Here is a 57,671-nt window from a genome sequence, read left to right on the forward strand (position 1 = left end):
CTTTTCAACTACGTGGTTTATGACTTGGGAGCCCAATATTCACTCAAGTATGTTTTATAATGCTTACCATTTTTTAGTTAAAAATGGCATTAAACCTGGTGTTCAGGCCATTTTAAAAGCCTATCAACTCTATTTAGAACAGTGTTCCTTTCCTCAAGATGAAGAGCCTATTTTAGGATTAACCCGAGCATGGATTTTAGTTAAATTTGTTGAAAGTAATGTTATGCAGCAGTCAAGTTGCAAGGAGTGCAAAGGGCGATTTATTACCCATGCTTATCAACCGCATAATAGCTTTGTGTGCAGTTTATGCCAGCCACCATCAAGAGCAGAAAAAAATAATAAAACACATAAAGAGAGTCATGCCAAATGTTTACAAGTTTTATCAATACCAAATGCATTTAATTTAGTCACAGCAAATCAGGTAACAATTTAAGTAAACATTAAGCTGTAAAACAGAGTTAGTTATATTTTATGGAGATAAAGGAAAGCCAATGCTAATAATTATAGGATATATTGTGGTTATCGCTTCAGCCTTAGTCGGCTATGTGCTAAGTGGCGGGTATTTGGCGGTACTTTTTCAGCCATTAGAGTTTCTCATTATTGGTGGGACAGCTATTGGTGCTTTCATTGTCAGTAATGAAAAGAAAGTTATCAAAGCGACACTTAAATCGCTAGGTAATTTATTTAAAACCTCAAAATATAATAAAACACTTTATTTAACATTAATTAATTTAATGTACACCATATTAACTAAAGTGCGTCAAAGTGGTGGCTTATCGATTGAAGAAGATATCGATAATCCCAAGGAGAGTGAGTTATTTAAAAAATACCCACTTATTTTAGCCAATCCGCAAGTTTGTGATTTTATCACTGATTATTTACGTTTGATGATCAGTGGCAATATGGAAGTATATGAAATCGAAGCACTAATGAATGAGGAAATAGAAACCTATACTCATGAACTTGAAAAACCAGCTGATGCTATTGCTAGCGTCGGTGATGGTTTACCCGCTTTTGGTATTGTGGCAGCAGTTATGGGGGTTATTAACACCTTAGCACAAGCTGACCGACCAGCTAGCGAATTGGGTGAGCTTATTGCCCATGCTATGGTTGGTACCTTTTTAGGTATTTTACTTGCTTATGGTTTTGTGTCGCCTTTAGCAGCATTATTAAGGCAAAAAAATGCCGATACAGTAAAAATTTTAGAATGTACTAAAGTGATTCTTATTGCCAGTATGCATGATTATGCTCCGCAAATTTGTATTGAGTTTGGTCGCAAAACAATTTTTTCCCACGAACGGCCATCTTTCTTTGAATTAGAAAAATATATTCAAGAAGTGAAAGATAAAAACGCTAACCCAACAGAAAATAATGAATAATGAAAAAGAAGTCAGTAAGAATAATTATTTCTAAAAAGAAATCCGGTCATGGCGGTGGCCATCATGGTGGATCATGGAAGATTGCTTATGCTGACTTTATGACGGCGATGATGGCGCTATTTCTCGTCATGTGGTTAATTGCTAAGTCCAGTCCACAAGAGTTACAAGGCATTGCTGAATACTTTAGAACACCATTGATATTAGGTCAAAATGGTGGCAAAAATATCAGTGATAGTGAAAGTCCGATACCGGGTGGTGGCGATGATGTATCTAAAAATGTAGGTGAAGATAAAAATACCATATTGAATGTCGAGTCTGATTTGAATCAAGATGAAAAAAAGCAATTAATTGATACAGCGAATAAAATATATGAAGTATTTGAACTTGATCCTCGATTGCAGAAATTAGCCGCTAATCTTATTGTTGAACTAACAGAAATGGGGCTAAGAATTCAGATTTTAGCCACCGATGATAAACCGATGTTTGATGTTGGTAGTGCGGTTATTCATCCTAATATGCAAGAAATTTTGTATGCTTTAGCGCCAATCATAAATTCGTTACCTAATAAAATGACGTTATCTGGTCATACTGATGAGCGTCAGTATATAACCGGCGATCGTGGTTATAGTAACTGGGAGTTATCCGCAGATAGAGCAAACTCATCAAGAAGAGAGTTGATAGCTGGTGGATTAGATTCCAATAAAATCATTCGTATTATTGGTTTAGCCGATACGGTGGGATTAAATAACCCAAATTACAGCAAAGATGCCAATCGTCGTATTAGTATTTTAATTTTGAACAAATCAGCACATCAGTATATTGAAGATGAAAATACCATGACTGGCATCGATTTTTTAAAACAGGCCAAACAAATTAAATCAGAATAATATCAACATAAATACTCAGATTAAGCTGGTTAAAAAATTAAAATCAAAAAAAATCCATTTTTATCTAAAAATAACTAAAGTTTTTAAATTGTAGGCCGATATAAATAATAACACTTTAGTTTAATAATTTTATTATTAACTGAGATTATATTTAGGAGCCTTTATGTCAAATTCATTGATGAATACCGGTATTAGTGGATTAAATACAGCACAAAATATGCTTAATGTGATTAGCAATAATATTAGTAATGCACATACAGTTGGTTATAATCGCCAGCAGCAAATTTTGCGTCAAGCAAACGGCACTAAGTATAATTTTGGCTTTGTAGGTAATGGTGTTGCGGTATCATCAGTTAACCGCGCATATAACAGTTTTGTGGTTGGTCAATTACGCCAATCACAATCGCAAAATGGTTCGATAAAAGCCTATTACAATGAATTATCAAAAGTCGATAATTTACTAGCTGAAAACGAAAACAGTATTTCCTCACAATTAAATAATCTGTTTGCTAGCTTAAATAAGCTCTCTTCCAATGCGGGTGATGCAGCAACGAAACAGACAGTGATTAGTGATCTTACCTCTTTAGTCAGCCAGTTCAATAAAACGGAATTGAATTTAAAAAATCAGATTGCCAATATCAATACTGAACTGACAAATAACATAGATAAAGTTAATACTTATACCCAACAAATTGCCGATCTCAATCAAAAAATTGCCAAATTACAGGCTGTCAGTGGTGGTCATGAACCTAATTCTTTACTAGATGAACGAGATCAATTGGTAACTGAATTAAGCGAACTGATTGGTATAACTGTTAGCGAGCAAAATGGCCAATATAATATTTCGCTTAGCAATGGTTTAAGCTTAGTACAAGGCGCATCGACAAATCAGTTAGCGGTGCAGCCTTCGGCCTCTGATCCTGCCTTAAATACGATTATTTACACCCATAATTCTGGTGCGACACAAGAACTGACAAGTCAAAATATCGCATCAGGCCGATTAAATGGATTATTAGCTTTTCGTGATGGACCACTCCTTGAAGCTCGCAATCAATTAGGGTTGCTGGCGTTAAATTTAGCTGAGCGCTTTAATGAAGTTCATACGTCTGGCGTTGATGTTAATGGCGATCCTGGCGAAAAACTATTTGATTATCACAAACCAACTAGTATTGCTAATAGCCAAAATCAAGGTAATGCTACCGTTAAAATGGATTATAACTCGGTAACAGAAGTCAAAGCTTCTGATTATAAAATAGAGTTCAATGGCAATGATTGGGTAGTAACCAGATTATCAGATAATCAACAAATTACCCCACAAGTTAGCGATGGTAAGTTAGTGTTTGACGGCTTATCGATTGAAATTACTGGCAATGCGGTTGCTGGTGATAGCTTTTTACTTAAACCTGTTGCCGATGTAGCCTCATCATTACAGTTACTGGTTAAAGATGTAAATAAACTCGCTACCGGTATTAACGATGATGAAAATGGTAGTGGTGATAATCGAAATGTGGCAAAACTACTTGATATACAAAATGAAAAACTAGTTAATGGGACTAAAACTTTAAATAGTGCATATACATCATTAGTTAGTTATATAGGTAGTGAGACGCAGACAGCTAAAATTTCAGCGCAATCGAGCCAAAATATCACTCAAGAAATTTATGAACAGAATCAATCTATCTCTGGTGTGAATATCGAAGAAGAATATATTTCTATGCAAGTTTATATGCAATATTACCAAGCAAATGCCAAAGTTATTGATGTGGCAACGACAATATTTGATACCATTTTAGGTTTGGCCAAATAATAAAAGGATTTAAACATGCGACTTAGTACTCATTCAATGTATCAAAAAAATCTAAATAGTATTTTAAATACCAATACCAAGTGGCAAAAGTCAGGATTACATTTGGCAACCGGCAAGAAAATATTATCACCTTCAGATGATCCGATGGGTGCTTCACAAACATTAATTTTAAAGCAAGCTCAATCAAGAAATAACCAATTTCAAGCAGCGCGAGATAGTGTTGATAAATCATTAAGTCGGCAAGATACGGTATTAAAAGAAGCGAATACTGTGATTCAATCAATCCAAGAAACTTTAGTTTATGCTGGTAATGAGACGTTAAATGATGAAAACAGACAAGATTTAGCTAATAAGCTACAAGGATTAAAAGATCAGTTAATTTCGTTAGCCAATGCTAAAGATACCAATGGTAATTATCTGTTTGCTGGTAATAAAAATGATACCCCTCCTTTTGTGGTTGATGAAAGCGGTAAAGTGAATTATGTCGGTGGTTCAACCACGATTAATGTTTTCATCGATGATACCCGTGAAGTATCGCTAAGTTTTACTGGCCAACAGATTTTTATGACAGGCGCCAATACAGAAGTAGAAAGTGATGTCTTTGCGAGTATCGATTATGCCATAGCGGCATTGCAAATTGGTTTAGATGATAATGATCCTGAAGCTATTGAACAGTTTCGATTAGGTTTATCTAAAGCCAGTCAAGGTGTTGATAACTCATTTGAAAACATCTCGACCGTTAGAGCTGCAGGCGGAAATGTATTGGCTGAAGTCGAAAGATTAACCGCACAGGGTAAAACCTTAGATATTGATTTTGAAACGCAAATTAGTCAAATTGAAGATGTTGATTGGTATGAAGCGATTTCAGATTATGTGATGCTACAAGCAAATTTACAAGCAGCACAATATACATTTATGAACATGCAAAACATGTCATTATTTCAAATGAAATAATCTATTATTAATTTTTACACATCCTAAACATGACTATTCATCTAACAAACAGGGGGTTACAACCTCCTGATTATCAAATTTCTTACTATTATCATTTTATTGTCATACTGTTTTTTATATTGCTATGCTGATGACCAGCTATTTGCCAAAGGGTGAGAAACGTGATTATAGGTGATCTCGATATGTGCAACTAACGCATTATTAGTTATTTATTGACTATAGCGCAGAGTTTGGTCTACTTTTTGGCTGTGATGATAATGTAATTTATTTAACAGCTATATTTATTTAAGCACTATTTAAAGGCAATTTGTCTAAATCCAGATATTGATTTTTGCGGTGTATTTTTGGCAATTTGCTCGATCCGACCAATAATTTGGATCAGTTTCTCGCTATAGTTAGGATCAGTTGCATAGTGTGCGTCTTGTAGTGCTTTGGCTGCTGTTCTAGCATCGGGAGCATTAACTACGGCACGATAACGTGGGCTTTTGGTTAATAAATTAAGGTAATCAGTTAATGCATGTTGTTTACTGTTGTATACCCTAAATTCATCTTTAATTTTAACCATATTGTTATTTAAGAATTCTTGAGTAGTTAACCGAGTTGAATCACCTTGCCATGATGAGGTTGCTTTTATACCGAAATAGTTATGACTCGGCTTATTATCAGCCGTTTTTATCTGTTTTTTACCCCAACCTGTTTCTAAAGCTGCTTGAGCAATAATGACTTCATAAGGGATGCCAGATATTTTCGATGCCTGCTTTGCTGGCTCAAACCATTCGACGACAAATTGGCTAATATGGTCTTTATCAACTTTGTTGAGCGAAGTTGGCAAGGTTGATTCATTAACATTGGCTTTGGTTAAATTGTTGGCTTTATGCTGTTGATAAAGCATTTGCCCTAATGCTGCTGGCGATAAATTGGATGAATTATCACTAAATAAAGATTGTGCCAATCGCATATTGGTTTGATTATTATTCGCTTGAGCTTGTGAATGAATATTAAGCGTAGAATGTGGCTGATTAGTTAATTGTTTAACAATAACATTAGATAGCCCTAAACCTTTACCTGCTGCTTGTTGAGCAATTTGTTGATCAAACATAGAGGTAAATAATTGCATTGCTGATTGATTAAATAAACCGCCATTGGGTACCGCTTTGCGCATAGATTGCATCATCATATTTACAAATAGTGTTTCAAACTGATCGGCAACTTGTTTGATGCTGTCAGTTGAACCACTAACAGCATTACGTTTCAATTGATTAATGCTAGAAAAATCATAAGCAAAACGATTTATAGACTGATTTATTAGGTTTTTCATTTCAATAGTTCTGCTTTAAATAGTTTCCAATGCGGCATGCAAACAACCAGCGGTTTTTAATGCTTCTAGTATTGACATTAACTCAGTAGGATTGGCACCTAATAAGTTAAGTGAATGAATAACTCGATTTAGATCGGCGCCAGACGCTAAATTCTGCAGTGCGCCACCATCTTGCTCGATAGTTACTTCATCATCTGGAACCACTGCTGTGTTGCCACCGGCGAGTGGTGTATTGGGTTGGCTAACTTTCAATTTGTTATTTACCACCACGGATAAATTGCCATGTGCAACGGCACAATTGTCTAATTGTACTTTTTGATTCATGACCACGACACCAGTACGTGTATTAATCACCACTTTAGCGGAAATAGGGCTAGCACTAATTTGGAGATTTTGAATTGTAGATAATAATTTAACTCTTGCTTGACTGTCTTGTGGCATAGTCAATTTTACGGTCATGCCATCTAAAGCAATGGCGATATTTTTTTGCACTTTGTTAATAGCATCAGCAATTTTTGTAGCCACAGTAAAATCAAAATAGTTAAGATGTAAATGAATAGTGCTGTTTTCATCTAAGCGTGTAACTAATTCTCTTTCGATGGTTGCACCGCTAGGAATGGTGGCACCAGCCATTTGGTTAACCGTTACACTACTGCTTCTACTGCTTGCCCCCATACCACCAACAAAAAGATTACCTTGTGCAATCGCATAAACTTGGTTATCGGCGCCTTTTAATGGTGTCATAATCAATGTACCACCACGCAGGCTTTTGGCGTTGCCTAATGACGAAACAACCACATCAATTTGTTGGCCAACACGCGCATAAGACGGTAATTTAGCCGTGACCATTACCGCTGCCACATTTTTTAACTGCATGTTGCTTCCTGATGGCACGGTAATACCTAATTGTGAGAGCATATTGGTGATACTTTGTATCGTAAATGGTGTCTGTGAAGTTTGGTCACCGGTACCGTCAAGCCCTACCACGATACCATAGCCGACTAAGGCATTTTCGCGAACGCCTTGTATTGTCACCAAATCTCTTATTCGCTCGGCATAACTAGAAGGGACAACCACTATTAGCAAAACAAAACAGATAAAAGTACGTAATTTATTTAGCATAATGATACTCATTAAAATGGCGAAAGATTAAAAAACAGGCGCTGTAACCAACCCATTGTTTGTGCTTCATCGATGTAGCCATTACCTACATATTCAATACGAGCATCAGCGACCTGAGTTGATATAACGGTATTACTACCACTTATTGTCCGAGGGTTAACAACACCTGAAAATCGAATAAATTCTGTGCCCTGATTTATTGCAATTTGTTTTTCACCAATCACTTTTAAATTACCATTAATCATGACATCTTGAACGGTGACGGTAATGGTACCGCTAAAGGTATTTTTAGCATTGGCACCACCAGAACCCTTAAAATCATTGCTACCTGAGATATCGGTATCCACTTTACCACGACCAACTAGCCCATCTAAAAAGTGCGGTACGGTTTTTACCCCTAAATTGACCCCACCATTACGGCCGGCATTAATGGATGAACTTTTACTTGCGCTAACGTTTTCTTGTAAAACAATAGTTAATACATCACCAATATTGCGTGGTCGACGATCTTCAAACATCGGTTGATAACCAAAACTACTTGGTTGTGAGGCTTGATAAATGGAACCACTGCTGTTCACAATTTCTGGCATTTTTGGAACAATACTGGTATCGCCTTCAACTAATGCTTTTTTAGGTAATTGACTACAACCAACTAACGACAAAGTTATTAAAATGTAAAGATATCTCATTACCGCTATCATTTTGTTAGATTTATAATTGATTTAAACGTTGCAACATTTGGTCAGATGCCGATATTGCTTTACTATTAATTTCGTAAGCACGTTGTACTTGAATCATATTAACCAGCTCTTCGGCCACATTTACATTTGACGTTTCAATATAACCTTGGTATAGCAATCCAGCACCATTGAGCCCCGGTGTATTTTCAGTTGGTGCACCAGAACTTTCGGTTTCTAGATATAGATTTTCACCAACGCTTTCTAATCCGGTGTCATTGATAAAAGTGTGTAATGTTAATTGACCAACTTGTACTTGAGTTGATTGATTAGCTAAGGTGACATTGACGATGCCATCACGTGCTACGGTCATTTTTATAGCATTGGATGGAATGTTAATTGTTGGTTGAATTTCATAACCGGCAGCTGTTACTAACTGACCATTTTGATTAACTTGAAAAGCGCCACTGCGGGTATAGGCTTGCGTTCCATCAGGCATAAGAACTTGGAAAAATCCTTGTCCATTAATGGCAATATCACTACTGTTATCGGTTAATTCTAAATTACCTTGGCTATGAATTCGTTCGGTTGCAACTGGTCTTACACCGGTACCAATTTGTAATCCTGAAGGTAATGTTGTTTGTTCTGAAGATTGCGCTCCTGGTTGGCGAACTGTTTGGTATAACAGATCTTCAAAAACGGCGCGTTGGCGTTTAAAACCCCCTGTACTAACGTTGGCTAAATTATTGGAAATAATATCCATATTCATTTGTTGCGCAGTTAAACCGGTTTTTGCAATCCATAATGATTTAATCATTGCTGTTTCCTATTTTAGTTAAGTTAACGATAATATTTGGTTGGCTTTTTGGGCATTTTCGTCGGCAGTAGTAATTTGTTTCATCTGCATTTCAAATTGACGAGAATGGCTAATTAGATTCACCATTGCCGTTACCGGATTAACATTACTGCCTTCGAGTACTCCGGACATCAATTTTGCATTAGGGTTATCTTGTAACACGGCACCACGATTATTTATGGTTGCCTCAGTGGCATGGAAAAATCCATCATCACCACGTACCAATTCATTGCGTTCAAGGTGAACTTTTTTTATTTTTCCTACTTGGGCAATGGTGGTGCGTTTATCGCCAGCACCTAAAGCTGATAAAGTCCCATCAGTACTGACACTAACTTGTGAACGCTGAGGTACTGTTAATACGCCATTATCACCAAGTAACGGAAAGCCTTGAATATTAAGTGTGCCGTTTTCATCGATTTGAATCGCACCATTACGGGTATATCCTTCACTGCCATCAGCTAACTGTACTGCTAGCCAATCGTCTTGGGATAAAGCAACATCTAAATTGCGTCCAGTGTAATTAAAGGCACCGATTGTTGAATCATAGGTTGGCGTAGTTGCCGTTACCATAGTTCTTGTCGGCATACTACTACCGACAATGGGAACGGCTTTCATTGCTGTTAATTGCGCCCGAAAGCCAACTGTCGATACATTAGCTAAATTATGACTAGTTATGGACTGTTGATTTAATGTTTGGCTTGCGCCAGACATAGCAGTATAAATAACGCGATCCATAAATACTCCTTAAATTATCTTAAATTAACCAATGTATTAAGAATTTGATCCTGAGTTTTGATGGTTTGTGAATTAGATTGATAATTACGTTGGGCAACAATCATATTGACTAACTCTTGGCTCATATCGACATTGGATGATTCAACTGCACCACTGGTTAGTAAACCAAAAGTACCGGTATTAGCTGAGCCTAATACTTCACCACCAGATTTAAGGGTTGCCCGCCAGTTATTGTTACCGGCTGATTCTAAGCCATTAACATTGGCAAAATCAGCCATGGCAATTTGACCTAACAACATCGTTTGTTGGTTAGAATAGACGCCATAAATTGAGCCATCATCACTGATACTATAGCCAACTAGATCACCAGCAGCATAACCATCAACGACAGGGGTTTTAATGCTACCGACTTCTTTACCCATATTTTGTTGAGTACTGTTTGCTAATGACAGCGTGAAGCTATTGGCGGCTGAACCATTAAGCCCATTAATATTAATCGTCATTTCTGGATCACTAATTAATTTGCCTGATGAATCAAACTCCATTTGCCCTAATGCTTGTAGGCTTGCGTTAGGATCACTACTATCAAGATAATGAACATCCCATTGATTATCAGCCGTTTTAACATAAAAAAGTTGAACATTACGTTGATTACCTAAAGAATCATAAGTGGTGATCGTGGTTGAATAATTAAAGGTATCAGCATCGGTGGCATTAATTGGTTGTTTTTCAGGTACTTTGCTATTTGAATTTAAATTTGTTTGCAAAGAGGCTTTATTGGTTGCTGATGCATTTAACATCTCTTGTGAAATCTTTAATGGGCCTGGTGCTGAACCTTGTTGGATCTGTGGTGGTGTGCCTGTGGCAAGATAACCGGTTAATTGAAAACCATCCGCTGAGATAATATTGCGATCAGCATCTAATTGAAACTGGCCATTACGGGTATAATAGATTTGACCACTACTATCAACTAAGCGGAAAAAGCCATTACCAGAGATAGCAACATCTAGACTATTATTGGTTGACGTTGTGGTGCCATCATTAAAATTTTGCATAACCGCAGCCACTTTGACGCCCATTCCTACTTTTGAACCAGCATAAATATCGGCAAATGAAATGCTAGCACTTTTAAAGCCAACTGTTGCAGAATTGGCAATATTATTACCAATAACATCTAATTGTTTTGATGCGGCATTCATACCACTAATTGCTTGAGAAAATCCCATATTAACTTATTCCCCTTTAAAGAATTTGACGTACTTCGTCAATACTAATTGAACCAAGTATCCCTAAATCAAGTAATACTTTATTATTAACTTTGCTATTAATTACGCCGTATACAACCGAGTAAGATAGTGGTGTGGACGATACTTTTTGCCCGTCATAAGTGGCATTAACCGAAAACGTATAACTACCATCTGGCGCCAGTGTTCCATCATTCAGTTCCCCATCCCAAGTAAAAGAGCTAACTCCAGCAGGAATCGAACCTAAATCGACCTCACGTACAACATTGCCATTTTCATCTTTGATGGTAATGACCACTGACTCAGCATCACGCATAAGTTCAAAGCCAAATGGTGTGGTAATAGTTTCTTTTTCACTTTCCGAACCTTCCACTTCTGATGTAGCGACCAAAATTTTATTACCTGGAACCATGACACCTTTACCAATCATGTTGCTGGCATTGACCGATAAGCTATCGTCAATTTGGCCTGAAACCATACCTAATGTGGTATTCAGTCGTTCGATACCCGCTAACGTATTGATTTGAGCTAATTGCGAGGTTAACTGACTGTTATCCATTGGATTGGTAGGATCTTGATTTTTCATTTGGGCAATAAGTAATGTTAAGAAATTATCTTGTAGTTCCTGACTAGAGTTACCATCAGACGTACCTTTCTTTAGCGCTTGTGGACTGGCCATATTAGTTGATTCTGAAACTGCTACATTTGAGATACCCATCAATTACGCCCTTTTATTGTCCTAGAGTCAGTGTTTTTAGCATTAAACTTTTTGCGGTGTTAATCACTTCTACATTTGCTTGGTAGCTACGAGATGCAGAAATGGTATTAACCATCTCAGCTACTACATCAACGTTAGGTTTTTGAATGTAGCCTTGTTCGTCAGCCAAAGGATGATTTGGTTCATAAACTAAATTCATTGGCGCAGGATCTTCAATAACTTGTGCTACTTTTACTCCAGCAACACTATTGGAATAACCATTGTCATCGACTTGAAAGATAACTTGTTTGGCTCGATAAGCTTGACCAGAAGTACTGGTAACACTATCAGCATTAGCTAAATTACTGGCACTGACATTCATTCGTTGTGTTTGTGCCATTAAGGCTGAACCAGAAACCGAAAAAATAGAGAAGCTCATGATGATTATCCTTGCTGTAATACCGAAATGACATTTTTAAACTGTTCACCTAAAAAGGTTAAATTACTTTGATAGTGGATACTGTTATCCATAAAAGCAGTTCGTTCTTGATCCATCTCAACAGTGTTGCCATCAGCAGATGATTGATAAGGAATACGATAAAGAAGATTATAATTAGTGAAATCAGCGCTAGTTATTTGAATATGTTTTGCAGAAGTAATATTTAGTTTTATATTATTGTGGGTCGATTGATTATTGATGGCTCTGTTTAATTCAGTATTAAAATCAATGTCCCTCGCTTGGTAATTAGGCGTATCACTATTAGCAATATTGGTTGCAAGTATATTTTGACGTTTTTCACGAACATTGAGTGCTTGTTGGTGAAAATTAACGAAAGTATCTAATTTATTTAGCATAAAATCATCTCATCCTGATAGATAAAAAGAATTTTAAGCAAATCAAAAAAAAATCATCGTATAAATAACGATAAAAATTGCCCTTATTTCAACATTCGATAGGTGAGCTTATAAAGTACAATTTAGTTATCAATAATTATATGAACCCCGACAAATATGCCTCAGATTATTAGATTGTTGTTTCTTTTTTGTATGTTAGGTAGTTCAAAAATAGTTTGTGCCACTGCACTTGAAAAACAAATTAGTGATCTGATCCATCAACAACTTATTGATGTGAATGTTGATAAAGTTGTCATTAATTATCCAACTGCAAAACCGCAATTAAGTTGTGACTCACCAACATTGGCAATATTGAACAAAAATAAACAATGGGGCAATTTAACGATTACCGCCAGATGCGAAAATATCACTAAATATATCCAGATATACGTGGCTGTGAGTGGCCATTATGTTATTGCTAAACAAGCAATTAGTGCAGGAACATTAATTACTGAACAACTGGTAAAAATGCAACCTGGTCAGTTAGATAAATTACCAGCAACAGTAATTTTAAATCAATCTGAAGTTATCAATCATCTTGCTTTACGTAATATTAATGATGGTGAAGTAATAAAAAATTCAATGCTGCAGAAAAACTGGTATGTTAAAGTCGGTCAAACCGTAAAGGTCATTATTAATGGCGAAGGTTACTCAATTGCAACGCATGGCAAGACATTAAGTAATGGGGCATTGGGAGAATCAATTAATATTAAACTTAATACGGGTAATGTTGTTGAAGGTGTTGTTAGTGAAAAAGCTATCACTATTATCAATAAATAAAATTAATGATTTTTTGATTTTTGCCGATAATTAGACTAAACCAACCCTATAAACCTTGACTTGAATTAAAGGAATTTTATGAGTATAGATGCAACAAAATTGGTTACAGCAGTATCGGGATTGCTAAATCGTGATTTAATAAATGGACAAAATAAAGAAACTAAAGCATCTGTGCAAACGTCAAATAGCTTAAATTTGAATAGCAATGTCAAATTGAGCCAAAACACTATCGCATTATTACATTCGACAGAAAATGATATTGATATTAGTAAAATTGAGAAAATAAAACAGGCCATTACTAATGGTAACTTAGTCATCAATCCAAATAAAATTGCAGACGAAATTATTAAGCAAACTCTTGAAGAGATTGAAAGCTAATTAATTTTTGAAGGAATATCATAATGTTAGAGTTAGATAACATTTTTAATAATGTAACAGTCATGTTGCAATCACTTTCAGATATTCTAGAGTCTGAACAGCAAATCCTAATTGGGACTAATACAATTAGCCAATTAAATGACGTTATAAATCAAAAAAGCCAATTACTTATCGAGTTAAAGTTACTTGATGAAAAACGGCTAAAAGTAAGTGCACGCTATAATATCCAATCACCTTATAGTGAAAACCCTGAGCTAGCGTTGAAATGGCAAGCCATCACTAATACCACTCAGCGATTAGCTCAAATCAATCGAGATAACGGTATACTTATTCAAAATCGTATGAATATGACACAACAATCGATTGATTATTTAAAAAGTATTAATAACCCCGCGGTTTACACTTATCACGGTTATCAACAGCCTGAAACGATTTCATCTAAACGTGCTAAAGTTTAATCATTTTAATGCTATTTAAAGCTAAACGAGCTAAATAACCAGTAATTTGGGGTCTTATTAAGCCAATAACTTTAATCAGTTGCGTTCATACTGTGCTATCAAAGTAAAGTGTAATTAGACAGTAAAATTGGTTTAACTGATATATGGCTGATGATAGTGATCTAGAGAAAAGTGAACAACCCACCGATAGTAAATTAAAAAAGGCTAAGGAAAAGGGACAAATTCCTCGATCTCGTGAGTTAACATCGCTAATGATATTGTTAGTTGGCATTATGTTATTTTGGATAATGGGAACACATTTTGTCAGCAAATTAAAAGCAATTATTCAACAAGCCATGTTAGTTGCCCACCGAACCGATGATGATAAACAGATTATTTTCAATTTAATTAATTTATTAACCGCTGGATTTTGGGCGATTTTACCTATTTTTGTGGGATTAGTTATTGTTGCTATCATTGCTCCGCTTAGTGTTGGTGGTTTGCTGTTTAGTCTACAATCGATTAAGCCTAATTTAGGCAAATTGAATCCTATTAGTGGGTTTAAACGGTTATTTAGTCTGCGAATTTTTTCAGAACTGTTTAAAAGTATTCTTAAAGTGGTTTTAATCGCTTTTGCTGCTGCCCTATTTTTGATACATCAATTTCCCAATATGCTGGTACTACCCAGTATGTATTTAAATAATGCATTATCTCAAGTAATGCAATTGCTGATTTACGCTAGTTTATTGATTGTATTAGCCTTAATACCAATGGTAGGTTTTGATATTTTTTACCAAATATGGAGCAATTTGAAAAAGTTAAAAATGTCGAAGCAAGAAGTGAAAGATGAGTTTAAAGAGCAAGAAGGTAATCCGCAAATTAAAGGGCGTATTCGACAAATGCAGCAGGCAATGGCAAGGCGTAGGATGATGAAAGATGTCCCTAAAGCTAATGTTATTGTTACCAACCCAACCCATTATGCAGTTGCTCTGCAATATGATGAAAAAACCATGAGTGCGCCCAAGATATTGGCTAAAGGTACCGATAATATAGCGAGCAAAATTAAACAAATTGCTCAAGAGCATCAGATCCCGCAATTAGAAGCGCCACCTTTAGCTCGAGCATTATATCGCCATGGTGAGATAGGTAAATCAATACCAGCAGAGCTCTATGCTGCGGTAGCACAAATTCTCGCTTGGGTTTATCAATTAAAAAGATGGCATAGATATGGTGGTGAAAAACCACTCAAACCAACCAATTTATCAATCCCAGAATCTTTATCTGTGAATAAATAAAGGTAATTGTAATTGTTATGATGAAATCAAAATTAACTAATCTATTATCAATAAATACCTTAAAAAGTGGTCATTATCGAATTTTAACTGGGCCAATGTTGATTTTATTGATTCTTTCGATGATGGTATTACCTTTACCCGCATTTATTTTAGATCTCTTTTTTACTTTTAATATTGCCTTATCGATTATCATTTTGATTGTGGCACTGTTTACTAAGCGAGTTCTTGATTTTGCCGCTTTTCCCACCGTTTTATTGTTTGCAACTTTATTGCGCTTATCCCTTAATGTTGCCTCAACTAGAGTGGTGTTACTAAAAGGCCATACTGGTAGTGACGCGGCTGGTCGAGTAATTGAAGCTTTTGGCCACTTTTTAGTTGGTGGTAATTTTGCCATTGGTATTGTTGTGTTTATCATTTTAGTTATTATTAACTTTATGGTAATCACTAAAGGCGCTGGTAGGATAGCTGAAGTAGGTGCTCGCTTCGCATTAGATGGTATGCCGGGTAAGCAAATGGCTATTGATGCCGATCTTAATGCTGGATTAATCGGTGAGGATGAAGCTAAAGCTCGGCGTGCAGAAGTTACTCAAGAAGCCGATTTTTATGGCTCTATGGACGGGGCAAGTAAATTTGTGCGTGGTGATGCTATCGCTGGTTTATTGATTATGGCGATTACCATTGTTGGTGGCTTATTAGTTGGGGTGATGCAGCATGGTATGACATTATCCGATGCCAGTACAACCTATGTGCTATTAACTATTGGTGATGGATTAGTTGCGCAAATTCCTTCCTTAATTATTTCCACTGCTGCCGGTGTTATTGTGACGCGGGTCACTTCACAAGAAAACATCAGTGACCAAATGTTAAAGCAGTTATTTAATAATCCACAAGTATTAATTTTAACTGCGGTTGTAATTGGGTTACTTGGCCTTATTCCGGGTATGCCAAATTTAGTATTTTTAATGTTTACGGCTATTTTATCGCTCATTTCGTGGTGGTTAAGCAAACAAAAGAAACTTGAAAAATCAGTCTCTACTCCGCAACAAAATATAGCAGCAACTAAACCGTCAAATGTTGACGCTTCATGGTCTGATGTCAATATTGAAGATATTTTAGCGATGGAAGTTGGATATGGCTTAATCCCTATGGTTGATCAAAACCAAAATGGTGAATTACTTGGCCGAATTCGCAGTTTACGCAAAAAGTTTGCCCAAACATTAGGTTTTTTACCACCACAAGTACATATTCGCGATAACCTCTCATTATCACCTTATCAATATAAAATTTTTATAAAGGGTGGCGAGATAGGCCAAGGTGAAATTATGAATAACAAGTGGTTGGCGATTAATCCTGGCACAGTGACCGAACAAATTGATGGAATTGCAACAACTGAACCCGCATTTGGTTTACCTGCGGTTTGGATAGATACCAATAATAAAGAAGCGGCCCAAATATTAGGTTATACCGTGGTTGATACCAGTACCATGATTGCTACTCACTTTAATCATTTATTGCATCAATTTGCCAGTGATCTATTAGGGCGTTTAGAAACGCAAGAATTACTGGATCGCATCAAACAAGATATTCCTAAATTAGTCGAGGATTTTATTCCTGGTGTCGTACCATTAACCACGTTTCATAAAATTTTACAAAACTTGTTGGCCGAAAAAGTCTCTATTCGAGATATGCGCACGATTATTGAGACAATTTGTGAACAAGCACCTAACCAAAATGATGCTTACCATTTACTTAGTATTGTTAGAATAGCATTGGGTAGAGTGATTACTCAGCAGTGGTTTCCGGGAACAGAGCCGATAAAAGTGATTGGATTAAGTATCAGTTTAGAGCGAATATTACTGCAAGCGTTACAAAATACCAGTAATGTTGAGCCTGGTTTGGCGGAACATATACTCCAACAGTTTCAGCAAGCCCTTAATCAGCAAGATGCAATTGGTGCACCGCCAGTTTTATTAGTTAATCATACTTTGCGAGCTATGCTGGCGCAGTTTTTAAGACCTAACTTTCCACAATTAGCGGTATTATCAAATTTAGAAATTAGCGATAATCGTGAAATTAAGGTGACCTGTCAAATTGGTAGTGAATCATGATGATAACATTGAATTTACTACCTAATTTTGCTGGTCACTTAATTGAGCTATTTCTTTTCAAAAATAGTTCCTTTTTTGAACGGCGAATCTTTAAAGGTAAATTTGGTTAATAAAATATAACTAATTCCACCAACAACAAAACCGACAATCCATGTTAAGCTAACTTCATAAAATGCAGCCGCTGAGCCAATCAGCATTGCTAGAATCGCTGCAGGGTTAAAACCAGCAAATTGACCGTTATTATCATATAGCGTGTTTACATCAATTTTTTGTCGACGTAACAGATAATATTCCACCAATAAAATTGCCACAATTGGCCCTAAAAATGCCGAATAAATTAAGATAAATAAACCTAATCCTTTAGCTGACGTATCTTGAACTAACACCCATGGGAAAGAAGCAATAGCTAATAAACCCGTAATGGTTACCGCCACTTTATATTTCGCTTTAGTTAATAAAGTAATTACATAAGCAGGTGGGATGATGTTAGCAACAATATTTACGGCAATGGTACCTAATACAATAAAGGATGAGACTACAATGGTAATATATGGATTATTTACTACAATGGCGAACGCTTTAACTGGATTCGAGTTACCGGTGACTGATGCTAACATTACACCAATAGTAATAATAAAGCCGTAAGCGACAAAAATGGGTAAAAAATAGAGTAGGCCACGTTTGCGATTGCTAAAACCTGATTTTAGTTCTCGTGAATAATCAGCTGCACTAAGAAAAATTGCTGCATAATTACCCAAGAACATCATAATAAAGCCACAAAATGGTAGTCCCCAAGTTCCTTCGGCATTTACCCATTTATCGATAATAATATCTTGGTGATTGTTGAGTAATAGAATAAAGACATAAACTAATGCACACAGAATCACCACTGAAATTAGGGTTTCGACCCATTTTATAGCATGGAATCCATATAGTGATAAGGCTATTTGGAAAAATTGTAAAATAAGGAAACAAATAAATACATTATCGAAATCACCATTAGATAATATTTTTACAATCTCATTGAGTGCCGTGGCACCGATCCAGCTTTGAAAACCATACCAAACAATAGCAGGAATACCGCGGAGCAATGAAGAAATAATCGCACCTTTTATGCCAAATGACATTCGCAATTGCACGACATAAGGAATACCTGATCGATATCCTAGACGATCATTAAAGACAAAAATTGTGGTAATGATTAATATTGCGATAAACGTTGCGGCAAACGTTTGGAAAATATTCATGGTGGCGACACCAGCTACGACTAAGCTAGCACCTAAGGTCATATTACCCAAATTCATACCATCACCAATCCACATAAAGGCATAAGCCAAAGGATTCATTGTTCTATCTTTGCTAGATTTGGGTAATAACGAACTATCAATCTGCAATGGTGTCGTCGATGACTGTGCTGTGTTATTCTTCATTATTTTCCTTTCCTACCTATTTTATTTTTTTATCGTTTTAATTTTATGATTAACGTCGAATAAAACTACCTCTCGGCGTTGCATCAATACCAGAATCAATCTGATAAATGGTTTTTCCTCGTAATATGGTTTGCACAACTTGAGCACCAATTTGTCTACCCACATAAGGGCTAAATTTATTACGATATTCGAGATCTTGTGCAGTTAAAACATAGTCTGAATGAGGTTTTATAAAGATAATATCTGCGTCTTTACCAACTTGAATTGAGCCCTTGGTTGGTAAGTTATATCTTTCGGCTGGATTTTTAGCGATGATATCGGCAAACTGTTTTAATGACATACCGCGTTTTTGAACGGCTTCATCAAACAAAATATCGACATTATTTTGCACACCTGAAATTCCTCCCCATGCATCAAACGCATTGGCTTTATCTTTTAAATCGTAGGTACATGGTGAATGGTCAGATACGGCGGTGATAATGTGGCCGGCAAAGAGATATTTCCACAAACCTTCTTGTGCTTGTTGATCACGGATTGGCGGAGAACATTTTGCAATTGGGCCAATTGCATCTAATTGATCTGTAGTGAAATAGAGGTAATGAATACAGGTTTCACAAGTGACATTAACTCCTTCTTGACGTGCTTTTATTACTTCTTCAACTCCTTCTGGACAAGCTACATGGCAAATATGAATTGGGCAACCGGTTTGTTTGGCAAAAAAGATAGCTCGGCGAATAGCTTCTACTTCAGTGAATGCCGGACGAGTTGCTACGTATTGTGATAATTTGCTTTCCCCTCGTGCTTTGGCTTGTTGTCCCAAAATATCTGTAATTGCTGCATTTTCGGCATGAATAGCTAAAACTTTACCGGTTTTGGCTATTTGGCGCATCCCTTCCCATAATGCATAATCATTAACATTAGCGAAATCACCGTCAAGATTTGGGTCACCACAGGTTGCCATAAAGCATTTAAACGCAGCAACACCTTCTTGAACTTGTTCTTCTATACCATTATTAGTTAGGTTATAGGGAACTAATCCACCATATGAAGCAACGTCAACATATAATTTACCTTCGCCAGCTGCATATTTGGTTCGCAATGTTTCACCGCTGGTGGTAGCAGGAAGTTGATTTAGTGGCATTTCGACAAAAGTTGTCACCCCACCTTTTGCACATGCTTTGGTTCCAGTAACATAACCTTCCCATTCATGGCGGACACCGCCAGGTTCGCTAATATGCACATGAATATCAACCATTCCCGGGCTGACAATTAAACCTTCAGCATCGATAATTTGCTCTGCTTGCTCCAAATTAGGGCCAATAGCAGCAATTTTGCCATTTTTTATTGCAATGTCGGTATTAGTCTCGCCTGATTCGAGAATAACAATACCATTTTTAATGATTAGATCGTACTGCATAAGCGTTTTCCCAAGTAAAGTGATAACAAATTAAACACATAATAATTCATATTATCAGTATTATTGGCATTATCAAATTATTCATAATAATCTTTTATTTATGCAATAAGCATGCCAATAATTGAACAGTTAACCGATAACTGGTCTAATCTAATTTTTTCAATTGTTAGCGCACTAAAATGATCCATTTATATACCAAAGGTTGGTGTTTTTGCACTATTTTGGTTTGTTGGCGTGAGTGAACAAATATGGTTAGTCGAGTGGAAAGTTTAAATGATTTTCCTTACATTAAAATAACCGTTTGTATATAGGCTATCTTAATGTAAGGTTATTTATCGATATCTATTATTCAGCGACAACAGTGAAACGTTGTTTGATATGTTGGGCTTTTTCTGCTTCATCAATCATAGCGACCGCATAGTCAGCGTAGCTGATTTGACTTTTACCTTGGCTGTTAACTAAGAATTGCTCGCCACCAACAGTATAATGACCAGTTCTTGCTCCATCAGCAATAAACTCAATTGCTGGGCTTAAATAGGTCCATTGCACATCATCACAGGTTCTTAGTTGATCTAAAGCTTTCGCCATATTGTTGGCTAATGGTTTAAATTCATCAGGGAAATCTGGTGAATCGGCTAAACGAACGGTATGCTCTGGGTCGACGTATAAACTGCCGGCACCACCAACAACTAATAAACGGTTAGGTTTACCGCTTAAAATATCGGTTAAATGTTTAAGGCTAGTTTGATGTAATGGTAATGATTCAGGTGTCCAAGTACCAAATGCATCAATAATCACATCAAATGGTTTTAAATCGTCATAAGTTAATTGAAATAGATCTTTAACTAATACTTTCGCTTTTGTGTCGCTATTTGAACTTTGTTTACGTACGATAGCTGTGACATCATGTCCTCGTGATAATGCTTCTTTAACCAATAGTTGTCCTGATTTACCATTTGCACCAATGACTGCAATTTTCATCTTGTTCTCCTTAATACGACTTAAATAAATTAATTTTTTTAGCTTAATATCCAAAGTTTCTATTGTAAAGTAGGTACCAAGTAGTAATATAGTTACCGTTTAGATACTATTGTTGAAATTAAAGGAATTTTGTTATGCAGGTGATTGAAAATTTACCGCCATGTCCTGTTGAAACCACTCTATTATTAATGGGTGACAAATGGAAAGTCCTAATTGTGCGAGATTTGCTGACAGGTACCAAACGTTTTGGGGAACTGAAAAAATCACTAAATGGTATATCACAAAAAGTGCTTACTTCTCATCTACGTACTATGGAAAAAAATGGCCTAATCACCCGTAAAGTATACCCACAAGTGCCACCTAAAGTGGAATATACCTTAACTGAAGTCGGAGAAAGTTTAAAGCAAGTACACGATGCTATGTTAGATTGGGGAAGTATCTACAAATCAAAATATAGCACTAAAACGAGTAGGGTTTAAGCTTACTCAGAAAAGGGGCTATTCTGCCCTTTTTTAATATGTATGCTTGGCGCTTAGCTATCACATTCTTCCCAATCAAAATAAAATTCATTTGGGTTTAGATTTATATTACAAGCAATAATTATTGTCTTTGGATAAGGGTTTTGTTCAGTTTTCGATGTGGTATATTTATAGTAATTATAGTAATCGTCAATACCATGCCTGCGTAGTATTTGTTAAATACAATAAAGCTGAGATTCTATGCTATCGTCTTTCCTATAGCTAATGCTGTGGTTGATAAATCCAATATAATCAATGTAATGATTAAAAATTACTTATTGAGTCAATTTAAATTTTTAAATAATGGCAGTCATGAGAATAATTGACTTTGCTATCAAGATTTCGCAGTCGATAACAATAAATCGATTACTAGCAATATATGCTGATGATTATAATAAAAACAAATTAAAACAATACACTAATGTTATTTTTGAATAATAGATTAAGTTGTTTTGCCACCGCATAATAAGCGTCAATATCGCTATTTTCTTTAATCTATATTACTATGATTTAATTGATATTCATTCAACAAATTGATTATGAGTAAATCATCAACTAATTTAACCATTAAAGATATAGCTAAATTAAGTGGCGTCAGTAAATCGACGGTTTCACGAGTGATTAATCATGATCCTATGGTGAAGGAATCAACTCGAAATAAAGTGATGGCAATTGTTGAACAATATCAATTCACTCCTTCAAAATCAGCAAGAGCAATGCGCGGTTATGGGAATAAGGTTATCGGTATTATTGTCACACGCCTTGATTCAATATCTGAAAATCATGCAGTGCAAAGTATGTTGCCGATTTTTTATGCTAATGGCTATGATCCTATAATTATCGAGAGTCAATTTAGTGCCGCAAAAGTCGCCGAACATCTGACGATGTTAAGAGAAAAACAAGCTGATGGTATTATTGTGTTTGCTTTTACGGGATTGGACAGTTCATTGTTAACGGTTTGGCAACATAAATGTGTGGTGATTGCTAGGCCATTTTCAGCTTATTCTTGTATTTGTTATGATGATATTGGTGCAGTAAATAAAGCACTAACTTACTTATATCAATCAGAAAAACATAAAAAAATAGGTTTTATTGGCGTTGATAAGCAAGATCAAACTACTGGTGGTTTACGTTATCAGGCCTATATTGATTTTTGTACTACCTATAAAATTCAACCTAACGCCGTACTTGGTAATTTAAGTTATTATTCTGGTTATGAGCTTGCCGAATCGGTGTTAGTTCATTCACCAACAGCGATAGTTTGTGCTACTGATTCGATTGCTTTAGGCTTAAATAAATTTTTATCGGAAAAAAATATTAATAATATTGTTGTTATTAGTATCGGTAGTAGTGAGTTGTTAAATTTCTTATTTTCTCAAACGATAACGGTTGATCTTGGTTTTGATAAAGCTGGCATCTATGCGGCAAACGAGCTATTACTGATGTTAGAAAAACAGGTAAACGCTAAAATTATTACTGTTCCATCCCAACTACTGAAATAACTCACTGTGTATCGCATTTAGCTGTGATTATCTGAAAATTGTGAGATTTATCACAAAAAGGGAACGTTCCCATTTATTTAAATAGTCATTCCATTTATGCTTAATCTCTATCAAATTAGGATCGAAATGATTTAACTAAAAACCAAAATATTGGCTTAAATTGAAAATAAGGAGACTTAACAATGGCGAAAGCACCTAAAGTTTCAACCGCATCAATTATGCAACTAATTGAGCTGGTTGGCGGAAAAGAAAATATTGCCAGTGTCACCCATTGTTTAACCAGATTAAGATTTGCGCTTGCTGATCCGAAAATAGCCAATGTTGATGCTATTGAAGAATTACCTTTTGTCAAAGGCTGTTTTAATAATGCTGGGCAATTTCAAATTATTATTGGTACCAATGTCGATAGTTATTACAAATTATTGATTGAACAACTAAATATTGATGAAGCAACCAAAGAACAAACCAAAGCCGCAGCTAAGCAAAATATGTCGTGGTTTGAACGGTTAATTTCAAACTTAGCTGAAATCTTTGTGCCATTGTTGCCAGCCTTAATTGCCGGTGGTTTATTACTTGGCTTGCGTAATGTGATTGGTGAAATGCCAACTATTGACGATAAACCTCTTACCGATACCTATCATTGGTTAGTACCTATTCATAGTTTCTTATGGTTACCTTGTGAAGCGATTTTCCATTTTCTACCGGTGGCTATTTGCTGGTCAACTGTTAAAAAAATGGGGGGATCGCCTGTTTTAGGTATTGTTTTAGGTATAACGTTAGTTTCACCACAATTGATGAATGCTTATAATTTGGGTAAGGTTATTCCTGAAGTATGGGATTTTGGTTGGTTTACCATTGCCAAAGTGGGTTATCAAGCACAAGTTATACCATCAATTTTTGCTGGATTAGCATTAGGATGGATTGAAACACGCCTTCGTAAAATTATTCCTGATTACTTAAATCTAGTGATTGTGCCAATCGTTGCCTTAATGCTATCAGTCGTCTTAGCACACTTTATTTTAGGGCCTATTGGACGCATGCTTGGTGATGGGATTGCTTATGTGGTTAAGTATTTAATGACTGGTGATTATGCCTTTATTGGTTCAGCTATTTTTGGCTTCTTCTATGCTCCTTTGGTTATTACAGGTATTCACCACACCACATTAGCCATCGATATGCAGATGACCGAAAGCATGGGTGGTACACCTATTTGGCCAATTATCGCTTTATCCAATATCGCCCAAGCATCAGCGGTGGTTGGTATCATCTTAATAAGTAAAAAACATAATGAACGAGAAGTCTCCATTCCTGCGGCAATATCTGGATATCTCGGTGTGACAGAGCCAGCGATGTACGGTATTAATTTACGCTATAAATTCCCAATGTACTGCGCCATGATTGGTGCCGCTTGTGCGGGATTAATCTGTGGTTTAAATGGCGTATTATCCAACGGTATCGGCGTGGGGGGATTACCAGGTATTTTATCGATAAAGCCTGTTTACTGGTTGATTTATGCATTGGCGATGTTAGTGGCGATTGTCGTTCCGATCTTATTAACGATAGTGGTTTATAAGATAAAACAGAAAAAAGGCACGCTCAATGTCCAATAAAAAATAGCGCGGGTGATTCACCCAACTTTACAGAAGAGTGAATATTACAATTTACTGATTAAAAATAAAGAGCAAGTGATGAATAAAATTGATATTCCGTGGTGGCAAAACGGCACCATTTACCAAATCTACCCAAAAAGTTTTCAAGCCAGCCAAGATAGTGCCACAGGCGATTTATTAGGCATCATTAGCCGATTAGATTATCTAAAAAAACTCGGCATTAGCGCAATTTGGTTAACGCCGATTTACCCATCACCGCAAATTGATAATGGCTATGATGTTGCCGATTATTACGATATCGACCCAGCCTATGGCTCAATGGATGATTTTGAATTACTGATTAAACAGGCGCATGAGCGTGGCATCCGCATTATGATGGATATGGTGTTTAATCACACCTCGACCGAGCATCCATGGTTTAAATCAGCTTTAGATAAAACCAGTCCGTACCGCTCATTTTATATCTGGAAAGATGCTAAGGCGGACGGTAGCGAGCCCAATAATTGGCGCTCCAAGTTTGGTGGTAAAGCATGGCAATGGCATGAACAATCTGGGCAATATTACTTACACCTATTTGCCAAAGAGCAAGCTGATCTTAATTGGGAAAATCCACAAGTTCGCAACGAAATTAAGAAAGTATGCCAATTTTGGGCAGATAAAGGCGTTGATGCATTAAGACTGGATGTGATTAATTTAGTCTCCAAACAACAGGATTTTGCTGATGACAACAATGGTGATGGTCGACGTTTCTATACCGATGGCCCCAAAATCCACGAGTTTTTACAAGAGATGAGTAGCGATGCTTTCCAACCTAATGATCTCAAAACCGTTGGCGAAATGTCTTCGACCTCATTAGCTAACTGTTTGCAATATGCCTCGTTAGACGGAAAAGAGCTCACTATGACTTTTAACTTTCATCATTTAAAAGTTGATTATCCAAATGGTTATAAATGGGCATTAGCTAAACCAGATTTGCTTGAGTTAAAGAATATTATTGGTGATTGGCAAACTGGGATGCATGCTAAAGCATGGAATGCCATTTTTTGGTGTAATCATGACCAACCGCGCATTGTGTCACGCTTAGGTAATGAAAACCAATATCACCGTGAATCAGCGAAAATGCTTGCTATGTTACTATATGGATTACAAGGTACGCCATATCTCTATCAAGGTGAAGAGATCGGCATGACCAATCCGCATTTTAATAGTATTAACCAATATCGTGATGTCGAAAGTTTAAATATCTACCAAGAAAAAATAGCTGAAGGGATGAATGAAGCGGAAATTTTAGCAATTTTAGCGAGTAAATCACGTGATAACAGTCGTACGCCTATGCAATGGGATGATAGCTTAAATGCTGGTTTCACAACGGGAAAACCATGGATTGAGGTGGCAAATAATTATCGACAAATTAATGTCAAAGCCGCATTGGCTGATCAGAATTCGATCTTTTACTGCTATCAAACATTAATTAAATTACGCAAAGAGTACCCAATCTTTATTTTTGGTGATTATCAAGATTTAACCGCCAATGTTGCTGATTATTGGTGTTACTTGCGCCGCTACAATAATCAACAACTATTAGTGATAACCAATCTAACTGAACAACCTGTTAACTGGCAGTTACCAAAAACCTTACAAGGTACTAATTGGCAAAGATTATTGAGTAATTATCAGCAAGCAACCGCATTTGACTCTGAAATTCAATTAAGACCATACGAAGCATTATATTTATTGGCTGGTGATGATAAATAATAAGCTTTAGTAAAATTGAATGTAAAAAAGCGCCGTTATTAAAATGAGCGCTTTTTATTAATCATTATGATTGATATAAGTGATTACGCATAGTTAGTAAAACTGCTAATGCTTTTTGGCGATTAGGTTGGTCAGGTAATCGCGATGACAATGATGCGGTTTCAATTTTTGCTAATAACGACTCAGCAAGTTGCATAATCTCATCATAGTTTAATTTACCTTGCTTAATGGCTAACAGTTGGTCGCGATTAGGTCGTTTATTGGTAATGGTTCCTTTTGTCATGATTTCGTAGGCAACTTGCAATAACCGAATGGTATGCATCATGTTTTTAGCATCAAAGTCATTACCATTTTCAATATTATTTTTATAACGTTGTTGATTACGATTGGCGACCCATTGCCAATACGCTTTATAGTCACGGCAATGCGATGAGAAGCCATCACGATTAAAACTCAAATAAGCCATTACAGGGGTATCGATTTTCACCGAAGATAAACAGAGTTCCGTTGAATCTTCATGCTGAATAATGCCATGATAACCACAACTGCCTGACGCATCATAGAAAAGGGCATATAAATCCTTACCATGAGGTATATTAACTAAACCACAACACTGTTGCTGTAAACCATTTTGTGTTAACCAGTTGGTCATTGGATAAGTATGTTGCCCTTGAATAATATAACAAAAATCCAGTACTGTTTTTCGTTTAACTTCCACTGGATTATTGATTTTTTTATTCAACCCTTTAGCTTTTTTTATTTGCGATATTGCATAGTGAGCAAATGTTTGTTCGGTTTGTTTAGATAAAAAAAGATCAAGGGTCAACTGCTGCATAATCGGATGTTGATATAAAATACATTCCGAGCTGGAAGCTAACACTTCTAAAATATTAGGGTTATTTTTAAGCAGTAATTCAACAAACCGGCCTAATTCATAATAGACAATATCATTTGAGGCATTACTAATTTGCGGAATGTATTCAAGTCCATAAAATTTTTCTTTTGGTAGATAAAATACCCCTTTGATATCAGTATCGGATGTTTCAGTGGCTAATCCAAAAGCACGGCTACCACTGATAACCTCAAATAAGATTAAATTTTGCCTTTTTAAATCATCAATTGTCATTTGATATTCTTTTCCCTATTACAAATCCATCAATGTTTTTATGAAAAATTGATCTAATTTAGCTGGTTTAAAATGTCGCTCTGTTATTGGTGCAACCTGTTGCAAAATATCATTCATCGATTGTTCAATAAATAGTAATATTTCAGGATCGATAGCGATAAGTTGTGATTCAGCCATGGTTGCTTTTTGCTCAATAATCTTATTGATTTTGTTACGTAAATTTTCGGGCAATAGCGTCAATAATGGTGCTATTGCCATCGGTGCGATTTGCTGTTTTTCTAAACACCATTTAGCACATAATAGTGGTCTTAACACATAAAATAACTTTTTGACACCAATTTGTTGCCCTTCACTACTTTGCCAAGCACTTTTCGCTATACCTAAATAGTGAAAAATATTACCGCGGGCATTAAAAAATTCTGTGCATAATTGCCATAATGGCTCAGCGATTGCAGCATTTTGCTGATAAATGATTGGTGACTGCAACCACTCAAATGGCGTAGTATTGGATTTGCGAATTAACTGTAACGTTTTTTTCAAATCCCACCCATGTAAATCCAACTCATCGTCGATTGGAAAAGTCAGATGAGAAGCAGGATTATCAATTGATAGATATTTATCATGTGGATGAACATAAATAAAACGAACATCATAATCACTATTTGGTGAGGGAAATCCCCATGCTCGGCTACCAGACTCACAGGCAAAAATGATGTTAATGTTATATTGTTGTTCTAATTCAATAAGTTTTTCTTGTATACGGTTTTGCATTTTCAATAACATCCTTATTAATTTTTATAATAACCATCAATTGAATAAAATTTTTAATCATTCATTTCAGCTATTAATGCGGCTAAATCTTCTTTAATCTCGTCATCAGGTTCAATGATTGCCAATTCTTGTATTGCTGTTTTGATATTGTCTGACCATAATGACCGCTCCCAAGCTTTTATAGCATTTAATGCCATAGTTCGATGTCGTATTAGCGGGCTTTTTAAAGCGATTAATAATAAATTTTCACCAACCTCAGGAAAACGATTAAATTCTTGTAATATCATTAATAATATATAATGTGCATCATCTTCGCCGAATCCATCATCCAATGTTGGTCCAGTTGCGAGTTTAGCAAAATCATATTGTTGATTAGCTAATTGAATAACTTGTTGGATTCTTGATATTGAATCACTTTGCATCAAGTCATTCCACTGATCACCATTATATTTTTTCTGATATTCAAATCGTGCTGGCCATGCATCAAAACCATATTGAGAATAAAGTTCTGCTGCTAGCGAAAATTGATTCTCATTGTTAGCCGTTAGGTTTTCTTCAATCAATTCTAACCATTTATCTTGTTGAATAAACTGATTAGCTTTTTCGATTATTTCATCTTTTATTTGTTCGTGCCAGTTAGGCGTATTTTCATCTACCTCTTCAGCAACAAAATTATGTATTAATTTTACCGTTCGTAATATATTCAGATCGACTAAGTTTGGTTGTTTAAGTAGATGAGTTAAATAACTGGCACAAACTTGAGCACCAACATCATAACAATATATATCCTCAGCAGGCCCACCGTTAATTAATGCTTCTAGAATTTCACCGATTGAGCTAATTAATTCATTATCAATACTCTCTTGCTCTAGCACCTTATCTAATTCACCAGCTACTGCGCAGGTATAAGCAAGATATTCATTCATAATGCTATTTTGATAACCAGCTCTTAACAACCAATCTTTGCTTGCTGATGATAATGGATAGTTGGTTAACCGTTCGACGATTTGAATACGTCCCCAACCATTAACTTTTTTGGCTAGTTTCATTAAGGTATTTTCAATATCATTTTCAGATGATAATGTATTTTCTAATGCAATAGCAGAATATAAGCTAAACTCATTATGCATACCGAATAACATAAATAATTCGGTTTGTTCGGTGGTAAAACAGCCCAATATAGCAATACTAAATTTAATGATTTCACGATCAGGGCTATTAATGGCTAACCAATAGACAAACTCATATAATTTATCAAAATCAACATTAATGTTCGGTATTGCTTCAGCTAAATCATCAATAAAGCTTAATGTACGTTCAGTGGTGACTAAATTATACAGTTGCTCGATATTTGATTGATTAGGTTGTATTGTTATTTGTTGAAGCAACATTAGCATATTTTCTGCACAATTTTGTTCTGTTGATGCGCCGTGATGATTGATAACACCATCCATTGCTCCATCTGCCCATTTGAATTCGTTATTATCCAAAGATTCATCAGGAAGCGTTTGCGCTATCTCTGGTAATTTATCAGCATTTTGATAAGGGAGTAAAAAATGATAAATACTGATTCTATTGTTATCCCATACTATTGGGAATGGTTGCTCAGTTGTTGTGTTTAAATTCGTTGTCATTGTTTATCCTTAAAATATCTTATCGTTATCGTGAATGATTAATTGTTTATATCAAAATGTTATAAGTAATTATTAGTTATCATATTATTACCGTCATGATCATCGAGGAAGTTATCCTCGATATCATTTATCCTTTCACACAGACCACTTGTCGTAGTTGATGAACAATCTCAACTAATTCATTTTGTGCCGTCATTACAGCATCAATATCTTTATATGCCATTGGAATTTCATCAATAACATTGGCATCTTTACGACATTCAACATGTGCAGTTGCTTTAATTTGATCTGCGATGGTAAATTTCTTTTTCGCTTCTGTGCGACTCATAACCCGTCCAGCACCATGAGAACAAGAGCAAAAGCTTTCTTCATTACCCAGTCCGCGAACAATGTAGCTTTTCGCTCCCATTGATCCTGGAATAATCCCTAATTCCCCTTTACGGGCAGAAACTGCTCCTTTACGAGTAACAAAGATCTCTTCACCAAAATGATGCTCTTTTTGCACATAATTATGGTGACAGTTAATTGCCGACATATGTGTTGTAAATGGTTTAGTAATGATTTTACGCATAGCTAAAATCACATTGGTCATCATTGCTTCACGGTTAAGTCGAGCAAACTCTTGTGCCCAATGAACGGCATCGACATAATCCTGAAAATGTTCAGTACCTTCTTCTAAGTAGGCTAAATCTCTATCTGGTAGATTTTTTATATGGACTTCCATATCTTTTCTCGCCATCTCAATAAAAAAGCGACCAATGGCATTACCGACACCACGTGATCCACTATGTAACATGATCCAAACTCGGTCGGTTTCATCTAAACAGATTTCGATAAAATGGTTACCTGTACCAAGTGTTCCTAGATGTCGATAGTTATTGGTATTTTCCAAATGAGGATACTTGTCAATTAACTTCTGAAAATCTGGTAATAATTGTTGCCAATATTGGTCGATCAAAGTCGGTGGATTATGCCAACTACCATTATCTCGTTTATGATTTTTGGGCGAGATACCATGTGGTACCGCTTTTTCTATTTCAGTTCTTAATGGTAATAAATTATCTGGTAAATCTGTTGCCATTAATGATGTTTGTACGGCTATCATCCCGCAACCAATATCCACACCGACGGCAGCAGGAATAATGGCGCCCATTGTTGGGATTACGCTACCAATAGTCGAACCTTTACCAACATGAACATCAGGCATTACAGCAATATGCTTAAAAATAAAAGGAAGTTGTGCTGTTTTGCTTAATTGGTCTTTAGCTCCTTGATCAACTGGTACTCCTTCTGTCCACATCTTAATCGGTTTGGCATTTTCGGTTTGCAATAAATGATATTGAGTCATTTTTAATTCCTTTTCTCTTTTTCATTTCATTTAACAAGTTATCACTTGTTGATAAGTTTAGTTTTATAAAAATATTTTTTATATCTTCATATTAATTATTGCGAAAAGCGTGCCAATTAATAAAAAAAGCTAAAATTATTTTTTAATTACATGTTTTTAAATGAAATAAATTTTTTTCTTCATTATTGATTAAAATTTACATGGTTTTTTTTAATGGTATTTTTTATAATTTTAGATATTAATTTATAAAAATAGATAAGTTTATGAAAAAGAATGTGGTGTTTGGTTTTCTCGGAAATGTCCTTGACCAACGAGGCAAAGGTAAACGACGATGGAAGCATTGGCGACCAACCATTGCTTTATGTCATCATGCCGATAAACCTATTTCTCGTTTAGAATTACTTTATTATCAAAATGATTATCATCTTCTTTGTGAAATCATTAATGATATTAAACTGTTATCACCACAGACTGAAGTTAGACCAATAGTCATAGACCTAGCAGATCCATGGGATTTTGAGCAAGTTTATACTTGCTTATTTGATATTGCCGAAAAATATACCTTTGAGCCTGATAAAGAAGAATATTATGTTCACATTACTACTGGGACACACGTTGCACAGATTTGCTGGTTTTTATTGACTGAATCACGTTACTTTCCGGCCAAATTGCTCCAAATGTCACCGCCACAACCAAAAGATATTAGCGCTAGCAATAATGAGTTAAATGACGATGACATACTAGCAATGACTCCTCGTGGCACAATGAATCAGATTGATTTGAATCTACATCGATATGATAAGATCCTGACTCGTTTCCAACACTATGCATCTCAGGCCACCGATCTTTTAAAGTCGGGTATTGCAACCCGTAATCAGCGATTTAATCAGCTCATAGCCGAAATAGAACAAGTTGCTAGTCGATCACATGCGCCGATTTTATTGTCTGGGCCTACTGGTGCGGGTAAATCATTTTTAGCTAAACAGATTTATTTACTCAAACACAATAATCATCAAATTCAAGGGCAATTTGTTGAGATCAACTGTTCAACATTACGCGGTGATGGCGCCATGTCAACCTTGTTTGGTCACGTTAAAGGTGCTTTTACTGGTGCCAATATTGCGCGCACCGGATTACTTAAAAGTGCCGATGGTGGCTTATTGTTTTTAGATGAAATTGGTGAACTGGGGCTTGATGAGCAAGCGATGTTATTAAAAGCCATTGAAGAAAAACAATTTTATCCTTATGGTAGTGACAAACCGATTCAAAGCAATTTTCAATTAATTGCTGGTACCAATAAAGATCTCAAACAGGCTATAGCACAAGGTGAGTTTCGTGAAGATCTTTTTGCAAGAATTAATCTTTGGAGTTATCAATTACCAGGATTGGCGGAAAGAAAGGAAGATATCGAACCCAATATAGATTTTGAGCTAGCCCGTTATGCCAAAGAATATGGCATTATGCCACGATTTAATCAACAATCCCGTAATGCCTATCTGAAATTTGCCACTTCTCCTCAAGTAAAATGGCAAGGCAATTTTCGTGAACTCAATAGTTCGATTACCCGTATGGCGACATTAGCACCACAAGCCAATATTACATTACAACAAGTTGAGCAAGAAATCGGTCGTTTACAGCAAAATTGGCAGCAAACAACCAAAAGCTATAACGATTTAATTCCAACTGAAATTGATGAATTTGATCGCTGCCAGTTAGAAAAAGTATTAGAAATATGCCAAAACAGCGCCTCCTTATCTGAAGCAGGCCGAGCACTATTTGCTGTTTCAAGAAGCAAAAAACAGCGCAGTAACGATGCTGATCGTTTAAAAAAATACTTAGCTAAATTTGGCCTGAGTTGGGAAATAATACACAGTAATAATTGATGATCTAATAAAAAAATGATTTATCAGTTTACTTTTTAATAAACTTTAGTCTAGAATACGGCCGCTTTCCTGAATAGTGCTGCTGCAGGAAACAGTAATTATCTTCTCAAATTGAGAGGACGGTATTTTATTGTTTTCTAGGTGGCTATTATGTCTACATTTACCCGTTTACAAAAACGTTTATCCCGAAGTGGGATTGAAACTCATTTTAATAATGATATTTACACATTTAATAAACAAGATATTACGGCACAAGTATTATTACCTAATCCGTTACCGTTAGAAGAAAAAGCGGTTGAGCAATTACTCGATTTTGCATCGGTAACAATGCCTAATAGTGATGGCAAAGTTTGCGCGGCAAGGGCTACGCCAGACTTTCATCCTGGTGCGATTGCACCAGTTGGAAGTATAGTTGCCACGACTCCTGATTTAATTATTCCTGCGGCGATAGGCACGGATATTAATTGTGGGATGCGCCTGTTTACTACAGGCTTAAGTCTTAATGAGGTGGATGAACAAAAATCAAAACTCATTGAGCAATTAAAACAGGTGTTATTGCATGATGAGCGCGATGTACCGGTTACCCCTACATCTTTTCAAGCGCTGTTTGATGAAGGTCTTACCGCTTGGTTAGGAACTTTACCGCAACAAGGTTTATGGAATAGTGTCGATTTTGAGCGGCTCTCACATGAAATTAGTAAAATTTCTGGCAATGATTTACTTTCGGCGGATAGTCAGTATGCTCCCGAAGCCTTTTTTGAAAAACGAGCGATTATTCGTCCTGCAAGTCTAGGCACAGTAGGCTCAGGTAACCATTTTGTTGAATTACAAATTGTTGATGAAATTATTGATCGCCATGTCGCTTATCAATTAGGTTTAAAGAAAGGTGCTATTGTGGTGATGATTCATACTGGATCACGTGATGTCGGTTTTTATATTGGCAAGCGTTGGCAAGATAAAGCCAAAGCATTATGGCCGGTCGATCAAAAATACCCTAAATCAGGTTTATTTGCTTTGACAGACAATCATGCTCAAGAGTATTTGCAAGCGATGGGCGTTGCTGCTCGTTATGCTTGGATAAATCGCATTGTGATCACTGAGCTAGTGCGTAAAACGTTTAGTACACTCTTTAAGCAAGATGCTAGTCAACTATTGGTTGATATCTCACACAATGTCATTTTTCCTGAAAATGGCATGAATATTCATCGCAAAGGTGCAACACCCGCACATTTAGGTGAAATAGCATTGATACCAGGCTCTATGGGTGATTATTCTTATGTTGCAATAGGAAAAGGTCATCCTGATTGGTTATGGTCTTGTTCGCATGGCGCTGGACGAGCTGAAAAAAGGCAAACGATGCGTAGTAAAAAATTGGCCTCTGATAACGCCTTATTGCCATGGCAATGCGTTACTTTAAAACAAGAGCGACTATTTGAGGAAGCGCCTGCTGCATATAAACCGATTACGCCAGTCATTCAAGCACAAGAGAATGCCGGTTTAATCCAAACCGCTGTCAGACTTAAACCGTGGATAACCTTTAAAGTATGATGTAAAAAAGATGTCAGTTTCTCCAAAAACTGGCATCTATATAGCGAGTTAATAAAGATAATGGCTGATGTCATTATCTTTATTATATTAGTTTTATTATTTCTGATTTGATTTGTTATTTTAATCAATCATTAATACCCCGCAGCTAAACCATCACCATGAGGATCGGTTGCACTCATTAATCGATGATTATCGGCAGCAATTAAAATGGCCAACATAGCTTTATTGTGTTTTATCGCATCTATTTTTTACTAAGAAAAATTAAGATGGTATAGACTTCTCAATATTTTTTACAAATATAATAATATTATTTTGCTTTGATATGTGGACTATTCGCATTAATATCTAACCAAGTTTGACGATAACGCTGGCGTCGCTTTGTTCGGCAATAGTTAACTAAAAGTGTAAATCCTTGTTCTTCCATCAATGTAAAAAAATAGCGCTGCCATTTAGCTGCGGTATTGGCATTAATGCCTAATTGTTGCTGAATGGTTTTATATGTTTCACCTTGCAGCAATAAATCAATAAACGGCAACCATCGTTCATGGTGAGATAACTTATTAAGTTGATATTTTTTCAGTGGGTTAAAGGTTCTCCGACAGGTTTTACAACGAAAATTAAGCCGATGGCCAATGCGAATAGTATTCAAAGAGTGGCAATAATCGCAAGGCATGAAAGCCGTCTTAAGTAGTCCAGTAAGCCACAACTTAAAAGCCTTAGCTTGCTGAAAAACTTCTGTTGGTTTTGCTTGAGCAAGGTTAAGAATCGCTTGATAAAGATCCGGTTCATATTGTGCTAACAATTGACGGATAACATTATCCACCGTCGTGCTGCTCGCGCTGAAAGGTTAAACTTATCTGCAATAAAGCTATGTGGTTGATTGCTTAATGTCATTGGCGCAATATTTATGAACAATGAAGCTGGTTTAAATCGTCGACATAAAGGCGTTGTCGCCACCAAATCCGGCAACGCCAGTAAAAAACGCTCAGCGGCAAGATGTTGCTTAATCGGTAATAGAGAATGATACATGATCGCTGACCTTTTGATGGCATAGACTCCTTAATTATTTAAAAAAATATAGCAAATGAAATGTCTAGAAAGGTTTATAGGATAAGTGTAAATGAAAAATTTGTTGTTATTTTTTATGAAATATGATATAATTAAACCTGTATAGCTGTGGTTATCTTATTAAGAAAAACCACAGCTATACAGGTCAAAATTTTAACTAAGTTTAATTTCGAAAGATTTCTTGCTTTTTTAATTTTATTCTTCATTTTTTACGATTCCTCTAATGGTGATTTTACTGAATTTATTAAATCAGTATTTGATGCTTTTATTATACCATATTTAATGGAAAAATTAAATAAAAACAATAAATAAGATATTTTTTTATGTGCTCTTCAAATGTATTTTTAAATTGCAATCATTATAATTGCAATTTAAATAATTATTTTTTATGAATATCAATTTCAGTATAATTAGATCCATTACAGAGATATGTGGTTAATTGCATATTACTTTCACCTTCTTTAAAATAGAATACACGAAATTCATTTTCATCAACTTTCAAGTATCGAGCACTATCACTGGGAACTTTTTGTATAATTTTGTTATCGCATTTAAAATAATTCATTGTGTCAGCAACGTATGTTTTTTCAATAATAGTATCAATAATATTATTTACATTATAAGTGATTAATTGACTTGGTAATATAATACTTATGAAAATAAGAATATAAGTTAAAAATGGTAATTTATATAAAAGTTTCCTATTTTTTGCTAAATCAGCCCAAAATATAATAATTAGCAGTAAAAACATACTTACTATTGTAATAAAGTAATACCAATATATTCCACGTGTTATAGTCGGAATTTGCTCTGGGGGAACTGATATTATTTGCGAGACTAAAGAACGCCCCGAATTATTACTTAAGAAATCTAAAAAAGTATATATAATAACTAAAATACTGCTTTGAATCGCTACACCCAAACTAGTAATTTTTTTACGATCTACATAATTTACTATTATAAATATAGCTGTAATGCATTGAAATATAAAAAAAACAAAACTAGTTAACCAGTTGAATTTTAATAATAATGTAATAAAGGCTAAAGTACCAAATAGTGTTCCCCAACCAGATAGAAAAAAAATAATATGCAAAGTTTTTTTTGATTTTTTTTGGGGTAGTAAAAATGTAAATTTAAGCCATCTAATAGTTAATTGCTTTTGTTGATAACTTGCAAAACCAACATAATAAATTATCAGCATCATAATTACTAATGTAATAGAAATTATAAATGTACAAATATCTAGTTGCATTTTATTAAAAATAAGAAAAATTATACCCACAATATAAAATAGAAATAACACGATAAACAAAACAGGATATTTCTTAATATTTTTCTTAAGGTTGTGAAAAAAATTCATTGTTTTCCTTTTATTTTTTATTGTTTAAAACTACTAATATCTTATTTTCTTGTTACAAATCTTGATATATTTCTTATTAGTTCAATTAATGACATCTAAGCATAGATTAAAATATGCTAAATTTGATAAGGTGATAATACAATTATCAAATTGATTAAGTATAACAAACGCTATATTGAAGATACGTAAATTCAAAGGTTTAATATTAAATAGTGAAACTTATTCCACTTCTTGCAATTTGCTGGTACTACAGATAAGTTTGGCTGTTGTGTGTTGATTTTCATCATTTGCATAAATCGCCCAGCAACTTTTCATCGATGAATCGATTTTTTTTGCCAATTGGACTTCCTCACCATTATAGCTACATTTAACGTAGTTTCCATTTTCATCATAGGCTGAATTGATTTGCCATGTGAGGTCATGTTTTTTGCCATCAATAATGCCAATTTCAGGTTTTAATTCAAATAATTTAACTGGTTCATCGGAATAAACACCAAGACTAGTGAGTAGTAGGCTACGATTTTTGTTGATTGAAACTTGCCAACCCTCAGGAGTTGCTTCAAGTTCGGGATGATCGGATTTAATATTGATTCGGGTTGGGCAATCAATTTCGTAAGCAGTAGCAACCCCAATAGTTGCCAACCACGCTGTTGCAATCAAACTAATTCGGTAACCTTTCATCTCATCCATCCTGTTTACATGACATATTAATCTATTATTAGTGTTGTTAATTAATTATGCCAATAATCTAAATCAAATTATTTTTAAAATGCTGTTTTTATAATAATGGTGTTGCTCGATACTGTAAATCAGGTTTTTTCAGCCAGTCCTGTGAATCAATAATCGCTAGTTCTCTAACCTCTTTTTGTTTGGTAACAGCTAATACATGATTCGCTGCATTGGCCGCTAGTTCAAACGCATTTAATTGTGATTTGCCATTGATTAAGTGAGCAGTGAACAAACTACAGATTAAATCGCCAACGCCCAATGGACGATAAGGAAAATCATATAATGGACGGGCAAGGTGATAACTTTGCGATGGTGTGGCTAATATCATTTCAAACAATTCTGTAGTTTTGCCAGCATGGACTAAATTTTTCACTAAAATTGCTTGGATAGGTTGATTTTGCAGTTTTTTGATTGCCGTTTGTACATCGCTAAAGGTTTTAATTTCGATATTCGATAATATCTGTAATTCTAATAGATTCGGCGTAATATAGTCTGCATGTTTAATCGCTTGGTTAGTGAAAAAATCAATAATATTTTGCGGCAGCGAACTCCCTTTATTAATATCTCCGCCCATAACCGGATCGCACACATAAATGGCGTTAGGGTTATAATATTTTATCTTTTTTACTGCTTCGATAATTTCTTCACCTTGTTCGGCAAGACCAATGTAACCGGATATGACGGCATTAATTGATTTTAAAACGCCAATTTTTTCAAGACTATTTACGATCCGTGTAATTTGCTGAGCCCCCAGCACAATACCATCATAATCGGGATAAACCGTATTACTCGATAGTTGTACTGTGTGGATCGGCATGACTTCAACGCCTTGTAATTGCATGGCTAATGTGGCAACTTTGTTGCCTGCATAGCCATAAACAACATTAGATTGAATTGATAAAACGGTTTTCATAAGTCGTTGCCTTTTTATTCATCATAATAGTGATAATGGCTTAAAAGATAGATGCTGATAATGGATAGCATTGCTAATCCACAATAAAATAGCGCTAATGGTAACCAATAAGTTTGGTAGGTAAAGATAATATAACCCCCGATCAATGGAATGAGGCTACCAAAAATAGCTGCGCAACCTTGATAGCTCATGGATAAGCCGGTATAGCGAATTCTAGCAGGGAAAATTCGGCTTAAATAACCCGCTATTACCCCATAGAAACCACTGTAACAAAGTACATTTAATGAAATACCAATAATAAAGCTAGTTTTTGTTCCTGCTTGAATAATTGGGAATAACAAAAACACGGATGCCATCGCTAATATTGTTGAAATAATTAAAAAGCGTGTTGCTGAAAACTTTTCTGAAAAATAAGAGATAAATGGTTGCGCAATAAAGTGTACCATTGCAATCCAAAATAGTGCATCAACGATGATGTTCTTCTCAACACCTAGAGCCATTGTTGTATAACCAATCATTAGTGTATTAGAAAAAATACCACTAAATGACAGTACATTGGCGCATATGGCTAATACCAGTATTGGCGTTGCCCGTTTAAACACCTCAATAATTGGCACCGACTCTTTTTGTTTCAAGCTCGCTTGCTTTTTAGCTGATTCGATAAATACGGGTGACTCGGTTAAGGTAATTCTGGCAATAATTCCAACAATTAATAAAACAAAACTGACTAAAAATGGGATGCGCCAATAACCGCTATCTATAAGTTTATCGGTAGGCAAGCTAATGATATAAGAAAAAACTAATAATGCGAGAATATTACCTGCCGGACTCCCCCACTGAGCAAACGATGAGAAAAAGTTTTTTAAGCCTTTGGGTGCATGTTCATTAGCCATTAATACTGCGCCACCCCATTCACCACCGACAGCAATACCTTGTAAAATACGTAATCCAACTAACAGTATCGGTGCGATGATTCCTGCTTGTTGATAAGAGGGTAACAAACCAACACACGTTGTCGCAATCCCCATTAATAGCAAGGTGATAATTAGTGATTTTTTCCGCCCTAATCGATCGCCAATATGACCAAAAATTATTGCGCCTAATGGTCGAGATAAAAAACCAACTGCAAATGAGGCAAATGCCCCTAAAACTTGCACAAATTGATTATCTGAAGGAAAGAAAAGCTGACCAAAAATTAAGACTGATGCTAACGCATATATATAAAAATCATACCATTCAATGGTAGTACCAATAAAAGCAGCAAAAGCGACTTTTTTAGCAGATGAATTGGACATAGTTAGACCTTGCTAAGTCAATGACTAATGTAAATTTGTAAAGACAGAGAAACTAACACAAAACCATTAATATCACAATTTGTTATCTGATAAGATAAGAAAAATTATGTAAAAAGATGGTTGTTCTAATTTGAATCATAATATTGTCATTTAAAGATAATTAGTGATTATTCACAGTGGATTATTTGGGTTATTTTATTAAATAAAGAGCTCAATTGATTACACAAAGCTGAAATTGAAGGCTTCTTAAAAATTGGCAAAAATATTAAAGTTCACGGTTAATTAACGTATAGCAATGTAATTATTTAAGTTGTATAAAATAAGATATAGATCACATTTCTTGAATTTTAATTTGAAATCAATATTAGTTATATATACTATCGGATCCATTAAGGCATGTTACTGATTTAATTCAGGCAGGACCAAAACAAAAACTTATCTAGAAGGTGAGTTTTTGTTTTGGTCTTTTTTTTTGGATCTTTTAGAGTGAGTGTATATATGGATTATCAACAGTTAGGAATACAAATTTTGCGGTTAGTTGGGGGAAAAGATAATGTTAATTCCTTGACTCATTGTGCAACTCGTTTACGGTTTGATCTTTTTGATAAAAATATCGTTGATTGTGATGCAATCATGAAATTGACTGGTGTTATTAGTATTGTAGATAGTGGAGGGCAGTTCCAAGTAGTGATTGGTAACGAAGTCCAACAAGTGTATCAAGCTATTAGTCAGAATTTATCTAACCAAGAACATGGCAAGGTAAGAAGCATAAAGAAAGAAGGGATACTTTCATATATTATTGGCATTATATCCACTTCATTTACGCCTGTAATTCCTGCATTAACTGGTGCGGGGATGATTAAAGCGTTATTAGCTATATGTAAATTAATGGGGGTGTTATCGCCAGATAGCCATACCTATTATTTGTTGGACATGTTGGCTGATGCGGCATTTTTCTTTATGCCTATTTTGTTAGCATATGGTGCTGCAAGTAAATTTTCGTGTAATCCTATTTTAGCTATGACTATTGCAGGTGCAATGTTACATCCCAATTTAGGAAAATTAATGGTGTTGGGTCAAGATGTTTCTTTTATTGGTATCCCGGTTAAATTAGCCGATTATTCAGGTTCTGTATTACCTATTATTATTACCGTATGGGCAATGTCTTATATTGAGCGCTTTGCTGAAAAAGTGACTCCATCAATGATAAAATTTTTTATCAAACCAATGCTTATTTTATTGATAGCAGGGCCATTAGCATTAGTCATTATTGGTCCATTTGGCATCTTACTAAATGATTTAGTTGCACAAGGGGCGGGTTATATAAATAGTAAAGCTAGTTGGTTAATTCCAATGTTAATGGGCGGGTTACAGCCATTTTTAATTATCACTGGTACAGCTTGGGCAATGACTCCAATTGCAACAGGACAGTTAAGTCGTAATGGTTCTGAAATGATTAATGGCCCTGGTATGCTAGCCTCAAATATAGCACAAGGTGCAGCTACATTATGTGTAGCAATCAAAACTAAAAATAAAAATCTAAAACAACTTGGGTATTCTGCTGGTTTCACCGCATTATTAGGTATTACCGAACCATCATTGTATGGCGTAACCTTAAAGCTAAAACGCCCATTAATTGCTTCAATGATAGGTGGTGGAGTTGCTGGCGTTTATGCAGGGGTATCTGGATTATTACGTTATGCTTTTGTATCGCCAGGATTAGCTGGTTTACCGGCATTTATAGGTGATAATCCGATGAATATTGTTCATGCTCTGGTGACATGTTGTATTGCGATAGTTGTAACATTTGTATTGACATGGTTTATGGGATTTGATGATCCAATTGATGAGGATGATTTGATTGAAACTATTGATACAGATTCAACATTATCATCAACAAATAACTCTGTTGCTGCTGATTTGAGTAATGTTATCTTAAGCAGTCCTTTAACAGGAAAAGTAATACCACTATCAGAAGTAAAAGATGATGTTTTTTCAAAAAATTTGATAGGTGATGGTATAGCCATTGAGCCTAATCAAGGTAAAGTTGTTGCACCAATTAGCGGTAAGGTTGTCAGTTTACTTGAATCAAAACATGCGATCGGTATAAAAAGTGATCAGGGTATTGAAATTTTGATCCATATAGGACTGGATACCGTTAAATTAGGTGGCCAATTTTTTACAGCTAAAGTTGAACAAGGTCAGCGGGTTAATGTTGGTGATGAGTTAATTGAATTTGATTTAGCGGCTATCAATCAAGCTGGTTATATGACAACTACCCCAATAATTATTTTATATTCAGATGAGTATTTTGTTGAAAATATTAAGAAAAATATGGTCACAATCGGTGAGGATCTGATGTTAGTTAAAAAAGCAAATCAAGGTGATAATCATGCTCTATAAAACATTAAAACCGTTTCCTCAAAATTTTTTATGGGGAGGATCAACATCGGCTTATCAGTTTGAAGGGGCATGGGATGAAGATGGAAAATCTCCATCAATTGTCGATATGTATTGCCATCCTGAAGATGTAGCCGATTTTAAAGTAGCAAGTGATCACTATCATCATTATAAAGAAGATGTGCGGCTTTTTGCCGAATTAGGCTTAAAAGCCTATCGTTTTTCTATTGCTTGGACGCGTATTATTCCAGATGGTATTGGTGACGTTAATCAACAAGGATTAGATTTTTATCATAACTTAATTGATGAACTTAAACGTTATGATATTGAACCAATAGTAACTCTATATCATTTTGATTTACCCTATAAATTGGACAAACAAGGTGGATGGAGTGAACGATCAACCATTGATGCTTTTGTCCGATATACTGAAGTTCTATTCCAAAATTTTGGTAAAAAAGTTAAATATTGGTTAACAATTAATGAACAAAACACCATGATTCTTCATCCTGGTGCAATTGGTGTTCCTGAAAATGGTAAATTACCAGATAAGAAAACACTTTATCAACAAAATCACCATATGTTTATCGCTCAGGCTAAAGCTATGCAGCTATGCCACACTCTTTGTCCCAATGCTAAAATTGGGCCAGCATTAAATATTACTTCAATGTATGCTGAAACTTGCCGACCTGAAGATGCTATTGCTGCTCATAATTGGGAAACTATTCGATGTTGGAGTTTCCTCGATACCGCTATTTTGGGGCGCTATAATGCGTTATTTTTAAGTTATTTACAGGATAGAGGGCTTTGCCCAACAATTTTGGCAGAGGATCTCGTTGTATTAAAAAATGCTCAACCTGATTTTATTGCCATGAATTATTATTCAACAGCAACAATTGCCGCCAGTAAAGGAAATGCTTCCGATATATCAGCCAGAGCTGGCGATCAACAAATCATGCTGGGTGAACAGGGCGTTTATCGAGCGGCGGAAAATCCTTTTGTCGATAAAACGGCTTATGGATGGGTAATTGATCCTATTGGTTTAAGATTAACTTTAAGAAAAGTTTATGAACGTTACAATTTACCAATTCTAATCACTGAAAATGGCATTGGTGCTCCAGATAAACTTAATGCAGATAATACTGTTAACGATGATTATCGCATCAACTTTATTAGCCAACATATAACCCAAATGCAATTGGCTATCACCGATGGTGTTGAACTTATTGGTTACTGCCCATGGTCTGTTATTGATGTGGTAAGTACTCATCAAGGTTATGGTAAGCGTTATGGTTTTATCTATGTTAATCGAGGCGAATTTGATTTAAAAGATATGAAACGTATCAAGAAAAAGAGTTATTTTTGGTATCAGAAATTAATTAAGGCTAATGGGCAGTTGGATAAATTGACGTAACCGTTATGATAACATTTAAAGTTGATAAAATTTTAAATAACAGCCTAGTATTATCCAAAAATAGTGATAATAACGAGGTGATCCTGATGGGAAAAGGGATCGGTTTTAATGCTAAAGTTGGTGATCTGCTTGATGCTGAGCAGATTGAGAAATGTTTTGTTTTACAACAAATAACAGATATTCAAGGTTATCTTAACTTAATTGAATCATTACCTGATGATTACATCGAGTTAACGAGATTTTTGTTAGACTATGCGAGCAAAACATTACAAACGACTTTTAGAGAAACACTCTTTTTTACCTTATTAGATCACCTCAATTATGCTATTGAAAGATATTATTCAGGAGTGGTTATTCAAAATCGCTTGTTATACGAAGTGAAAAGCTTTTATCCTAAAGAGTTTGAAGTTGCAAAGTATGGCATAACCTATATAAACCAACGTCTTAATATTAGTTTACCTGAGGAGGAAGCAGGTAACATAGCCTTTCATTTAGTTAACGGCCAATCACATCAACAAACTATGCAGCATACGTTATTGTCCGTTAAAATGTTGAAGGATATATTCAATATTATTCAATTTAATTTTGCAATTCGAATAGATAAACAATCGTTACATTATTCACGCTTTTTAACTCATATGCAGTTTTTTATTCAGCGTATTTTTGAGCAGAAGCAGCTACAATCTGATAATGATTTTGTTTTTCAACAGGTGATTAGGCAATATCCAGATGAGTTTAAATGTGCAAATATCATTAAAAAATATTTAATTAATCAGCTCAATATCACGATTTCAAATGAAGAAATCCTCTATTTAATACTACATATCATTCGTATTGTACATTAAATCAAGCAAACAAAAGTCAGCATTGATGTTTATATCGATAATTAATACCAAAATAGAAGATTATTGCAAATTGTGTAACTTTATCATTTGCTTTTAATATTCGATGGTTAATTATTCATTTGGATCTGTTTCAATATTCTGCAAATATGAAACAATCGGTAAATCAGCTTCAGCCCAATCAAGATGATTTAGTTCATTAATATCTAGCCAACAAATTTTATTATGTTCTAAACATATTGGATCATTATCAATTAGCTGACAAAGAAAATTTATTGAAAAATAGCTTTAAAAATGTTTTTCAATACTATCAAAGGATAAATAGCTATTTGCCTTTCGAATAATAATTAAAGAAGTTTTTTAAACAGTTTAAACAGGCTACCAAGAGGATAACGTTTTAACTTGATTAGATTTTACAGATAGAATGTTGTTAATATGATTTATCGGCGGTTATTTTTTTAATACAGCAGTACTTTTAATGCGAATTGCTGGTCTTTTGTTTTTAGATTGATTGCTTAGTGTCATTGTTAATAGTCAGATTTAGTTAGTAGCGAATGTTATTAATTTGTTGGTTACCTGGTGTGTATAGGGTTTATTTAATCTTATTTTCACGGATAATTAGGATAAATAAACCCTTTATTATGGTTGTTCTTAGGTTGCTTTATAGCACGGTAAAATTTAAGTTATTATCATGACAAGTTCATTTCACTTATGTGATTTGGTCTTGGCAAACTCTATTGATATTTGGGTTGGTAAAAATATCAAATTCATCATAACTGGTTGATGAGAATTCACTTATTACAGCACCTTCAGGCCCAGCTTTAAACCAATGTTTAATATTGGGGTCGATGGTATATTGCTCACCGGGGAGTAATTCAATCTCTTGGCGAGCAGTATAGTATTGTTGATTACCACCCTGTGGTAAAGTACAAGATATACTGCCCTTATTTTCACCTTCAACATATAAATATACTTTACCCCATCGACAACGAAATGTTTCTTGTTTTCCTCTGCTGTTGTTGATGTCAGGATGTCGATGTTCAGGGCAGGTTTGGTTAGGTAGTAATACCATTTCTTTGGCACAATATCGGTCAGTATTAATATAAATAATTAAATTTAAACCTTCATTTTCAATATTATTTAAACCGAAATCAGCAAACTCAATATTATTTAACTCTTGTTCAGTTAGAATAAGTTGAGATTTTTTATATAACTCTTTGACATTATTCTTATAATCTTCACTAACTAACATAGTACACCTCATATAACTAAAACTAAGTCTATATTTAGTATTTAGATGGTTATGGTTTAATCGATAATGACCTCCATAACCATCCAATTTTTATAGACTTAGCTGATTTTGATTGAATCTAAGTCAATATCTTTCTCGTCATCAATAGTGAGTTCATTGTTATCATCTAGATTGACTCGTTTTTTCAGTACAAATAATATAATTGCGGTAGCAAGTGAGCCAGCCATTAAGGCAATAAACCATTGGATAGGATTGACCATTGTCACCATTGCAAATAGCCCACCAGCAGGTGCTGGTGTAGCACTACCACATGCCATACTAATTGCACCACCAACAGCACCACCGACACCAGTTGCTACTAAACATCTGAGTAAGTCATTAAAGATAATCGGATAACAACCTTCTGTGATTTGGCAGACTCCCATTGGAAATGCTGCTTTTAATGTTTCAACTTCATTGTTGGTATAAATATTTTTAGAAAATATTTTTTGCATAAAGTAAGCGATTGTCATTCCAAAAGGCGTTACCATTGAGGCTAAAATCATAACTGCCATTGGTTCATAACCATTTGGACCTAATGAAAGTAAAAACATGACCACGGTTTTATTGATTGGGCCACCATAATCAATTCCTGAAAGAACACCAATAATTAATCCATATACAATTTTTTCACTCGTATTAAGATTTTTTAAGTAGTCCATAAGTAATTCAGTGAATGCAGCAATTGGGGTGCCGACAACGTAGTACATTATGAGACCCATGGCAAACGCCGATAATAAAGGAATAATTAAAACCGGTCTTAGCCCTTCCGCCCAATGTGGTACTTTAATTTTTTCTCTGAGAAGTAAAGCAATATAACCAGCAATATAGCCACCGATAAAACCACCGATAAAGCCTGCGCCGATATTAATCGCAATTAGTCCAGTCAAAAAACCGGGAGCAATACCTGGTTTATCAGCGATTGAATAAGATATACCCGTAGATATCACCACCGGTAACATTCCAAGAACCAGAACCCCCATAGTTGAAAGCGCATCAACTAATCGGAAATCATCATGGAAACTATTCATTACTTGCCCACCAAATAAACTACCTATAGCGAGACAAAAACCAGCACTGACAACAATGGGTATTAAATATGATATAGCTGTTAGAGCATGACGCTTTAACTCTATTAATTTGAACATCTTCATGTGCAACCTCACCTGTAAGATTATTGAGAAATAGCTTCTTCGATCTTCTTAATTAATTTATTGGGGGACTTTATGGCAATTTCTGTGGGGACCTCAATGATTTTTTTGTTGGCAAATCGTTCTCTTCCAGATACTTTTACATCAATAGCTAATATAACAATATCAGCACTTTCAATTAACTCATCGGGAATTTCATCTTGTACACCTATCGTACCTTGAGTTTCAATATGTATGTTATGCCCAGCATTTTTGGCGGCAGTGATTAATTTTTCCTTTGCAATATAAGTATGTGCAATTCCTGCGGTACAGGCAGCGATTCCAATAATATTCATAGCCTTTGTCCTATTTTTATTACAATTCCTTGTTGATAAATTTGTTATTAGTAACTAGTGAAAATTTGTTTAATTTCCTGACTATCATTTGCTTCTAACAATCTATCAATAACATCATCATTACCAAGTTTACCGGCTAGTTGTGCTAACAACATGAGATGTTCATTAGCACCGTCATTATTAGCGCTGACCGAAAATAAAAATATTAATTTAACTCCTTTATCATCAAGAGTTTCCCATTCAATTTCTTGGTTGAATTTCCCGATAGCAATACCATTTCGTAGTACGCTATCGCTTTGACCATGAGGAATTGCAATATAATTACCTATACCTGTTGCTCCCAATGATTCTCTATAATAGATATCTTCCAGAAATGAATTAATATCATTAATATAGCCAGCATTAAGTAGTTTCTCTGATAAAATCAGTAATGCTTCATTTTTATTTTTTGCATCAATATTTGTGGCAATGACTTGTTCATCTAAAATTTTATTTAATGACATAAACTCTTCCTCTTATTAAATGTAATAATCCGTTGCTTGTTGCCGGTCGATAATTAACCGGCTTTTAGCTTACATTTATTAATATGAACAAGCATTTAGCTATTTGTTCTTATGTAGTCTTAAAACTTATCGATAATATAATGATGCTTTATTATCTGCTTTAAATAATTTAATTTTTTGCTCTGCTACTTTTTGCGTTTCTAGCATGCAAGGAGGGAATAAAACATTAGGCTCTCTAATCTCGTTATTGCCTCCATTTAACATCTCGCGTAATTTGTTAGCAAAACAGATTTTTATATCACTAGAGATGTTTATTTTGGCAATTCCTAAATCTAGCGAAGCAGCAAGTTCATCATCCGCATTACTAGAACCCCCATGAAGTACTAATGGGATTGAAACCAGCTTATAAATTTCTTCTAGAATATCTAAACGTAATTTAGGAACTAAGTGTTTTGGATAAATACCATGTGATGTACCAATGGCTACCGCAAGAGAATCAATTTTTGTTTCTTCAACAAATTCTTTGGCTTTTAATGGATCGGTGTAAATAATTTCACTTGCTCCCCCTTCAACGGTGGATCCAGTATCGCCAATGGTACCTAACTCTGCTTCCACTGACACACCAACGCTATGTGCTAGTTTTACGACTTCTTTAGTAATTCTAATATTTTCATCAAATGGTTGATGTGAACTGTCAATCATTACTGATGTGAAGCCTAATTGAATGGCATGTGCAACTTGTTGCATGTTGGCACCATGATCTAAGTGAATACAAACGGGTATTTTACTGTGGTTACATTCATAAATAACTTGACTGATAAAACTGTCTTTTAAGAAAGCAAGCTCATCGGGGTGAATTGCCATCATAAATGGTGCGTTTAAACGTTCTGCTGTTTCCATTACGGCAGTCAGTAATTGTCCGCTACCAGCATTGAACGCAGGGACGGAAAATTTATTTTTTCTTGCTATATCTAGCATTTCTTTACCAGTGATTAACATGAGCTGCTCCTTAAATTTGCTGTTATTAATACTTTCCTTTACTTTCTTTTCTTTTATTATTTTATCTTTTCTTATTTGTGTCAATTATTTTTTTTATTTTCTTTTTGTTATTTGTTTTTTTGTTTTATTTTAATTTGTTTTTTGTGTATTATGCAGATAAATCAAAATATAAGGTGGCTAATTATGTTTGCTGAAGAAAGACAACAGATTATTTTAAAGAAAGTAATAGAAAATAAATCGATTACTGTTAAAGAGTTAGCAGAGTTATTAGATGTATCAATGCCTACAGTGCGTAGTGATATTGATATAATTTGTGCAAATTATCCAGATATAGAGCGAACGCATGGTGGGATTGTGTTATCGAATAAATTTATACATCAAACCCCTTATGATGAAAGAAAAGCACTTAATCTAAAAGAAAAACAGAGCATTGCTAGTTTGGCTATATCTTTAATTAAACACAAAGATACAATACTGATTGATTCTAGTTCAACTAGTAATGAAATTGCGAATAAATTAGTCAATATTGATATTAAAATTACTATTATTACTACGGGTATCAATATTGCTGTTAAGCTAAAAGAAAACCCGAATTTGACGGTTATTATCATTGGCGGAGTTTTAAAACCAAAATCAAATACCATACAAAACTCTTTTGATGATAGCGTTATTAATGCTTTTAATATTGATAAGTTTTTCTTTTCAGCATCAGGTGTTTCACTAAAAAACGGGTTCTCTGATTATAATTACAATGAAGTTGTCGACAAAAAAAGATTTTTAGCTAAATGCCAACAATCTATTGCGCTAATTGACTCAACCAAATTCAATATTGATTCAAAATCCAGTTTCGCACAATTAAAAGAAGTGGATTATTTAATAACAACTCAAACTGTTGATAAAAAGGATATTGAGCGATATAAAAGGTCGATAAAAGTTCTAACTGCTTGATGATAAAGGGGCCTATTATGAGTTGGTTTAAAAATATGACGGCTAAAGAGTTGCTACAGTATGTTGGTGATATTAAACAAATTGCTGGGGCAACGAGTTCCATTTTAAATGATGGCCCTGGTTTTAATTCTCGTATTTGTGAGGTTAATACCGCAGTAGGGTTAAGTTTTACTGTATTACCTGATCGAGGAATGGATATTTCAGCATGTCGTTATAAAGGCATACCCATTGCGCCAATATCAAAAGTAGGGATCAGAAATCCAGAGAGCGTGAATAATAGTGGATATGAGTTTTTAAAAAATTTTCATTGTGGTTTATTAACTACTTGTGGATTAACGCATATTGGTCCTCCATCGACTATTAATGGTTTACATGGCCCATTTTCTAATTTACGTGCAGAAAATTTTTCTATTAATGAATTTTGGGATGATGATGATTATATTATTCAGTTGAAGGGTAAAATACGTCAAGCTGTGTTTTTTTCTGAAAATATTCAATTACAAAGAACAATAACTACTTCATTAAAATCTTCATCCTTTACTATCACTGACACAATCACTAACCAAGCATTTAGGCATGAAAATATTCAACTTTTATATCATATTAACTTTGGTTATCCACTATTATCACCAGATACGACAATAAAGCTACCCACAGTAATCACGTTACCCCGAGATGAAGTCGCAGATAAGGGGTTGGCGCATTTTCTTGATGTATTACCGCCTCAAGCTATTTTCGATGAGCAGGTCTATTTTCATCGACCAAAACCAGAAAAAAAATGCCGTTTTAGGGTTGAAAATAAAACTATTGGTATTGCGCTGGACTGTAAATATAACTCAACTGAGCTCCCTTATCTGACACAGTGGAATCAATTTGGTCAAAATGAATATGTTCTCGGTATTGAACCTGGTTTAGGATGGCCAATGAATAAGCCAGAGGGGGGATTGATTTTAGCACCATTAGAGAGTTTTACGACGTCGCTGCATTTTGATTTAAGTAATATATAATAAACAAAAATACTGTAAGGCATTTTAATAATTACTAGGATGAAAAATTTATATTTCAATTTGGTTAGTAGATAACCCTAATTGACTGTAATGAATAATATTTAATGGAGATAAATAATGAAACGATATGGTAGTGTTGAGGCGGGAGGAACAAAGTTTATTTGTGCTGTTGGCAATGAAAATAATGAAATAATTATTAGCGAGACTATTCCAACCACAACTTATGCAGAAACGATAAAAAAGGTCATTCTGTTTTTTAAACAAAATAGTGTTGATGCTTTAGCAATAGGCAGTTTTGGGCCGGTAGATCTTGATATTTCTAGTGACCAGTATGGATGCATACTGAATACTCCAAAACAAGGTTGGACTAATGTAAATATTGTTTTACCAATACAGAAAGAACTCAATATACCTATCTTTTTTACAACGGATGTTAACTCAAGCGCTTATGGTGAAATGTATTTAAACTCATGTAATAATTTGGTTTATTACACAATTGGCACTGGAATTGGAGGAAGCGCTATTCAAAATGGCGTATTTATAGGTGGCGTCGGTCACCCAGAAATGGGGCATCAATTAATAAAAAAACATTCGTTAGATGTCAATTTTAAAGGTGTTTGTCCATTACATGGTGATTGTTTAGAAGGGCTAGCATCAGGGCCAAGTATTGAAGCAAGAACGGGTAAAAAAGGCCAAGAATTAGATGCTAGTTCAGATGTTTGGGATATTCAAGCATACTATATTGCCCAAGCTATTTTAAATGCGACCTTAGTGATTAGACCTGAGTTAGTCATTGTTGGTGGTGGTGTGATGAGCCAAAATCATATGCTAGAACGAATAAAAACGCATTTTAAAAGATTATTAAATAATTATGTCACCATTGAAAATATTGATAAATATATAAAAACACCGTCAGTTGAAAATAATGGTAGTGCAACAATTGGTAATTTTTTACTCGCCAAAAACTTATTAATTAAAAATTAATTTATTCGCATTATATATAATTAGGTTGTTATTTCTTCAGAAATAACAACCAACTAAGTAATATTGTTATCTTTTCCTTTAATTATCCACCTTCACTAGGCCACGACAAGCAATGTTATTAGATAAATTAGCTTTAAATGATTATACTGGTGAATTATACGCATCCTTAAATTGAGTATTTATAAAATTAGTTTAAATGAAATATTGTATGCTAAAACATGGAGCATTCGAGGAAATTACAGCAACAATCTGATTTATTTATAGGATCTTTTACTGTAACTATTATCAATATATCTAAAATTTATATCTTTGGATGAAACGAGTTGTATGCCAAACAGAATAATTAATCCCAATAATAAGTTATATAAGGATGAGCAATTGAATCGTGACTATCCGGTTACTGATATTTCAGAAAACAACATAAGAGAACAAATGCCTGAAATATTCAACATATTATTAATTGATAGAACGACATCTACAGCTGATGAGATAAATAATATTATTTGGGCCAATGATAATTATAGCCAATATAACCATACAGCCTATTCACCATCTGCTCAGATAAGACCTGAGTTAATCACAGGTAACATGGCAAAAATCATCATGCCTCGGGCGTTAAAACCGCGAGAGCAGCAAAAAGAACGAACTAAATCAAAAGCGGAAGTATTTACACCAATTTGGGTTGTGCAAAAACAAAATGATATTCTTGAGAAAGAATACGCTAATGATGATTTGGATACTTATATTAAGCGAAAATGGTTAGAAATATCATGTGGTGAAGCGCCGTATATGGTTACTCGCTATGATATGAATTCTGGGCAAATGATACCACTGCAAAAAAGAGTAGGTTTTGTTGATAGGAAACTAAAACGTATCAATGCTGAAATAAATGATAAAAAAGAATGGCAAAGATTCGCTATCAAAGCTTATCAAGCCAGTTATGGCTTTGAATGGAATGGCGACTCGCTTTTATTAGCTCGAGAGAATTTATTTTACACATGTTGTGATTATTATTTTGCTAAGTGGCAAGAAGAACCATTATATGAATTTTTGAAAAATGTGGCTGAAGTGATTAGCTATAATTTATTCCAGATGGATGCTTTACAACAGATTATTCCTTTGTCAGAACAACAAGCCTCATTGTGTGACAATCAGTTAACTTCTTTTAGTCAAGAAAACAATGCACAACAATTGCTTAAAAACCACGGTAAGCGTGTAAAAATTATGAATTGGGATATAGGGGAAATGATTTTTTTTGGCGAAGGAGATAGATAATGAAATTCGATGTGGTTGTCGGTAATCCTCCCTATCAAGATATGAATGTCGGCGAAAATAATCAAGCTGTTCCTATATATCATTATTTTTATGATTTAGCTGAAAAGGTCGCAAGTAAATACACGTTGATTTCGCCGGCTCGATTCTTGGCAAATCAAGGGGCAACACCGAAAAAGTGGAATCAGAAAATGCTGACTGACAAACATATCAATATTGAATATTTCAATGCTAAAAGTGATGAAGTTTTCCCAAATGTTGATATTAAAGGCGGTATCGTAATTATTTTTAGAGATAAAAATAAAATTTTTGGTGAAATTGATACTTTTATTCCTTTCAAGGAATTGCGATCTATATTTCATAAAGTTAAATCAATAACTAAAGAAAATATGAGTAATTTTGTGTATAGCCCCGATAGTTATCGATTTACAGATTGTTTGTTTATTGAAAATCCTTATTTGATTGGCCGAACGGATAAGGCTCATGCAAAGGCTGTCGCCTCTAGTGTATTTAGTCGCTATCCAGAAATATTTTTTACCACCAAGCCAGATGATGGCGAGGATTATATTCAAATCTACGGTCGCACAAAAGGTGCCCGTATATATTATTGGTTGAAAAGAAAATATATTGCTAATCATGCTAATTTAGATAAATGGAAAGTTTTTGTGCCAGGTGCTAATGGAACAGGGGCGTTTGGAGAGATATTGAGTACACCAGTTGTTGGATCTCCCGCAATCGGACATAACCAAACATTTGTCAGTCTAGGAGAATTTGATACTGAGTTTGAAGCTGAAGCATTACTTAAATACCTTAAGTCAAAATTTGCTCGTTCAATGCTAGGTATTATGAAAACAACCCAGAATAATCAATCAAAGATCACATGGTCAAAAGTTCCGCTGCAAAATTTTACTAAAAATTCAGATATAGATTGGAGTAGATCTATTTCAGATGTCGATCAGCAACTTTATATTAAATATAGTTTAGCTGAAAACGAAATTAACTTTATTGAAAGTAAGGTTAAACCCATGAACTAACTAAGTAATTTTGCAATGGTTAATATAATAGAAACCAATCGATTTAAATTTTTTAATGTTGATGAAAATATTGTTATTTTTACTTATCAGGATGATTTAGAAAAATTAAACTTAAATTTAGATAAAATTGCTAAAAACACGCAAAATACTTGGCAACCAAACAGAAATCAAAAAGAGATAGATAAAAATACCCTACAAGGGAAAATTGTTGAGGAGTTATTTATTGATTTGATTGAGTACCAAAATTGTCAAAATGATAATATGAGACAATTATCATATACGGCTTATGACCAATTTAGGACTGATTTATTTAAAAAACATGCTCCTTTTGATGGTCTTATCTATGAAAAAAATAATCCCAATATCGCACTTGTTAAGCAAAAAATAACGGAAACAATTCTTGCCAGCCATTATGGTATGTTAACTGATGATACTATTGAGTTTTGCCGAGCAAATAACGTTTATTTGGTAGAGATAAAGTCATCAAAGATCCCTAATAATATCTATTTATCAAAAAGTTGTAATTTACGAAAATATACTTCTCATCAAGCATTAATTAATCATCTTAGACAACTAGATCTATTTAAATATCCTAAGTTCAATAGAAAAAATGGTGATATTATTCATAACACTTGCGATTATTTAGCTTGGATTAAAAATAATATTATTTCTATGTCACAAAAATCAGACAGTGAAATAATCGATGCCGAAATAAATTCGTCTTTAGATATATACACCAGAATTTTTATCAATGACAAAGTAACAACAGATGATGGCAAAAAAGTCTTTATCGGTTATCTATTGGGATATGTTTTAGGGTATCAGTTTTATGAAAATCTTAAAATTATGAACTTTCCTTCTAAAAAATCTAGCAAAGCGATTTATGTCACTTATCCAATCTCAAATACAACAAGTTTTAACCGCTTATTTGATGATAAAAGGCTGTGGTAAATACAACAAATTATAGTCAAAATCCCTGAAATTTTGATGTCATGTTACTTATGATACCGTTTGAATCCTTAACGTCTCGGCAATGAAAACAGAGCAACAGAAGTAACTACATATATACCAATATTGTCTATTATTTATATCACTACAATCTTATTGGATTTAACTTTTTAGTTAATAGTGTTAAATAATCACTATTGTTGATTATTTAGTCAGTTAGAAACCTCAATGCTTATCGTCAAGATTATAAGCGTCTTAATAAAGTTTTAACTGATTAAATTAGTTAACAATATTTATTGATACAAATCACTATCCAATTAAAATTATCTCACAATGAATTCGTTATAGGATAGATTTGTTTATTCAACCATATGTTTAAGATCTTTTTTGAATCGTTAATATAATTTAATCAGAACAATAAATGATTGGAATTGCCCCTGCTTCTTTTACTGCATGCGAAAATGAAGATAATATCCATAAAAGTTGAGAGATATGTCCATTAACTGATTCTCCATCTTGTATTTTTGAAAATTCATTTGTAATTTTATTTTTGGAAATGAAATTACAACTTATAATACATTTTCTATGTAATTTAAAATCTCCTAAGAGATCAGTTAAATATAAATTAATAGGTTGATTATTTCCCTTCCTTAATCTATTAATTTGGGTTGTGTTACCTTTAGAGGATTTATATTTTTTTCCAAATTTGTCATTGAATTTCTCTATGAAATCAGTTTTACTAAAATACATATATCCTAAGTTTTTTATTGCTTGACCAATAACATCGTGTAATTTACTAGCAGAATTGCTTGCAGAACCTGAACTATATTTTGAATGGATAAAATTAATACAGGATTCTCCTTTATTAAAAGTTATGTGATCAGCCCATTCATTGCCTAAATCATCACAAAAAATATAATCATCACTTTTATGTCTATTTTCCACCAGCTCAAACATTGATTCTTTTGAGAATCTAACACTATTTTTCCTAAAATTACCCTTCTCGCTAGTTATAAAATTCATATTTTTCACAGGTATTAACATATCTAATATGCTGTTTATTTCTGAAATCCCTGAATCATCTTGAAAACAGTTACCAATAAAATACATATAGCTAGGGTTATCAAAAGTGATACTATAAAAACCATTTTTAATGATATAACTTTGTAATGTGACATCGCGTCCAGATATATTTACTTTCAGTGTTCTCAAAAATGATGAATCGAAGGTTAAAGTTTTATTATTAACTCTGATATATGCTCGACCAAATTTAGTGAGTATATTTCCTTCTGAGTCAATTGAATAAATTCTTTCAAGATGACAAATCAACCTATCTAATTCTTTTGATTTGAGTTCAGTATCAATGCCTTTTCTGTTTGTATATTTAATTTTAATGCCATCTTCAATAAGTTGGTCATATAAAGATGAACTTTCAATTAAAATTGCATTTGGCTTCGTTTGTTTAAGTACTTCATGAAGTTTTTTCTGTTTTGCGAAAGTATCTAAAAAATCTTTTTCACCTCCACCATTTTTTATAAGAGTAAGTTGATTGTAAATCCAGAGAGCAGCATTATCAAAATTAATCCTATGAGATGACTCGACTAAACGTCCAGTACCTGAGATAGTTTTTACGGTTGACCCCTGTCTAAATTTTAAAAATAGTGGTATTGATCTTCCTGCTGCATGAGTAGAAAAGGTACCCTTCAAATCTGGAGCTTCATAAGAACGTTGCCGTATCGCTTTATCCGATACTGTCATATTCCTGAGGGATATTCTTTGAAAAGAAACATCGGAATCATTGAAAGTTTTAGCAATTACTGTACCACTAATCAGATCAAAATTTTTTTCAAGTATTTCAGATATATTAGAACAACTTTTTTTAATTATACCAATATATCTATCAAATTCAAAAATAATAATAAATGCATATATTTGATCTTTTAATGCGTTTTTAGTTAGCTCATTTTGAATAAAATAAACGGGTCTAATTGTTGGAAATATTCTAATTGAATACCGATATTTTATATTTTTATTAATTAGATTTTTTTCTTTTCTAAATTCATCCAATATATATGATTGTTCGGGGT

At 34.5% G+C, this 57,671-nt stretch carries 53 protein-coding genes (2 of these 53 cut by a window edge); 25 read left to right on the top strand and 28 right to left on the bottom strand.

Annotated elements, in window-relative coordinates; translation table 11 throughout:
- The 5 genes from flhC to flgL all read left to right on the top strand — a co-directional run.
- Positions 1–433, top strand: partial view of a flagellar transcriptional regulator FlhC gene (gene flhC, locus H3S74_RS08615; protein WP_198201501.1) — the 3' portion only. 173 nt of this gene lie to the left of the window's left edge; 433 of the gene's 606 nt are visible here — the last part of the coding sequence; the start codon falls outside the window, past its left edge; its stop codon occupies positions 431–433.
- A 58-nt stretch (positions 434–491) separates the two neighbouring features.
- Complete coding sequence (gene motA / locus H3S74_RS08620) at positions 492–1,379, top strand: flagellar motor stator protein MotA (protein ID WP_034900975.1); 888 nt, start codon at positions 492–494, stop codon at positions 1,377–1,379.
- The gene (gene motB, locus H3S74_RS08625; RefSeq protein ID WP_198247677.1) at positions 1,379–2,266 is read left to right on the top strand and encodes a flagellar motor protein MotB; all 888 of its coding nucleotides are present in this window, start codon (positions 1,379–1,381) and stop codon (positions 2,264–2,266) included. The genes motA and motB overlap by 1 nt, the downstream gene beginning before the upstream one ends.
- 163 nt (positions 2,267–2,429) lie before the next feature.
- Positions 2,430–4,073 carry a flagellar hook-associated protein FlgK gene (gene flgK, locus H3S74_RS08630; RefSeq protein WP_198247678.1) on the top strand — a complete coding sequence of 548 codons (1,644 nt, stop codon included), beginning with the start codon at positions 2,430–2,432 and terminating at the stop codon, positions 4,071–4,073.
- Positions 4,074–4,088: 15 nt separating this feature from the next.
- A complete protein-coding gene (gene flgL, locus H3S74_RS08635) occupies positions 4,089–5,027 on the top strand; it encodes a flagellar hook-associated protein FlgL (RefSeq protein ID WP_198247679.1) in 939 nt (312 codons plus the stop codon).
- A gap of 292 nt (positions 5,028–5,319) precedes the next feature.
- Here the strand turns inward: flgL and flgJ are convergent, their stop codons facing one another.
- From flgJ to flgB, 9 genes are read right to left on the bottom strand one after another with little or no spacing between them, the layout of a single operon-like run.
- Positions 5,320–6,345 carry a flagellar assembly peptidoglycan hydrolase FlgJ gene (flgJ, locus tag H3S74_RS08640; RefSeq protein ID WP_110448821.1) on the bottom strand — a complete coding sequence of 342 codons (1,026 nt, stop codon included), beginning with the start codon at positions 6,343–6,345 and terminating at the stop codon, positions 5,320–5,322.
- A 15-nt stretch (positions 6,346–6,360) separates the two neighbouring features.
- On the bottom strand, positions 6,361–7,467 hold the full coding sequence (locus H3S74_RS08645; RefSeq protein ID WP_110448820.1) for a flagellar basal body P-ring protein FlgI: 1,107 nt from the start codon (positions 7,465–7,467) through the stop codon (positions 6,361–6,363).
- 11 nt (positions 7,468–7,478) lie between these two features.
- Entirely contained in the window at positions 7,479–8,156 is a 678-nt protein-coding gene (locus H3S74_RS08650; protein WP_110448819.1) for a flagellar basal body L-ring protein FlgH, read from the bottom strand.
- Between the two features lie 22 nt (positions 8,157–8,178).
- Positions 8,179–8,961, bottom strand: a complete 783-nt coding sequence (gene flgG, locus H3S74_RS08655) for a flagellar basal-body rod protein FlgG (protein WP_110448818.1) — start codon at positions 8,959–8,961, stop codon at positions 8,179–8,181.
- A gap of 18 nt (positions 8,962–8,979) precedes the next feature.
- Positions 8,980–9,735 carry a flagellar basal body rod protein FlgF gene (locus tag H3S74_RS08660; protein ID WP_065613572.1) on the bottom strand — a complete coding sequence of 252 codons (756 nt, stop codon included), beginning with the start codon at positions 9,733–9,735 and terminating at the stop codon, positions 8,980–8,982.
- A gap of 14 nt (positions 9,736–9,749) precedes the next feature.
- The gene (flgE, locus tag H3S74_RS08665; RefSeq protein ID WP_034900993.1) at positions 9,750–10,961 is read right to left on the bottom strand and encodes a flagellar hook protein FlgE; all 1,212 of its coding nucleotides are present in this window, start codon (positions 10,959–10,961) and stop codon (positions 9,750–9,752) included.
- A gap of 16 nt (positions 10,962–10,977) precedes the next feature.
- Positions 10,978–11,697: a flagellar hook assembly protein FlgD gene (gene flgD, locus H3S74_RS08670; RefSeq protein WP_065579055.1), complete on the bottom strand. Its 720-nt coding sequence runs from the start codon at positions 11,695–11,697 to the stop codon at positions 10,978–10,980.
- Positions 11,698–11,710: 13 nt separating this feature from the next.
- A complete protein-coding gene (flgC, locus tag H3S74_RS08675) occupies positions 11,711–12,118 on the bottom strand; it encodes a flagellar basal body rod protein FlgC (RefSeq protein ID WP_086353945.1) in 408 nt (135 codons plus the stop codon).
- Between the two features lie 2 nt (positions 12,119–12,120).
- Positions 12,121–12,531 carry a flagellar basal body rod protein FlgB gene (gene flgB, locus H3S74_RS08680; RefSeq protein ID WP_065579056.1) on the bottom strand — a complete coding sequence of 137 codons (411 nt, stop codon included), beginning with the start codon at positions 12,529–12,531 and terminating at the stop codon, positions 12,121–12,123.
- A 156-nt stretch (positions 12,532–12,687) separates the two neighbouring features.
- On the opposite strand from flgB, the gene flgA reads away from it, so the two are divergent.
- From flgA to flhA, 5 genes are all read left to right on the top strand, one after another.
- Positions 12,688–13,350, top strand: coding sequence for a flagellar basal body P-ring formation chaperone FlgA (gene flgA / locus H3S74_RS08685; RefSeq protein ID WP_110448816.1), 663 nt, complete (start codon positions 12,688–12,690; stop codon positions 13,348–13,350).
- A 78-nt stretch (positions 13,351–13,428) separates the two neighbouring features.
- Positions 13,429–13,728, top strand: a complete 300-nt coding sequence (flgM, locus tag H3S74_RS08690; protein ID WP_065579058.1) for a flagellar biosynthesis anti-sigma factor FlgM — start codon at positions 13,429–13,431, stop codon at positions 13,726–13,728.
- Between the two features lie 23 nt (positions 13,729–13,751).
- Complete coding sequence (locus tag H3S74_RS08695) at positions 13,752–14,186, top strand: flagella synthesis protein FlgN (RefSeq protein WP_034901007.1); 435 nt, start codon at positions 13,752–13,754, stop codon at positions 14,184–14,186.
- A gap of 143 nt (positions 14,187–14,329) precedes the next feature.
- Positions 14,330–15,460, top strand: a complete 1,131-nt coding sequence (gene flhB / locus H3S74_RS08700) for a flagellar biosynthesis protein FlhB (RefSeq protein ID WP_110448815.1) — start codon at positions 14,330–14,332, stop codon at positions 15,458–15,460.
- A 20-nt stretch (positions 15,461–15,480) separates the two neighbouring features.
- Positions 15,481–17,568, top strand: a complete 2,088-nt coding sequence (gene flhA / locus H3S74_RS08705; RefSeq protein ID WP_198247734.1) for a flagellar biosynthesis protein FlhA — start codon at positions 15,481–15,483, stop codon at positions 17,566–17,568.
- A gap of 47 nt (positions 17,569–17,615) precedes the next feature.
- Here the strand turns inward: flhA and H3S74_RS08710 are convergent, their stop codons facing one another.
- The 3 genes from H3S74_RS08710 to H3S74_RS08720 all read right to left on the bottom strand — a co-directional run bounded on the left by H3S74_RS08710 (position 17,616) and on the right by H3S74_RS08720 (position 21,396).
- Complete coding sequence (locus tag H3S74_RS08710; protein ID WP_110448814.1) at positions 17,616–18,998, bottom strand: NCS1 family transporter; 1,383 nt, start codon at positions 18,996–18,998, stop codon at positions 17,616–17,618.
- 49 nt (positions 18,999–19,047) lie between these two features.
- Positions 19,048–20,415 (bottom strand): allantoinase AllB, encoded by a 1,368-nt coding sequence (gene allB, locus H3S74_RS08715; RefSeq protein ID WP_198247680.1) that lies wholly within the window; start codon positions 20,413–20,415, stop codon positions 19,048–19,050.
- Between the two features lie 345 nt (positions 20,416–20,760).
- Positions 20,761–21,396, bottom strand: coding sequence for an NAD(P)-dependent oxidoreductase (locus H3S74_RS08720; protein WP_198247681.1), 636 nt, complete (start codon positions 21,394–21,396; stop codon positions 20,761–20,763).
- A 134-nt stretch (positions 21,397–21,530) separates the two neighbouring features.
- Here H3S74_RS08720 and H3S74_RS08725 point away from each other — a divergent pair, with 134 nt between their 5' ends.
- From H3S74_RS08725 to treC, 4 genes are all read left to right on the top strand, one after another.
- On the top strand, positions 21,531–21,875 hold the full coding sequence (locus H3S74_RS08725) for a helix-turn-helix domain-containing protein (RefSeq protein WP_110448811.1): 345 nt from the start codon (positions 21,531–21,533) through the stop codon (positions 21,873–21,875).
- A gap of 578 nt (positions 21,876–22,453) precedes the next feature.
- Positions 22,454–23,416 carry a trehalose operon repressor TreR gene (treR, locus tag H3S74_RS08730; protein WP_198222474.1) on the top strand — a complete coding sequence of 321 codons (963 nt, stop codon included), beginning with the start codon at positions 22,454–22,456 and terminating at the stop codon, positions 23,414–23,416.
- A 182-nt stretch (positions 23,417–23,598) separates the two neighbouring features.
- Positions 23,599–25,026 (top strand): PTS trehalose transporter subunit IIBC, encoded by a 1,428-nt coding sequence (gene treB / locus H3S74_RS08735; RefSeq protein ID WP_198201512.1) that lies wholly within the window; start codon positions 23,599–23,601, stop codon positions 25,024–25,026.
- Between the two features lie 78 nt (positions 25,027–25,104).
- Positions 25,105–26,781 (top strand): alpha,alpha-phosphotrehalase, encoded by a 1,677-nt coding sequence (gene treC / locus H3S74_RS08740; RefSeq protein ID WP_198247682.1) that lies wholly within the window; start codon positions 25,105–25,107, stop codon positions 26,779–26,781.
- A gap of 64 nt (positions 26,782–26,845) precedes the next feature.
- On the opposite strand, the gene H3S74_RS08745 is transcribed toward treC, so the two are convergent.
- The 4 genes from H3S74_RS08745 to H3S74_RS08760 all read right to left on the bottom strand — a co-directional run bounded on the left by H3S74_RS08745 (position 26,846) and on the right by H3S74_RS08760 (position 31,660).
- Positions 26,846–27,907: a DNA polymerase beta superfamily protein gene (locus H3S74_RS08745; RefSeq protein ID WP_198247683.1), complete on the bottom strand. Its 1,062-nt coding sequence runs from the start codon at positions 27,905–27,907 to the stop codon at positions 26,846–26,848.
- 18 nt (positions 27,908–27,925) lie between these two features.
- Positions 27,926–28,678, bottom strand: coding sequence for a nucleotidyltransferase domain-containing protein (locus H3S74_RS08750; protein WP_198247684.1), 753 nt, complete (start codon positions 28,676–28,678; stop codon positions 27,926–27,928).
- Between the two features lie 53 nt (positions 28,679–28,731).
- Positions 28,732–30,312, bottom strand: a complete 1,581-nt coding sequence (locus H3S74_RS08755) for a hypothetical protein (RefSeq protein ID WP_198247685.1) — start codon at positions 30,310–30,312, stop codon at positions 28,732–28,734.
- Between the two features lie 127 nt (positions 30,313–30,439).
- Positions 30,440–31,660, bottom strand: a complete 1,221-nt coding sequence (locus H3S74_RS08760; protein ID WP_198247686.1) for an RtcB family protein — start codon at positions 31,658–31,660, stop codon at positions 30,440–30,442.
- A 263-nt stretch (positions 31,661–31,923) separates the two neighbouring features.
- On the opposite strand from H3S74_RS08760, the gene rtcR reads away from it, so the two are divergent.
- Together rtcR and H3S74_RS08770 are read left to right on the top strand one after the other, a co-directional pair.
- Complete coding sequence (gene rtcR / locus H3S74_RS08765; protein ID WP_198247687.1) at positions 31,924–33,543, top strand: RNA repair transcriptional activator RtcR; 1,620 nt, start codon at positions 31,924–31,926, stop codon at positions 33,541–33,543.
- Between the two features lie 150 nt (positions 33,544–33,693).
- Positions 33,694–35,091: an RtcB family protein gene (locus H3S74_RS08770; RefSeq protein ID WP_198247688.1), complete on the top strand. Its 1,398-nt coding sequence runs from the start codon at positions 33,694–33,696 to the stop codon at positions 35,089–35,091.
- A gap of 307 nt (positions 35,092–35,398) precedes the next feature.
- Here H3S74_RS08770 and H3S74_RS08775 read toward each other — a convergent pair whose 3' ends face one another.
- From H3S74_RS08775 to H3S74_RS08800, 6 genes are all read right to left on the bottom strand, one after another.
- Positions 35,399–35,914: an IS1 family transposase gene (locus H3S74_RS08775; RefSeq protein WP_198247689.1), complete on the bottom strand. Its 516-nt coding sequence runs from the start codon at positions 35,912–35,914 to the stop codon at positions 35,399–35,401.
- The gene (locus H3S74_RS08780; RefSeq protein ID WP_198247690.1) at positions 35,887–36,120 is read right to left on the bottom strand and encodes a hypothetical protein; all 234 of its coding nucleotides are present in this window, start codon (positions 36,118–36,120) and stop codon (positions 35,887–35,889) included. The genes H3S74_RS08775 and H3S74_RS08780 overlap by 28 nt, the downstream gene beginning before the upstream one ends.
- A gap of 418 nt (positions 36,121–36,538) precedes the next feature.
- Positions 36,539–37,519, bottom strand: coding sequence for a hypothetical protein (locus tag H3S74_RS08785; RefSeq protein WP_198247691.1), 981 nt, complete (start codon positions 37,517–37,519; stop codon positions 36,539–36,541).
- A 219-nt stretch (positions 37,520–37,738) separates the two neighbouring features.
- Complete coding sequence (locus H3S74_RS08790; protein WP_198247692.1) at positions 37,739–38,200, bottom strand: STY0301 family protein; 462 nt, start codon at positions 38,198–38,200, stop codon at positions 37,739–37,741.
- A 97-nt stretch (positions 38,201–38,297) separates the two neighbouring features.
- Entirely contained in the window at positions 38,298–39,161 is an 864-nt protein-coding gene (gene pdxY, locus H3S74_RS08795) for a pyridoxal kinase PdxY (protein WP_198247693.1), read from the bottom strand.
- A gap of 14 nt (positions 39,162–39,175) precedes the next feature.
- Positions 39,176–40,456, bottom strand: coding sequence for an MFS transporter (locus H3S74_RS08800; protein ID WP_198247694.1), 1,281 nt, complete (start codon positions 40,454–40,456; stop codon positions 39,176–39,178).
- Between the two features lie 498 nt (positions 40,457–40,954).
- On the opposite strand from H3S74_RS08800, the gene H3S74_RS08805 reads away from it, so the two are divergent.
- The 3 genes from H3S74_RS08805 to H3S74_RS08815 are packed head-to-tail and all read left to right on the top strand — an operon-like array spanning position 40,955 to position 45,115.
- Positions 40,955–42,859, top strand: a complete 1,905-nt coding sequence (locus H3S74_RS08805) for a beta-glucoside-specific PTS transporter subunit IIABC (RefSeq protein WP_198247695.1) — start codon at positions 40,955–40,957, stop codon at positions 42,857–42,859.
- Positions 42,849–44,270, top strand: a complete 1,422-nt coding sequence (locus tag H3S74_RS08810) for a glycoside hydrolase family 1 protein (protein WP_110448796.1) — start codon at positions 42,849–42,851, stop codon at positions 44,268–44,270. The genes H3S74_RS08805 and H3S74_RS08810 overlap by 11 nt, the downstream gene beginning before the upstream one ends.
- A gap of 5 nt (positions 44,271–44,275) precedes the next feature.
- The gene (locus H3S74_RS08815) at positions 44,276–45,115 is read left to right on the top strand and encodes a PRD domain-containing protein (RefSeq protein WP_198201527.1); all 840 of its coding nucleotides are present in this window, start codon (positions 44,276–44,278) and stop codon (positions 45,113–45,115) included.
- A gap of 706 nt (positions 45,116–45,821) precedes the next feature.
- On the opposite strand, the gene H3S74_RS08820 is transcribed toward H3S74_RS08815, so the two are convergent.
- The 5 genes from H3S74_RS08820 to H3S74_RS08840 form a co-directional block, all read right to left on the bottom strand.
- Positions 45,822–46,364 (bottom strand): D-lyxose/D-mannose family sugar isomerase, encoded by a 543-nt coding sequence (locus tag H3S74_RS08820; RefSeq protein ID WP_110448794.1) that lies wholly within the window; start codon positions 46,362–46,364, stop codon positions 45,822–45,824.
- Between the two features lie 98 nt (positions 46,365–46,462).
- Complete coding sequence (locus H3S74_RS08825) at positions 46,463–47,557, bottom strand: PTS fructose transporter subunit IIC (protein WP_086364193.1); 1,095 nt, start codon at positions 47,555–47,557, stop codon at positions 46,463–46,465.
- Between the two features lie 20 nt (positions 47,558–47,577).
- On the bottom strand, positions 47,578–47,889 hold the full coding sequence (locus tag H3S74_RS08830; protein WP_086364192.1) for a PTS fructose transporter subunit IIB: 312 nt from the start codon (positions 47,887–47,889) through the stop codon (positions 47,578–47,580).
- A gap of 47 nt (positions 47,890–47,936) precedes the next feature.
- Positions 47,937–48,392, bottom strand: a complete 456-nt coding sequence (locus H3S74_RS08835) for a PTS sugar transporter subunit IIA (RefSeq protein WP_110448793.1) — start codon at positions 48,390–48,392, stop codon at positions 47,937–47,939.
- Positions 48,393–48,518: 126 nt separating this feature from the next.
- Positions 48,519–49,391 (bottom strand): ketose-bisphosphate aldolase, encoded by an 873-nt coding sequence (locus tag H3S74_RS08840; protein ID WP_198201528.1) that lies wholly within the window; start codon positions 49,389–49,391, stop codon positions 48,519–48,521.
- A gap of 183 nt (positions 49,392–49,574) precedes the next feature.
- Here H3S74_RS08840 and H3S74_RS08845 point away from each other — a divergent pair, with 183 nt between their 5' ends.
- The 6 genes from H3S74_RS08845 to H3S74_RS08870 all read left to right on the top strand — a co-directional run bounded on the left by H3S74_RS08845 (position 49,575) and on the right by H3S74_RS08870 (position 55,587).
- Positions 49,575–50,339 (top strand): DeoR/GlpR family DNA-binding transcription regulator, encoded by a 765-nt coding sequence (locus H3S74_RS08845; protein ID WP_181414714.1) that lies wholly within the window; start codon positions 49,575–49,577, stop codon positions 50,337–50,339.
- Between the two features lie 17 nt (positions 50,340–50,356).
- Entirely contained in the window at positions 50,357–51,346 is a 990-nt protein-coding gene (locus tag H3S74_RS08850) for a DUF4432 family protein (RefSeq protein WP_198247696.1), read from the top strand.
- A gap of 114 nt (positions 51,347–51,460) precedes the next feature.
- On the top strand, positions 51,461–52,330 hold the full coding sequence (gene scrK, locus H3S74_RS08855) for a fructokinase ScrK (RefSeq protein ID WP_110448789.1): 870 nt from the start codon (positions 51,461–51,463) through the stop codon (positions 52,328–52,330).
- A 327-nt stretch (positions 52,331–52,657) separates the two neighbouring features.
- On the top strand, positions 52,658–53,605 hold the full coding sequence (locus tag H3S74_RS08860) for a hypothetical protein (RefSeq protein WP_198201531.1): 948 nt from the start codon (positions 52,658–52,660) through the stop codon (positions 53,603–53,605).
- The gene (locus tag H3S74_RS08865; RefSeq protein WP_198247697.1) at positions 53,605–54,636 is read left to right on the top strand and encodes an Eco57I restriction-modification methylase domain-containing protein; all 1,032 of its coding nucleotides are present in this window, start codon (positions 53,605–53,607) and stop codon (positions 54,634–54,636) included. Before H3S74_RS08860 ends, H3S74_RS08865 begins: the two co-directional genes overlap by 1 nt.
- A 15-nt stretch (positions 54,637–54,651) precedes the next feature.
- The gene (locus H3S74_RS08870; RefSeq protein WP_198247698.1) at positions 54,652–55,587 is read left to right on the top strand and encodes a hypothetical protein; all 936 of its coding nucleotides are present in this window, start codon (positions 54,652–54,654) and stop codon (positions 55,585–55,587) included.
- A gap of 402 nt (positions 55,588–55,989) precedes the next feature.
- Here the strand turns inward: H3S74_RS08870 and H3S74_RS08875 are convergent, their stop codons facing one another.
- Positions 55,990–57,671, bottom strand: partial view of a hypothetical protein gene (locus tag H3S74_RS08875; protein WP_198247699.1) — the 3' portion only. The gene runs 124 nt beyond the window's last position; 1,682 of the gene's 1,806 nt are visible here — the last part of the coding sequence; the start codon falls outside the window, past its right edge; its stop codon occupies positions 55,990–55,992.

Origin of the sequence: Gilliamella sp. W8126, from assembly GCF_016102185.1 — a bacterium.
Taxonomy (GTDB): domain Bacteria; phylum Pseudomonadota; class Gammaproteobacteria; order Enterobacterales; family Orbaceae; genus Gilliamella; species Gilliamella apis_A.

Coding starts and splice junctions, on each gene's coding strand:
- treB (WP_198201512.1), top strand. CDS start 23,599: ATGGCGAAAGCACCTAAAGTTTCAACCGCATCAATTATGCAACTAATT.
- allB (WP_198247680.1), bottom strand. CDS start 20,415: ATGCAGTACGATCTAATCATTAAAAATGGTATTGTTATTCTCGAATCA.
- H3S74_RS08790 (WP_198247692.1), bottom strand. CDS start 38,200: ATGAAAGGTTACCGAATTAGTTTGATTGCAACAGCGTGGTTGGCAACT.
- H3S74_RS08825 (WP_086364193.1), bottom strand. CDS start 47,557: ATGAAGATGTTCAAATTAATAGAGTTAAAGCGTCATGCTCTAACAGCT.
- H3S74_RS08830 (WP_086364192.1), bottom strand. CDS start 47,889: ATGAATATTATTGGAATCGCTGCCTGTACCGCAGGAATTGCACATACT.
- flgM (WP_065579058.1), top strand. CDS start 13,429: ATGAGTATAGATGCAACAAAATTGGTTACAGCAGTATCGGGATTGCTA.
- H3S74_RS08820 (WP_110448794.1), bottom strand. CDS start 46,364: ATGTTAGTTAGTGAAGATTATAAGAATAATGTCAAAGAGTTATATAAA.
- H3S74_RS08780 (WP_198247690.1), bottom strand. CDS start 36,120: ATGTATCATTCTCTATTACCGATTAAGCAACATCTTGCCGCTGAGCGT.
- H3S74_RS08760 (WP_198247686.1), bottom strand. CDS start 31,660: ATGACTCAATATCATTTATTGCAAACCGAAAATGCCAAACCGATTAAG.
- treR (WP_198222474.1), top strand. CDS start 22,454: ATGAGTAAATCATCAACTAATTTAACCATTAAAGATATAGCTAAATTA.
- flgA (WP_110448816.1), top strand. CDS start 12,688: ATGCCTCAGATTATTAGATTGTTGTTTCTTTTTTGTATGTTAGGTAGT.
- H3S74_RS08750 (WP_198247684.1), bottom strand. CDS start 28,678: ATGCAAAACCGTATACAAGAAAAACTTATTGAATTAGAACAACAATAT.
- H3S74_RS08755 (WP_198247685.1), bottom strand. CDS start 30,312: ATGACAACGAATTTAAACACAACAACTGAGCAACCATTCCCAATAGTA.
- flhA (WP_198247734.1), top strand. CDS start 15,481: ATGAAATCAAAATTAACTAATCTATTATCAATAAATACCTTAAAAAGT.
- flgB (WP_065579056.1), bottom strand. CDS start 12,531: ATGCTAAATAAATTAGATACTTTCGTTAATTTTCACCAACAAGCACTC.
- flgL (WP_198247679.1), top strand. CDS start 4,089: ATGCGACTTAGTACTCATTCAATGTATCAAAAAAATCTAAATAGTATT.
- H3S74_RS08785 (WP_198247691.1), bottom strand. CDS start 37,519: ATGAATTTTTTTCACAACCTTAAGAAAAATATTAAGAAATATCCTGTT.
- H3S74_RS08720 (WP_198247681.1), bottom strand. CDS start 21,396: ATGAAAATTGCAGTCATTGGTGCAAATGGTAAATCAGGACAACTATTG.
- H3S74_RS08800 (WP_198247694.1), bottom strand. CDS start 40,456: ATGTCCAATTCATCTGCTAAAAAAGTCGCTTTTGCTGCTTTTATTGGT.
- H3S74_RS08650 (WP_110448819.1), bottom strand. CDS start 8,156: ATGAGATATCTTTACATTTTAATAACTTTGTCGTTAGTTGGTTGTAGT.
- H3S74_RS08745 (WP_198247683.1), bottom strand. CDS start 27,907: ATGACAATTGATGATTTAAAAAGGCAAAATTTAATCTTATTTGAGGTT.
- H3S74_RS08710 (WP_110448814.1), bottom strand. CDS start 18,998: ATGAAGAATAACACAGCACAGTCATCGACGACACCATTGCAGATTGAT.
- H3S74_RS08815 (WP_198201527.1), top strand. CDS start 44,276: ATGATAACATTTAAAGTTGATAAAATTTTAAATAACAGCCTAGTATTA.
- H3S74_RS08850 (WP_198247696.1), top strand. CDS start 50,357: ATGAGTTGGTTTAAAAATATGACGGCTAAAGAGTTGCTACAGTATGTT.
- H3S74_RS08840 (WP_198201528.1), bottom strand. CDS start 49,391: ATGTTAATCACTGGTAAAGAAATGCTAGATATAGCAAGAAAAAATAAA.
- flgD (WP_065579055.1), bottom strand. CDS start 11,697: ATGGGTATCTCAAATGTAGCAGTTTCAGAATCAACTAATATGGCCAGT.
- H3S74_RS08770 (WP_198247688.1), top strand. CDS start 33,694: ATGTCTACATTTACCCGTTTACAAAAACGTTTATCCCGAAGTGGGATT.
- H3S74_RS08660 (WP_065613572.1), bottom strand. CDS start 9,735: ATGGATCGCGTTATTTATACTGCTATGTCTGGCGCAAGCCAAACATTA.
- flgJ (WP_110448821.1), bottom strand. CDS start 6,345: ATGAAAAACCTAATAAATCAGTCTATAAATCGTTTTGCTTATGATTTT.
- motB (WP_198247677.1), top strand. CDS start 1,379: ATGAAAAAGAAGTCAGTAAGAATAATTATTTCTAAAAAGAAATCCGGT.
- H3S74_RS08725 (WP_110448811.1), top strand. CDS start 21,531: ATGCAGGTGATTGAAAATTTACCGCCATGTCCTGTTGAAACCACTCTA.
- H3S74_RS08865 (WP_198247697.1), top strand. CDS start 53,605: ATGAAATTCGATGTGGTTGTCGGTAATCCTCCCTATCAAGATATGAAT.
- H3S74_RS08695 (WP_034901007.1), top strand. CDS start 13,752: ATGTTAGAGTTAGATAACATTTTTAATAATGTAACAGTCATGTTGCAA.
- motA (WP_034900975.1), top strand. CDS start 492: ATGCTAATAATTATAGGATATATTGTGGTTATCGCTTCAGCCTTAGTC.
- flgG (WP_110448818.1), bottom strand. CDS start 8,961: ATGATTAAATCATTATGGATTGCAAAAACCGGTTTAACTGCGCAACAA.
- H3S74_RS08845 (WP_181414714.1), top strand. CDS start 49,575: ATGTTTGCTGAAGAAAGACAACAGATTATTTTAAAGAAAGTAATAGAA.
- flgK (WP_198247678.1), top strand. CDS start 2,430: ATGTCAAATTCATTGATGAATACCGGTATTAGTGGATTAAATACAGCA.
- rtcR (WP_198247687.1), top strand. CDS start 31,924: ATGAAAAAGAATGTGGTGTTTGGTTTTCTCGGAAATGTCCTTGACCAA.
- flgE (WP_034900993.1), bottom strand. CDS start 10,961: ATGGGATTTTCTCAAGCAATTAGTGGTATGAATGCCGCATCAAAACAA.
- H3S74_RS08835 (WP_110448793.1), bottom strand. CDS start 48,392: ATGTCATTAAATAAAATTTTAGATGAACAAGTCATTGCCACAAATATT.
- H3S74_RS08805 (WP_198247695.1), top strand. CDS start 40,955: ATGGATTATCAACAGTTAGGAATACAAATTTTGCGGTTAGTTGGGGGA.
- H3S74_RS08810 (WP_110448796.1), top strand. CDS start 42,849: ATGCTCTATAAAACATTAAAACCGTTTCCTCAAAATTTTTTATGGGGA.
- flhB (WP_110448815.1), top strand. CDS start 14,330: ATGGCTGATGATAGTGATCTAGAGAAAAGTGAACAACCCACCGATAGT.
- H3S74_RS08860 (WP_198201531.1), top strand. CDS start 52,658: ATGCCAAACAGAATAATTAATCCCAATAATAAGTTATATAAGGATGAG.
- pdxY (WP_198247693.1), bottom strand. CDS start 39,161: ATGAAAACCGTTTTATCAATTCAATCTAATGTTGTTTATGGCTATGCA.
- H3S74_RS08645 (WP_110448820.1), bottom strand. CDS start 7,467: ATGCTAAATAAATTACGTACTTTTATCTGTTTTGTTTTGCTAATAGTG.
- treC (WP_198247682.1), top strand. CDS start 25,105: ATGAATAAAATTGATATTCCGTGGTGGCAAAACGGCACCATTTACCAA.
- H3S74_RS08870 (WP_198247698.1), top strand. CDS start 54,652: ATGGTTAATATAATAGAAACCAATCGATTTAAATTTTTTAATGTTGAT.